Genomic DNA, 57,671 nt, shown 5'->3' on the forward strand with positions numbered 1-57,671 from the left:
AATGAAACAACTTAGGTTGCTATACCTGCAACAAGCAGTCGCTACTAAGCAAAGCTTGCTATACCTGGGCCGGAGTCCGCTGTATACCTCACACTGGCGGGACGCGAGCGAGGGCATAAGTATGAGCATTAAAGCAAAGTACGCTATACCTGGGCCAGAGGCCCCACCATAGTAGACACGAGCGTGGACGCTCGCGCCATAGACCAACCGTAGCTATACCCGCTATAGCAGCGTTCTCACATGCCATACACCTTTACGGATTCGCCTCAAACGACTGCATCCAGGGGATCAAATCAACGAGCATCGGGATAAGACTACTGCCGTGATTACCATTTTGAATTGGTATAAGCTCCAGGTTCGGGGCGCCAGCAGACTTCATGCGCTCGTACGTTTGCTGAGAATTAGCATAAGGCACGATCACATCGGCAGTGCCATGGTACAGGCGCGTCGGACTTTGCGGCACCCAGCTGTTAAAGCTATTATCCTGCAAAGCCTTTTTGAGCGCCTGCTCCCCATCGCCACGGAGGCCTTCCAGAAAAGTGACTGAAAACAACTTCTCTGTCTGGGTGGTCAACTGTTTGTTGATGGCGCTGCCACTGTGCTGTCCGTTGAAAAGCGTAGCCAGTCGGGTGGCGTATGGTTCCTGATAAAAATCACTGAGCGGACGGTTCCACTCGTAGGTTTTGTTATAGCTCATCAGCACGTAAGCCAGGTAAGCCGGATAGGTATAAGGCTTGCCCGCCACCACATCGGCCAGCATCCCGGTCAGGTCGTAGCCACCGGCTCCAGCACCAGAGGCGGTAATTTTCAGGCCATGCTGCGGATTGGTTTCAATCTCCTTTTGCGCAGCCAGTGTTACGTAGCCACCTTCCGAGTAGCCCGCCAGAAACAGCTGCCCGTTGTCGGCTATACCCTCCTGTGCGTACAGCGACTTGGCGGCCTTGATCATATCGACCACGGCTATACCGGACGATTGCTGGTGATAGTAAGGGTGCAGAAGCTGTCTGGAGGCTCCGAAACCCAGGTAGTCAGGTATAAGCGTGATATACCCACCGGAGGCGAATACCTCAAAGCCCGTCAGACCGCCGCTCATGGCAGATGGCGCTTCATCGTGCCGGAAGATGGTTCCGTGCTGCACGCTCAGCACCGGGGCCGGCATGCTCAGGTTCATCGGCAGGGCTACCAGGCCGGACGCCTCGGTTTCACGTCCCTGGAAAGTGGTGCGGTAATGCACTTTGTAAATCGCCACATCGTACCTGATCTGGCTCTGGAAGCTACCGGCATAAGCGCCGGCCAGCTGCCTGAGCGTAGCTGCCGGAAGGGTGACCACCTTCTCAGATGATATAAGCAGCTCGCGCTCGGCCACGTCTTCCGGTATAGCCGCATCGCTTTTGCTGCAGGAACTGAGCGGTAAGGCGGCAACTACCAATAGGGCGACAATGGCCAGGGTGCTGATCCAGTGCCTCAGCATATATTTCAGGTTCGTCATGTGCTTTGGGAAAGACTTTTACTTTACAATAATCAACCCACGCTGTCTATAGTTCCCGGTTGTCAAACCAAGGTATAGCAAAGTTTCATGCGAGGACTAAGCGAACAAAATGTGTCATTTGAGGCAAGGCAAACTGAAGAGCCGAGATGTAAAGCCAGGGAAGATTACGGAGGGCCTGATCGGTCTGAACAGTTTATCTTTTAGCTTTGCACTGCGTAAATACAGACTAAACAATAGAGCTATGGCAAAGAAATCATTCGCTGAACTGATCAAAAGCCCGGGCATGCCGGTGCTCGTGGACTTTTACGCCGACTGGTGCGGCCCCTGCAAAACGATGAACCCTGTGGTGGAGCAGTTGGCCAAGGACTTCTCGGGCAAGCTGAAAGTCATCAAAATAAACGTGGACAAAAACCAGGCTGCTGCCCAGCAGTACCGCGTGCAGGGTGTCCCAACTTTCATGCTTTTTAAAAACGGACAGGTTGTCTGGAAGCAAGCCGGTGCCGTGCCGGGTCATCAGCTTAGCCAGATCATACAGCAGCACACCAGCTGATCGGGTATGGCATCGTGGCAGAAAAACGCAGAGACTTTCCAGAATAAAGGAGAGCCTTCGTTCTTTCCAGGTATAGCACAGGATACTTCATTTAAGTTTTTGAAAAAAAATTGAGCACGGAAGCAGCCTTTTGGCCATAAAATGCATCTATAGAGCAGACAACGTCACAGAAAGAAAAAAATGAAAAGTGCCATTGCTGTTTTCTTCGCTTCGCTTATCTCCGGCGCCCTCAGCTTCGCCGATTTCCGCCCTGCTGTTTCGGACCTGGTGCAAATACTCACCGGGGTGCATCTCTGCCAGGAAAACACACTGGAACCGCAGCAGGGAAAGGACTGCAGAGCCGACGAGAAGTCGGAAGAGCAGGGCCTATACCTGATTTCTGACATGAATAGCACGCAGGACTTGCGTTGCGATGAGGCAGCCTAAGATAAGAGATCCTTTTACATTCTTTAAGCGCCATTGGGCTTATGGCGTGGTTTTCCTGCGTTTTGCCATGGGCGTTTTCCTGATCTATGGCGTGCAGGACAATGTGTTTAGTTGGGAGCGGATGCTTGAGTTCCGGGATTTTCTGCAGGCCCATGGGGTGCCCTACCCGCTGTTGGCCGCCCACCTCTCCGTCTATACCCAATTTCTGATCGGCCTGATGCTCCTGCTGGGTTGGGGCGTCCGTATAGCGGGTCTGCTGCTCATCATCAATTTCACGGCCGCCATACTTATCGTGCACATCGGCCAGTCGTTTCCGCAATATTACCCGGCTGCTGAGCTTATTTTCGCAGGATTCTTTTACCTGTTCAACGGTGCCGGTCCCCTTTCCATCGATTCTTTGCTGGAGAAAAGACAAGTGCAAACCCAAAAGCAGCCCACGCCCGTTAACTAGTTTGTTAACTCAGGTCCGCATACATGAAATTAACCAAAACGATCCTGCTTCTGCTGCTCAGCCTGCATTTCGGCTGCTCTTCCGTTGCCACACAGTCGAGTTCAGAACCTCGCTATACCGTCTCAATCGACCTCACGCAAGTCAAAGGGGACAAGGTGCCTGTCAGCCTGCGCCCACCGACTATTAAGCAGGGCGAGGCCATTTACAACATGCCCAAGATCGTACCCGGCACTTACTCGGTTTCTGACTTCGGTAAGTTTGTGTCGGAGTTTCAGGCGCTGGACAAGCAGGGCAAACCTTTGCCGGTCGAGCGCATCGACACCAACCGCTGGCGCATCTCGGAGGCCCAGAACCTGGATAAAATTACGTATTGGGTGGACGACACTTTCGATGCAGCCCGACGGCAGGACGTGGTGTTCGAGCCAGGCGGGACTAACATCGAAGAAGGCCAGAATTTTCTGCTCAACCCGTTCGGTTTCGTGGGTTATTTCGATGGACTCAAGCAGGTGCCTTACGAGCTAACCGTTACCAAACCGGCGGGATTCTACGGCTCCACGGCGTTGCAGGCAACTTCCAGCACCGCCACTGCCGACACCTATAACGTGCCCAATTACGTGGAGCTGGCTGACTCGCCGCTGATGTACAATAAACCTGACACGACCGTGCTCAATCTGGGCGAAACCGAAGTGTTAGTATCGGTTTACTCCCCTACCGGCCGTGTCACCTCCAAGCCTATTGCAGATAACATCCGCGACATACTCGAAGCCCAGCGCAGCTACCTCGGTGGCACCCTGCCAGTCGACAAGTATGCGTTCCTGATCTACGTGCCGCAGCGACCGGGCAAGTCAGGCTCTTATGGGGCGCTCGAACATTCCAATTCGTCGGTTTACTATCTGCCTGAAATGCCCGAAGAGCGTTTCAACAGCACCATGCGCGACGTAGCTGCCCACGAGTTCTTTCATATTGTAACGCCGCTTTCCATCCAGTCTGAAGAGATCCACGATTTTGATTTCATCAACCCGCGCATGTCGAAGCACCTGTGGCTGTATGAGGGCGTGACGGAATATTTTGCCTCGCACGTGCAGGTATATGAAAACCTGATCTCGGTGGACGAGTTCATGCTGAAGATCCGGGAGTATATTTTCAGCTCCATGGCCTTTAACGACACGCTGCCTTTCACGGAGATGAGCGCCAAGGTGCTGGACGAGCATGAAAATCAGTATGGCAACGTGTACCAGAAGGGCGCCCTGATCGGGATGGCGCTAGACATACAGCTGCGCGACCTGTTAGATGGCAAATACGGACTGGTGAACCTGATGCAGGACCTGGCCAAAACCTACGGCAAAGGCAAACCCTTCAAAGACGACGAGCTCTTCGATAAAATAGCCGAGCTCACCTACCCTGAGATCCGGACCTTTTTTGCCCGCTACGTGGAAGGCGGGGAGCGACTGCCTCTGACCGAATTGTTCGAAAAAGTCGGTGTGAAGTATAAGCCGGTGGCCATGCAGCTGGTGAACTCCTACGGGGGCTTTGTACCGGGCTACGACCGCGAAGCTGATAAGATTACGGTGGCCGAAGCCGACGACATGGACGAATTCGGTCGGCAGATGGGCTTTAAGGAAGGCGACCAATTGCTGGCCTTCAATGGCAAGGAAGTCACCCCCATGAACGTTCGTGACATCATAGGCGAAGAGCTGCAACAGGCCAAGCCGGGCAGCAAAATAGAGATCACCGTAGGCCGCAAAGACGCCAAAGGCGTTGTAAAACCCAAAAAACTCACGGGCAAGGTAACTGCCGTGAAGCGGGAGGTGCTGCACCTGCTCGAGCCGGTGGAGGCGCCGACGGAACGGCAGCTTCGCCTGCGTGCGGCCTGGCTGAACGAAACCCTGCCTTAATCACAATACCTCAACGGAACATTTTAGCTACCCTGCTGTTTCATTAAAGCAAAATCGCCTTAAATGATCTGATAATGATCGTTTTACCGGGGCAGATCAGGTAATTTGTGTACCTTTGTACCTGATTTTCAAAGCCTCCTGTTTTAAATTTAGTTTAGATGCGCTTACCAGCTTTTGCTGTATACCTCCTTTTCTGCCTACTCAGTCTCGTTGCCACCGATGTGTTTGCTCAGAGCACCTATACCATCAGTGGTTATGTGCGGGGCACCGGCAACGAAGACGCGCTGATCGGGGCTACTGTATCAGTTCCGGAGTTACGCATAGGCGCTGCCACGGATGCCCGCGGTTTCTATACCTTGCAGCTGCCGGAGGGCAACCATACCTTGCAAGCCACTTACATCGGCTACGAACTGATCTCCCGCACCATCGAGGTCACTGACCGGAACCTGACCATCAATTTTGCCTTGCTGCCTGCCAACAGCCAGTTGCGCGAAGTCGTGATCGAGGCCAACTCCCTGCAGCAGAAACTCACTGCCAGCCAGATGAGTGTCGAGACGCTGACCACGCGGGAGGCCAAACTGCTGCCGTCCCTTTTCGGGGAGGTCGACCTGATCAAGACGTTGCAACTCAAGCCCGGGGTACAATCCGGTGGCGAAGGCGCATCGGGCCTGTACGTGCGCGGCGGCGGCCCGGACCAGAACCTGGTGCTGCTGGATGATGCCGTGGTCTACAACGCCTCTCACCTGTTCGGTTTCTTTTCGGTGTTCAATCCGGATGCTGTGGAAAGTGTGGACCTGTACAAAGGAGGCTTTCCAGCACAATTCGGCGGCAGGCTCTCTTCTGTATTGGATGTGAAGATGCGCGAGGGTAACCAGGAGCGCATCGGCGTCACCGGCGGCCTTGGCCTGATTGCCTCACGCCTGACCGTGGACGGGCCTATTGTGAAGGACAAGTCCTCGTTCATCCTCTCCGGCCGTCGCACGTATGTCGATGTGTTCACACGCCAGATCAACCGCCTCCAGGAGGGCAAAAAAGACTTCAATCCTATACCTGATTACTACTTCTACGACCTCAACGGCAAGGCAAATTATAAGCTGGGCGAGAAAGACGAGCTGTTTGTGAGCGGCTATTACGGGCGCGACTTCTTCGGCTTTAACGATGCTGATTTTGAGTTTGGCTTCGACTGGGGCAACAAGGTGGGTGCCCTGCGCTGGCAGCACAAGTTCAACCCACGCTTTCAGGTAAACACCACGCTTTCGGGCAGCAGCTACCAGTACAATGTCAGCAACAAGATCGACGTGTTCAGCTTCAACCTGACCTCCGACATCCGCGACGTGGCCCTCAAAACGGACTTCAGCCTGATCCTGGACAAAGGCCATACCTTGCAGTTCGGCGCCATGGCCACCCGGCACGCCTTCACCATCGGCCGCCTCAACTTCGACTCTGACGACGACCGGCAGAGTTTCAGTGCAGGCAACGATTACGAGGCCACGGAAGCGGCGGCATACCTTGCAGACGACTTTCAGGTAAACAGCCAACTCTCGCTCAACTACGGCCTGCGGCTATCGGCTTTCAACAGCGGCGGCAAAACCTACAGCGCACTCGAGCCACGGGCCTCGGCCAGGTATAGCCTGAGCGAGCGAACCTCCCTGAAGGCCAGCTATGCCAGCATGATGCAGTACATTCACCTGGTGGCCAACTCCGGCGCCTCGCTGCCAACCGATATCTGGTACCCCTCCAACGACTACGTGAAGCCGCAGCGCTCGCAGCAGGTGGCCGCAGGTATAAGTCACCTCTTCGGTGAGGGCCGCTACATGGTCACGAACGAACTGTACTACAAGTGGATGCACCGCCAGATCGACTTCCGCGACGGGGCCAACCTGTTTGTGAATGACAAACTGGAAGAGGAGTTTCTGTTTGGCAAAGGCGAAAGCTACGGCAATGAGGTATACCTCGAAAAGATAAAGGGACGCACTACGGGCTGGGTGGGCTATACCTTGTCATGGAGCTACCGTCAGTTTGATGGTATCAATGAGGGCCGCCGCTTCCCGACCCGCTACGACCGTCGTCACGATGTAAGTGTGGTGGTGCTGCACGAATTGAGCAAGCGCATCCACCTGACCGGCGCTTTTGTGTACGGTACCGGCAACGCGTATTCGCTGCCCGTGGCCCGCTTCGCTTTTCAGGATGTGCAGGGCAAGAACGCCACCGTGGTGCCTGTCTACAGCGACCGCAATAGTTTCCGGCTGGCCGCCTTTCACCGGCTGGACCTGGGGCTGGTGCTCAAACTCAAGCCGAAGCGCGGCGAGGCTGACCTGACTTTCAGTGCCTATAATGCCTATAACCGCCGCAATCCCTACTTTGTATATTTTGAACAGGTGAAAGACGAGGAAGACAACGAAACACTCGGCTTCCGGGCCAAGCAAGTGTCGCTCTTCCCGGTTATACCTGCTGTTACTTATAATTTCAAGTTCTGATGCAAACCAGACCTACAATCTATACCTTACTGTTGCCCCTGCTTTTGCTGCTGGCCTCCTGCGACCTGGAGCAGGAAGTGGAAGTGAAACTGCCAGCCCATGAATCGCAACTGGTAGTGGAGTGTTATCTGGAGCCTGGCAAACCGCTGCGGGCCGTGGTGCTGGAGAGCGTGAGCTACTTCAACGACCCGGAACTGCCGCTTGTACCCGATGCGGAGGTTTTTATCACACACCGGGGCCGGAAGATCAAACTGCCTTTCAGTCCTGTTCAGAACAAGCAAACCGGCAAGTACTACACCCACCGCATAAGCGAAAAGCTGGACATGCAGCCCGGCGAGGTAGTGACGCTGGAGGTAAAAGACGGTAAAGGGCGCCACGTGACAGGTACTACCACCATCATGGGCCAGGTACCGATTGAGGCAGTGGAGTGGAAGTTCAATGAAAAAGACAAAGCCTATCTGCTCACCTCCTACCAGGACGATCCGGATGCCGAGAACTTCTACCGCTACATGGTGCACCGCGACAGCCTCTCCAATTCCTCCCAGCGCGACTTCATTTCCAGCGACCGGCTTACCAATGGGCAGCGCGTATCCTACGGCTCGGGCTACGACTACGAAGAGGGTGACACCCTGGTGGTTTCGCTGTACCACATCGAGCAGCAGTACTACGACTTCTTGGGCTCCGTTTCGGATGCGCGCAATGCCAACGGCAACCCCTTTGCGCAGCCTTCGCGCATTGTGTCTTCAGTGAAAGGCGGTATCGGCATCTTCACCAACCTCTCCTACAACCGCAAGACGGTGGTGATCAAAAAGTAGCGCAGAAACTGTATCAGTCGTCTGATAGCAAGCAGGGGGCAGCCGATTTGGCTGCCCCCTGCTGTTTCTTCTCGTACCTTGGCACTATTGCCTACAAAATTACTGCTGACGCACCAGTTCCTTGATCAGCATGGTCATACGCGGTTCAGCTATAGCGGCGGCATCCAGGATGTCGGCCAGGTTCACCTTCTTGATACGGTCGGGCGTGCCCATATCCGTGATCACCGAAATGCCGAAAATCTTCATGCCCATGTGGCGGGCAGCGATGGCTTCCGGCACAGTCGACATACCCACGGCATCGGCCCCAATGCGGGCAATGTAGGTATACTCTGCTAACGTTTCCAGCATGGGGCCAGGTACGCTGGCATACACACCCTCTTGTAGCGTAAAGCCGGCATCCTCGGCGATGACCATGGCCTGGCGCACCATCTTCTCGTCGTATACTTCGCTCATATCCGGGAAGCGCGGCCCCAGTTCATCCAGGTTCGGGCCAATCAGCGGGTTGGACGGCTGCAGGTTGATATGGTCGGTGATCACCATCAGGTCAGACGTGTTGAAAGCAGGATTGAGGCCGCCGCTTGCGTTCGAAATGAAAAGTTTGTTTACTCCCAACAGTTTCATAACACGCACCGGGTGCACCACCTGGTGCATGGTATAGCCTTCGTAGTAGTGGAAGCGGCCCTGCATCACGATCACACGGCGCCCGGCCAGCGTACCAAAAGCCAGACGACCAGTATGGCTCTCCACTGTCGAAACCGGAAAATGCGGAATATCGGCGTAATCGAGGCTGTGTTCTATTTCAATTTCTTTGATCAAAGCGCCCAGGCCCGTGCCCAGTATAATTCCGAACTCCGGTTGAAAATTGCCTGTTTGGTTCTGTATAAAAGAAGCGGACTCTCGTAATTGCTGCATCATATCGTTCATCGTTTTATATGCTGTTTTGGTACGCGAAATAGCTCATTTATTTTGAGAGAATAAATGATTTAAATCATGTGGTGGTTGGAAAGCTTTTCTACTGCTTTGGTTGTGGGAGGTTGTTTGAGTTAATTGGATTAAGAGTTATTCGCTTTTGGTTCAGTGCACGGTGTCCTCTCCTTGCCACAAGAGAGACCTTTCTGTAGCTGATGATTGTCAAGTATAGTTTTGTGTTTTTTGCAGTATACCTATACACGATTAAAACACCCCTGCCCCTCTTCTTTGTTGAGGACCCCTCCCCCAGAGGGGAATCACCTCCCCTAACCCCTCCTAAAAACAGGAGGGGGACTTTCTGCTGCTACCAATTCACAGGTATAGGCACTGTAGCTTCAGCAGTTTCTGTGCAGTACCGGGTCCAACCACCCCTGCCCCTCCTTGTCCAAGGAGGGGAGTCTGTAACTGCTACTTTACAGGTATAAGCGCTGTAGTTTCAGTTACGCTCACAAACACACTGGCAGGTATAGCAAGGCTAACTTGCACGCCTACTACGAAGCGAACCACCTTGCCAAGTGCACTTTTCGACGCTCCACTGTTTGAGCGTTCAGCGAGTTTGGAGCGTCTTGATTTTTTTGCTTACTGGGGGTAGGGGCCCTCTTTCTTTTCATCAAGGAAAAAATTAAGGCCCGCCCGGCCAGGGCAAGCTACAACGCAACGCAGCCCGTTATACCTGCAACTGCAGTTGCTACAAAGCAATGCAAGCTATACCTATACCTGGGCCAGAGACCCCTCCATAACAGTCCCGAGCGAGGAGGCTCGCGCCATAAAGTAAACCTCCCCCGCTATACCTGCAAGTTGCAAAAAAGGAACGGACCAGAAATAAAAAGCCCACTGATTTGCACCAGCAGGCTTTTAGATATTAAATCAGCAGAAGGCTATACCTGCCTATAATCTTTATTGAATGATCAATTCATACGGCATACGGGTCTGGATACCCTGCATGTTCTCTACTTTCTTGTACATGTTGTATACAGGGTATAGCTGACCTAGCTCGGCCTTCACAGCACGCTCTTTTACCTGAGAGCCAGCCTCACCCAGCATCTCCTCGAAGAAATTCTTGCGACGTGGCAGCTCTTTGATGCGGTAGTCATCTTCTATACCTACGCGGGCGGCGGCAATCTCAATGGCTTTTTCCAGGCCACCGTGTACGTCTACCAGGTTGCGCTCCTTGGCTTCTATACCTGACCACACACGGCCCGAAGCGAATTTCTTCAGTTCGTCCTGCGACATGCCACGGCCATCTGCGGCTTTCTGCGTGAACACTTCGTAGATCTTGTTGATCTCGCGCTGTACGATCTCTTTCTCGAACGGCGTCATGGCGCGGGTAACAGTTGGCAGATCAGAGTGGTTGCCGGTGCTTACGCGGTCCACAGTGATGCCCAGCTTGTTTTTGAAGAAACCTTCGAAGTTCGGAACAATGCCAAACACACCGATACTGCCCGTAATGGTGTTCGGGTGCGCCACGATCGTATCGCAGCCCATGGCCATGTAGTAACCGCCAGAGGCAGCCACGTCAGACATGGAGGCGATGACAGGTTTCACCTTGCGGGTCTCCTGGATTTCGCGCCACATCACGTCAGACGCCAGCGCGCTGCCGCCCGGTGAGTTGATTCTCAGCACCACAGCCTTCACGTTCTTGTCCATACGGGCATTACGAATCGCCTCTGCATAGCGCGTGCTGCCGATCTGGTCGTCATCGCCCTCGCCGTCCACAATGTCGCCTTCAGCGTAAATCACCGCAATACGGTTTTTAGCCGAGCCGCTCTTCTCAGCGTCCTTTACTTTTTTATACTTGGCAAGGCTCACCAGTTGCAGTTTCTTGTCTTTCTCTACACCCAGTTGCTCTTTCATGTAATCGATGGCTTCGTCGTAGTAGCCGATGTCGGTAGCCAGGCCATGCGTTTTGGCGTCTGCCGCTTCACGCACCAGCACCTCATCCGATACTTTTTTCAGCTCTTCGTAGGTCTTGCCACGCGCCTCTGCGATTTTGCGCAACTGGTAGTCGTTGATTGAGTTCAGGAATGAGGTCATCTGCTCGCGGTTGGCTTCGCTCATCTTGTCGAGGAAGAATGGCTCTACTGCACTCTTAAAATCGCCTACTTTAAAGATTTCAGGCTTTATGTCGAGTTTTTCGAGGGTGCCTTTGAAGAAGAACACTTCGGAGCTGATGCCGTTAAACTCCAGCGTGCCCAGCGGGTTCAAGTAAATCTTATCAGCCACAGAAGACAAGTAGTAAGCTTTCTCGTTGGTCATATCGCCGTACGACACAATGAATTTGCCAGACTCCTTGAAGTCGATCAGCTCATCGCGGATCTCTTCGAGTTTGCCCATACCGGCGTCCACGAAGCGCATGTTCAGGAAGATGCCTTTTACATTGTCGTCAGTTTTGGCACGGCGAATGGAGGCTTTGATTTGATCGAGTCCATCGCCGCTACTCATCGAGAAGAAGCCAAAGGAGAGGTCACCGAATGGGTTCTCCTGCTCACGCTCCACAATGGCTTTGTCCAGTTTAAGCTCCAGGACAGAGTTTTCGGCTACCGTGATATCGCCTTTGGAGGCTGATGCCGCAATGACGCCGACCATGATCAGGAGGCCCAGAAAGAAAAATATGAACAGGCCAAGAATAGTCGCCAGTACATATCGGAGGAAATTCAACATAGGTTCTAATTAGGGTTATGGTTCTGTTTTAAAGGTATCAGGAAATACTGGTCCTTGCATACAATAAACAAAAATAGCGCTTAAAGTTCAATACCAAGCCCCATTAAACGGTATACTCGACCAATCGGGACTTTTCATAGACTAATTGAATTGCTGGTTGTTAATTGTTAAGTGGTTGGAAGGTTAAATTGTTGATGGTTGAATTGTTGGGTGCACGATTAACCCACCCCCACCCCTCCGAGGAGGGGATTTCAGTGCACGATTCGGACAGGTCGTAGCCTGTCGCTATTAAAGCGGCTATATCGAATGCTAGTATCTTCTTAAAGGCTCTTCGGGACATCCATGTCCCGAAGCTTCCTGTTGGGGATGTCCACATCCCCGTGCGTGGATCTGCAGGTATACGGGGATTAGGAAATCCCCTGACGTTTGCTTTCGGATTGATAAATCCGAAAGAGCCTTTGAGCTCGTCTGCAGGTATACGGGGGACATGGATGTCCCCGGCAGAAATTCTTCCGGACACAGATGTCCGAAAGAGCCGGCGATATGCCACTGTACGCGGACGACGTTACAGTGCAACGCCGCTACATTCCCAAACTCTAATACCGATATTTCTTCCCCCACTGGGCCTGCAGTTGCTTGAGCAGGTCGCGTTCGCGGGCGTTGTTGCCGGGCTGGTAGAGGGCCGTGTTGGTGAGCTCCTGCGGCATGAACTCCTGCGCTACGAAATTGCCTTCGTAGTCGTGGGCATACTTGTAGTTGTTTCCGTAGCCAATCTCTTTCATCAGTTTGGTCGGGGCGTTACGGATGTGCAGCGGCACGGGCAGGTTGCCGGTTTGCTGCACCAGTTGCCGTGCCTGTTTGATGGCTTTGTAGGAGGCGTTGCTCTTTGGTGAAGTAGCCAGGTATACCGTGCATTGTGAGAGAATAATTTCCGCTTCCGGATAGCCGATCATCTGCACCGCCTGAAAACAGTTGGTGGCCATAAGCAAGGCGTTCGAATTAGCCAGACCGATGTCCTCAGAAGAGGCGATGAGCAAACGACGGGCAATGAACTTCGGATCTTCGCCGCCCTCTATCATGCGTGCCAGCCAGTAGACGGCCGCGTTCGGGTCGGAGCCCCGGATGGACTTGATGAAAGCCGACACCAGGTCGTAGTGCATCTCCCCGGACTTATCGTACATCACGATGTTCTGCTGGGCCACCTGTTTCACCAGTTCGTTAGTTACCACGACTTCTTCGGCCTTTATACCTTCGGCCACGATCTCGAGCAGGTTCAGCAGCTTGCGCGCATCACCTCCCGAAATGGTCAGCAGCGCCTCGTATTCTTCGATGCGTACCTTGCGGTGGCGCATCCACTCGTCCTGCTCCAGCGCCTTGTCTACCAGCTCAATAAGTTCGTCTTTGGTCAAGTGCTTGAGAATGTATACCTGGCAGCGGGAGAGCAAGGCCGAGATCACTTCAAAAGAGGGGTTCTCTGTCGTAGCGCCAACCAAAGTGACTGTACCTTTCTCCACAGCGCCCAGCAAAGCATCCTGCTGCGATTTGTTGAAGCGGTGAATCTCGTCGATGAACAGCACCGTGCCCTGTCGTTTTTTGGCCTGCTCAATCACTTCGCGGATGTCCTTCACGCCGGCGTTAATGGCACTCAGCGCCACGAAAGGCACCTTCATTTGGTTGGCGATGATGTTGGCCAGGGTGGTTTTGCCCACGCCCGGAGGCCCCCACAAGATCATGCTCGGAATCACGCCGCCCTCGATGTAGCGACGCAAAATACCGGTAGGCCCTACCAGGTGCTTTTGTCCGTAATACTGGTCCAGGTTGTGCGGCCGCATGCGCTCGGCCAAAGGTACGTTCGGGTGGTTCATCTGCTCTTTTTCTCTCTTCGGAATTCAGTCTAAACAAAGTTACGAATTTGGGGGCAAAGCCGAAGGACTGAATTAGCTTATCCCCTACTTCTTCGTCTCTTCCTCTTTTTCTCCTTCATGCGGTGGCTCTATCTCGTTTTCCCTCTCCAGTTTCTGGCGAATGGCTTTCGTGTTCCAGCGCAGCACCGGCACTTCCATGGGGCTGCGGGTAGGACGCTCGTCGCCAAACAGCACGCCCCACTGCTTAAACTGGTCTGTTCTATCAAACACCACCTTCAGCACCGCAATAATGGGGAGCGAGAGGAACATGCCTGCTATACCTGCAATTTCGCCGCCTACCACCACGCCCACAATGGTGGCAAGGGCATTGATCTTGACTTTGGACCCCACGATGCGTGGCATCAGGATGTTGTTATCCAGGAACTGCACACCGGCAATGGTGCCCAATACCACAAAGATAGGCCATATTTCGGCTGACGAGGCCAGTGTGAGCAGCACCCCGATGATGTTGCCCAACAGCGCCCCCACATAAGGTATAAGATTAAGAAAGGCGAAAATAATCCCGATGAGCAGCGCATGCTTAATGCCGATGATCATCAGCAGGCCGCCGAGCAGCACGGTCATGTAGGTTACCTGTATGAGCAGGCCGAAGAGGTAGCTTTTGATGATCACCTGCATCTCGCGTAGTATCTCCTCTACTTTCTCGTGGTTATCGCGGGGGAACCACAGGAACACGAAGCGCAGCAAAAGGTTGCGGTAAAAGAGCAGCAGGAAAATGTAGATGGGCAACAGCCCTAGGAAGATCAGCGTGCCCGTCACGCCCCCGGCTACCCCGCCCAGCAGGGTACCGGCGTAGTTCAGCAGGTTGTTGCTCTGCTCCTTGACGAAATTGATCTGCTCCTGCGACGAAAAGGGCGTATGGCTTCCAACCCAGACGCTCAGCGCGTTCAGGTGGTTCATCACGTTTTTCTGGATGGTCGGAAAATCACGTATGAGCACGCTGATCTGGGACGAGAAAAACCAGACGATCCCGCCCAGCACCACGATCATTGCCAACAGGCTCAGGCCAATGGCTACCGCCTCCGGCATTTTCCTGTTCCTGAAAAAACGGTATACCGGCAACAGCATGATGCTGATAAAGAACGCCATGAGCAGCGGCGCCAGCAGTCCTTTTCCCAATACTATAATCCAGCCCAGAAAAAACAGTCCTGTTATTTCGATGGCCCTTCTCACCGTGAGAGGTATTTGATTCATGCTTCGTGTTGCTTGAGCGTGGGGGTTTTAATTGCCTCCTTATACGGCACAAACCGAATAAGCACGTAATTTTGTGGCATGAATAAACAGGTACAGGTGCACGCTTCGCTTTTTCTGGTGGCACTGATCTATGGTAGCAATTACAGCATCGCCAAAGAGGTGATGCCCGAGTACGTGGGCCCTTTCGGATTGATCCTGATCCGGGTGGTGTCGGCGGCGCTTTTCTTCGGCATATTTGCAAGATTGGTGGTGAAAGAGAAGATCGTGGGACGTGCCGACAATATCCGGGTGATCCTCTGCGGCGTGACCGGAGTGGCCATCAACCAGCTGTGCTTCTTTGCCGGCCTGAACCTGACTGCTCCGATCAACGCGGCGCTCCTGATGGTGATTGTGCCGGTGGTGGTGCTGGTCTTCTCGGCCCTGCTGCTGCGCGAGCGCATCGGAAAGCGGAAGGTGTCAGGTATAGCCATGGCCTGCGCGGGTGCCTTTCTGCTGATCTATACCTCGCAGGGAGAACAAGCTACCGGTAACGTGTGGGGAGACCTCCTCATCATCCTGAATGCCACATCGTTTGGCCTATACCTGGTGCTGGTAAAGCCACTCATGCAGAAGTACAAGGCCATCACCATTGTGAGCCGCATCTTCACGGTAGGCGCCGTGCTGGTGATTCCGTTCGGCTGGCAACAGCTCATGGCACCCGATTACAGCGCGTTTCCGATGTCGATCTGGCTGGCTATTCTATTCATGGTCTTTGCTGTCACCATCATTGCCTACCTGCTCAACACCTGGGCGCTGCGCTACGCCAACCCCTCGCTGGTAGGCGCCTACATTTACCTGCAGCCGGTAATGGCTATCCTGATCGCGATTGGGGTAGGCAAAGACGTGTTCACGGTGCAAAAAGCTGTCTATGCGCTTCTGATCTTTGCGGGGGTATACCTGGTAAGCCGAACGAAGCAAAACGTCATTAAAGAAGCAGCCTAAGGCATGTAGCTTTCTTCGGGCAGCTCGGTAGTGCTCTTCGAGACTGGTACGCGCTGCAGCAAGGTATACTGAAAGTCCACGGAATCGCTTCGAACAGGCCTGGCGTGCATCACCGCAATGCTGTCGCCTTCGTGCAGGGCATAGTAAAAGTTGCCTTGCCCGGCCCACCAGCCACCGCAGGCCGAGAGCGCCTGGCGCGGCACCCCGAAGGAAGTGAACATCTGAGGCGCGATGACAGAGCAGGTATACACCGTGTCGATCACGTACTGCATCTCCATCTGACTCAGGTATACCACGGCCAGCGGATTGTCCTCATCGGCATTCTGGATTTCCTCGCATTGCAGGTCGGCTTTCACCCAGGTGCTTACATCTGAGCTTACTTCTTCCTGCTCAAGCCGCTCATACTGTACTTCCTCTTTCTGGCTGCAGGCCACGAGCGTGCATAGGTATAGGACAAGAAAGAGGCGGAGCTTCATGCGGTGCAGTTTTGTGGATTCAAAGGTATAAAGAGAATCGATTCAGCGCATCAGGCAATGTCTCTTTTCATGATCACCATGCCACGGTATATTTCCTTCATCTGCTCAAAATCGAGCTCGTCGGTTCCCCAGCGCACAAAGCCGTTCTGCTCATAAAAGTCCACGGAGCGGCTGCTGTCCATGGCTTTGAGCCAGACCAGGCGCTTGCCGCTTTCCAGGGCGTACTGCACCGTAAAATCCACAGCCCACTTACCGATACCCATACCTGAGGCGCGGTCGACCAGGTATAGCCGCTCCAGTTCGAGGCACTCGGCGTCGGTATAGCCCTCCAAGGCCTTGTCTTTGTTGAACTTCATAAAGCCCACCGGTTCGTCCTGGTACTGAATCATGAAATAAGCAGCATTCGGATTAGCCAGGTCATTGCGCAGCGCCTCCTCCGAGAAGCACCGGTTCAGATACCAGGCACCGCCGTCGTGCCAGAGGTAGGTATAATGGTCGTTGTAAGCCTCTATGGCGATGTCCCGCAGGTCGGGCAGGTCTGAAAGCAGGCAGGGTGATATGGCAATGTCGGTCATGGAGTGTCTGTAATAGAAATTGCGTAAGCTAATATACTACGGTGCGGTTGTTTTTTTGCTGCCTGTAGGCTTAAATTTCTATCTCCGCCCGATAATTGTTTCACGCTACCTCCCAGAGCTGGCCTGCACTTCAGATTCAAATTGCACTATTTCGAAAGGCATCGAAAACAACACATTCCCTCAATCCGTATAACAGTCACTTGAAAATCAATGAACTATGAAAAATATAAGAATATTAACCTTTGCATTAATGTCAGCATTTCTACTAGGTGGTTGTGCTGGCTCAGACAATTGGAGCAGTAAAAAGAAAGGCGCCGTAATAGGCGGCGCGGCAGGCGCTGCGACAGGTGCCGCCGTGGGCGGTACCTCGGGCGCGGTGATTGGCGGCGCGGCCGGTGCAGTCGGTGGTGGCGCCATCGGACGCAAGAAAGACAAGAAAAAGCGGGAACGCCAGCGGGAGCGGGAAAATAACCAGCAGCCGCAAGACGAGCGATAGGTATAGCCTATCGTTGAGAACAAAAACAGGCCGTCGGGAAACCGGTGGCCTGTTTTGTTTGCGTAAAGTCAGGTTCGTTGCGAGACACTTGTGGAAGTTGCGCACACCGTGAGTTCCTGTGCTACCTTCTCCCCCGCTTGCCTTTCCCTCCCCTGCCTGTGCGCTTGTCGTTCTTAGAACCAGCGGCGGCCTCCATAAAATCCTGCGCGGTGAGCGGAAAAGGATGCTGGTCTACCACAGGGATGGCTTTGCCGGTCAGGTTTTGGATGGCGATGAGCAAGGGCGTTTCGCTGGCGCCACAGAAGGTGATGGCCACACCGGCCGCCCCTGCCCTGCCCGTGCGGCCGATGCGGTGCACATAGGTTTCCGGCTCAAAGGGCAACTCGTAGTTGATCACGTGCGAGAGTTCCTCTACATCAATTCCCCGGGCGGCTACATCAGTCGCGACGAGCACATGTGTTTCACTGTTTTTAAAGCTTTCCAGCACCCGCTCCCGGTCGCGCTGGGCACGGTCGGCATGGATGGCTTCGGCGGCTATACCTGCGGTGCTGAGTTCTTTGGCCAGCTTGTCGGCCCCCTCTTTGGTGCGCATAAACACCAGCGTACGGTCTATACCTGCGTGCTGCAACAGATGCAGCAGCAAAGGTGTTTTGTTCGCTTTCTTCACATAATACAGCTCTTGCCGGATGGTGACTGCCGACGATGAAACGGGTGAAACTTCCACAGTTGCAGGTTCGGTCAATATCTTCTTGGCCAGCTTGCTTACCTCAGGGGCCATGGTGGCCGAAAAGAACAGGGTCTGCCGCTTTTCAGGTATAGCCTGCAGCACCCGCCGGATATCCTGCAGGAAGCCCATATCCAACATGCGGTCGGCCTCGTCGAGCACCAGCAGCTGCACATACTGCAAATCCACAAAGCCCTGGTCGAGCAGGTCGAGCAGACGGCCGGGGGTGGCTACCAGAATGTCTATACCCGCCTGCAGGGCTTCAGTTTGCACTTTGTAGGGCACGCCCCCATATACCACCAGGTGCTTCAGGCCGGTATACCTGCCGTAGGCTGCAAAGCTATCGCTTACCTGGCTGGCCAACTCGCGGGTGGGCGTGAGCACAAGTGCCCGGATTGTCCGTGGTTCAGGTATAGCCTGCCCCTGCAGCAGTTGGAGAACAGGTATAGCGAAGGCGGCCGTTTTGCCCGTACCCGTCTGGGCCGTCGCCAGCAAATCGCGCCCTTGCAGCACTTCAGGTATGGCCTGCAACTGGATGGGTGTGGGCTGGGTATAGCCCGCCTCTTCCAGCGCCTGCAGGATGGGTGAAATCAGGGATAGGTCTTTGAAGGTCATAACGGCAGCGGTTTGTTGACAAAAGGTTCTTGACAAAAGACGGTTGGACAAAAGACAAAGGACTTTCGTCAATTTTCATTTTGGAGAGATTCTATTTCATAAGAAGCGATAAGCTAATTCCCTTTATCTCCTTGACTAACTCCGACTCAAGAAGATCTTTCAAACTATCTAAAGCCAACCCCGAAATTTCTCTTCTGCAAAGGTAGACCGAACGAGCACAGGCCGCTATACCTGAGCCAAACAAAAAACGGCGGAAATCCCTTTCCGCCGTTCTTGATTCGCTGTATTCAGAAAGTCTTTTGTCCTTTGTCAAAAAGTCAAAAGGTCTTTTGCCAAATGCGCTACGCCATTACCTCGTTCAGGTTCGGCAGGCGCAGTCGCCCGAATCGGTGCAGGGTGTTCAGATGCGAGTACACGGCCTGCATGAAGGTTTTGCTCTCGATGTAGGTGAGGTTAAACTCAGCCGCGGTTTGTTTTACGATTTCCGCGATGGCCGGGTAGTGCACGTGGCTGATGCGGGGGAACAAATGGTGCTCGATCTGGAAGTTCAGTCCGCCAACATACCACGACAGCCACTTGCTCTTGCGCGCAAAATTGGCGGTCGTGCTCAACTGGTGGATGGCCCAGTCATTCTCGATCACGCCACTCTCACTTGGCAGCGGATGGCTGGTACCCTCCACCGTGTGCGCCAGCTGAAACACCGTCGACAGGATAATGCCCGCCACAAAGTGCATCAGCACAAAACCAACCAGCACTTCCCAGAAAGGTATACCGAAAATCAGTGTAGGGGCTACCAGAATAGAGAAGAAGTACAGCACTTTAAAGGCGACGATCTTCAGAAAGGCCACTGTGTTTTCTGATTTGGAGTTGGCGTTTACGCCGCTCTTGATGTACTTGAAGAACTGCACAAAATCTTTCAGAATGACCCAGTACAAGGTGAGCAGCCCGTAGAAAAACAGAGCGTACGCCCACTGCAGCTTATGATAGAAACGCACATCAGTATGTGGGGAAAAACGCAGGCCCACCATGTCGTCGATGTCCTCGTCCATGTCCACTACGTTGGTGTAGGTATGGTGCAGGATGTTGTGCTGCAGTTTCCAGTTAAAGGCGGAGGCCCCCAGCAGGTTCACCGAGTGCGCCATCAGGTAGTTCACCGTCTTGTTTTTGGAGAAGGCGCCGTGGTTGGCGTCGTGCATCACGCTCATGGCCACGCCGGCTACGCCCAGGCCCATCACAAACCACAGCAGCAGGCTGATGCCTATACCTGGTGTGAAGGCAAGCAGGGCCGCAAACGGCACCACGTACATCAGCAAGAGCACTATGCTCTTTACCAGCAGGTTGGCACTGCCGGATTTGGGCAGGTTGTTTTCAGAAAAATAGGCGTCCACACGTTTGCGGAGCGTCGGGAAAAACAGACTTTTTTCTTTGTTAACGAATTTTACTTTGCCTTTAAGCTTCATTTAATCTACTTGATATTCTTATTCAAAACTCACCCGAGGGAGGTATATCCTACGAATCAGTTGGTTATGTGTTTGTCTTTGCCACTCCAAACTGTGTTTCCCTGCTGTATGCAGGTGCTGACCAGAATGAATTCAGCCGATCAGATACGCAAAGGAGGCTACAAATATAGCGTGGAAATGCGGGAGTATAAGCAGGTGCGGGTAATTTGATTTTGTTAGCCGATGGCCTCGTTCAAGCCCGGTAGCCTGCCAAAGCGATGCAGCGTGGCGATATGGGAGCGTACGGCCTGCCCAAAGGTCTCATTCTCGAGATAGGGAACGCCAAATTCTTCGGCCGTATCTTTCACTATACCTGCGATGGCCGGGTAATGCACATGGCATACACGCGGAAAAAGGTGATGCTCCACCTGGAAGTTCAATCCGCCCACGTACCACGACAGGATCTTGTTATGACGCGAAAAGTTAACGGTCGTGTTCATCTGGTGTATCGCCCAGTCATTCTCAATCACCCCGGTCTCGTCTGGCCTCGGGTGCGTGGTTCCCTCCACAGTGTGCGCCAACTGGAACACAACCGTCAGGATAATGCCGGCCACAAAATGCATCAGCAAAAAGCCCAGCAACACCTGCAGAAAAGGAATTCCGAAGAAAAGGGTCGGCACCCCAAACATCACAAAGAAGTACAGCGCTTTCATGGCAACCAGTTTCATGAACCAGTTCCTGTTCTCGGCTGCCGTGTTGTTGTTCACGCCGTTCTTTTTGAAAAGCGCATACTGCACAAAGTCCTTGGCCACCACCCAGTAGAGGGTCAGCAAGCCATAGAAAACGAAGGCGTACACCCACTGCAGCTTGTGGAAGAACTTTACTTTGCTGTGGGGGTTAAAACGCAGCACCAGCCGGTCTTGAATATCCTCGTCCATGTCCACCACGTTGGTGTAGGTATGGTGCAGGATGTTGTGCTGCAGTTTCCAGTTAAAGGCGGAGCCGCCCACTAAATTCAGGGTATGGCCCATCAGGTCGTTGACACGCTTGCTGTTGGAGAAGGCGCCGTGGTTAGCGTCGTGCATCACGCTCATCCCTATACCTGCCACACCCAAACCCATCACGAACCACAGCAGCAGGCTAACGCCCAAACCGGGTGTAAAAACAAGCAGGGCCACAAAAGGCAGGAGGTAGGTGAGCAACAGCACCACGCTCTTGACAATCATGGCGTTGTTGGCAGTTTTGGGGATATTGTTCTCGGCGAAATAAGCGTCTACACGCTTCCGGAGTGTCGGAAAGAACAGGCTTCTGTCTTTGTTGACAAACTTGACTTTGCTTTGCAGCTTCATAGTTTTTAGGATGTTGTGTGAAAAATCAGAACTCACACATAGGGGCAAAAAGGCACAGAGAGTGAACTGAGGGTGTACTAAGTTTCAATATGTAAAAGCGAATTCGGCTTAATTAAGTTCAGCGCTATTGCACCACCCCAAGACTCTTTTGCTGCTTGCTTCAGCGTTCAATTCCTTGTTAAAAGCGATACGACAGGTATTTACACACCTGACAATGTTTGCAATATAGTCAAAATCACATAAATATAAGCTTCGGAACTTCAAATATAAAGCCAAAAAAAGCCAATGGCCAGGCCAGTAAATACATAAAAAAAGCCTGACCAGATGTACTCCGGCCAGGCTTTTTAAAGCTATACCTGAAAAATTACAGGTGAATTACTTCGTCGTAAGCGGCTGCGGCAGCCTCCATGATGGCTTCGCTCATGGTTGGGTGCGGGTGTACCGACTTGATGATTTCGTGACCAGTGGTTTCCAGTTTGCGGGCAACTACTACCTCAGCGATCATCTCCGTTACGTTGGCACCGATCATGTGCGCACCCAGGAACTCGCCGTATTTGGCGTCGAAGATCACTTTCACGAATCCGTCCTTCGCGCCGGCGGCGCTTGCCTTGCCGGAAGCCGAGAACGGGAACTTGCCAATTTTGATGTCAAGGCCCTGCTCACGCGCAGCCTTCTCCGTCAGACCCACCGAAGCGATCTCTGGAGAGCAGTACGTACAGCCCGGGATGTTGCCATAATTCAATGGCTCCGGATCGTGACCTGTGATGGCCTCCACGCAGATGATGCCCTCGGCAGATGCTACGTGCGCCAATGCCGGGCCTGGCACGATATCGCCGATGGCATAGATGCCGTCCACGTTGGTCTTGTAGTACTCGTCCACGATCACGCGGCCTTTGTCTACCTTAATGCCCAGTTCCTCAATACCGATGTTCTCAAGGTTGGTCTGTATACCTACCGCCGAAAGCACCACTTCCGCCTCCAGCGTCTCTTCGCCTTTGGCCGTTTTCACTTTCACTTTGCAAAGGTCACCGCTGGTGTCCACAGACTCCACAGAAGCATCGGTCATGATGTTGATGCCCGACTTGCGGAATGACTTGGACAGTTGACGCGATACCTCTTCGTCCTCTACCGGCACGATGTTCGGCAGGTACTCCACGATGGTCACTTTCGTGCCCATGGCATTATAGAAGTAAGCGAACTCCACGCCAATGGCGCCCGAACCCACTACGACCATGCTCTCCGGCATTTTGTCAAGCGCCATGGCTTGACGGTAGCCGATGATCTTCTTGCCGTCGATGGGCAGGTTAGGCAGCTCGCGTGAGCGGGCGCCTGTTGCCAGGATAATGTGGTCCGCCTCTACGGTGTCTTTTTTGCCTTCGGCGTTGGTTACCTCGATCTTGCCTTTAGCTACCACTTTACCGGTGCCCATGATGGCGTCGATCTTGTTTTTGCGGAACAGGAACTGGATGCCCTTGCTCATGCCGTCAGCCACACCGCGGCTACGCTTGATTACCGCGTTGAAGTCTACAGAGGCCTCCCCGATCGTAATGCCGTAGTCGGCCGCATGGTTGATGTATTCGAAAACGTTTGCGCTCTTAAGCAATGCTTTGGTCGGGATACAGCCCCAGTTCAAACAGATGCCGCCCAGCGACTCACGCTCGATCACACCTACTTTTAAACCCAGCTGCGACGCGCGGATGGCCGCTACATAACCGCCCGGGCCGCTACCCAGCACTACCAAATCGTATTTTGATGCCATAGTTTCTCTTTTTTAAATGCTGAGCAAAATTAAACGATAATCCCAACATCACAAAACCAGTTCTGCAACAGTGTTATCTGAGTTAAACATAGCACTATAAAAAGGCAGCACGCGGGCATTACCAAGAATTGCTACAAAAAATTGCATCGCTGTTCGGTATTGCACTGAACTGTTGTATTTTGCGCACCATAACATGAGGTAACCCCTACTGCATGAAAACAATTTTACTTCTGATCATACCTGTACTTCTAGCGCTACCGGCTTTTTCACAGAAGGCCGCAACGCAGCCTGCCCCGAAGAAGACGGCGCTGCAGCATTTCAATGCTGGCAACCAGAAATTTAAGTCTGGCAAGTACTCCGAGGCCATCAAAGAATACAGCGAGGTGCTGAAGCAGGAACCCGAGCACATCGTCACTATGACAAACCGCGGCATCGCCCGCGACCGCATATTGGACTACCGCGGCGCCATTGCTGACTTTGACAAAGCCCTGGCGCTTGATCCGAAACACGTAGAAGCCTGGGTAAGTCGTGGCCTCTCCAAGTATAACCTGCAGGACTACAAGGGTGCGCTCATCGATTTCAACACGGCCGTTTCGATCGATCAGCTACAGGCCCGCACCTACAACAACCGCGGCCTGGTGCGTTTCGCCCTGAAAGACTACCGCAGCGCCATCATCGACTACGGCCGCGCCATCACCCTGCAACCCAACTATGCCGAAGCCTATTACAACCGCGGAGCGCCCCGCTATACCAGCGGCGACGTGAGCGGTGCCTGCGAAGACTGGATCAAAGCGAACAAGCTTGGCGTGAAAGAAGCGGAGCAATACCTGAAGCAGTTTTGCGGACAGAATTCTACTGCTACTAATTCGGCGAAGTAAAAAGAGCTTTGTTCGCACTACGTAGGCGCGAGTGTCATCACTTGTGACGGCTATCGTGGGGCCTCTGGCCTAGTGGCAGGTATAACTACCTATACCGATAACTTTACCTATACCTGGCGTAGCTGCTGCTTCTCTATACTCTAAGCTAATTTATTTCATAGCTTCGCCTGTGCGGCGGGCACTCACTTTTTTCCTTGATGAAAAAAGTAAGCAAAAAAATCAAGACTCCCCAAACTCGCTGAACGCTCGAACAGTGGGTAGTCATTTTGTGCACCTGGCTGAAGTGATCTGTTTCATTGCCAGCGGGGCAAGATAGCCTTGCTATACCTGCCAGTGGTCTGTGGTCTGTGGTCTGTGATCGCAACTACAGCGCTTATACCTGTAAAGTAGTAGTGGCAGAAACTCCCCTCCTTGGATAAGGAGGGGTTAGGGGTGGTTGGACCCGGTACAGCGAAAGAACTACCGAAACCATAGTGCTATACCTGAAAACCGACAATAGCAGAAAGTCCCCCTTCGAAGGGGGCAGGGGGATGACAATCGTGCACAAGAATCCTGTTAATCCCTTAATCCTGAAAATCCTGATTCAGACAAGCTATTCCTGCAGACCTCGCGGTGTGCGCAGCTCCCGCGAGTGTCTAAACCAAAGGCCGCGGCTATGCCTTTTCAGCCGCTGTCGATCTGTTAGACGCTCGCAGGTCCGGAAGTCGAAGATCCCGAATCCTTTCGGGGACACTGCGAGGTTAGGCACCACCACTGGCTATCTAAGCTCACTCTCCTGTTTTGGGGTAAGGCTCTCAAAAAAAGGAGTGCAGAGGGATTACAGAAACAAAAAAGGGGCGCTGCGCAGCGCCCCTTTTTTGTTTCACTTAAAATAAACGTTATACCTCTTCTTCATTAAAACTCTTCTGTTGCTCCGTGGCCAGCAACTCCTGCTGCACACCTTTGGGCTCAATCGCCATTAGTTTGCCCTCCAGTTCAGACTTCAACTCTTCGAAAGCTTCTCTATACTTCTTTTCGATCGGGTGGGCAGACGGCAATTTCACTTTCAGAGCGTCAACCTGCTTGCCGTTTTTCCAGAAGCGGTAACACAGGTGCGGGCCAGTCGCCAGGCCGGTGCTGCCTACGTAGCCGATGGTCTGGCCCTGGCTTACGCGGGAGCCTCGTCTGATGCCTTTGGCAAATTTGGACATGTGCAGGTACTGGGTGGTATAGGTCTTGTTGTGCTTGATCTTCACATAATAGCCGTTGCCTTTGGTATAGGAGGCTTCCAGCACTACCCCATCGCCTACCGTGCGGATCGGCGTGCCACGCGGAGCGGCGAAGTCGGTGCCCAGGTGTGGCTTGTAGCGCTTCTGCACCGGATGGAAACGGTTCATGGTATAGCGGGAACTGATGCGGCTGTACTCCAGCGGCTCTCTCAAAAAAGCTTTCTTCAGGCTCTTGCCGTCCTGGTCGTAGTAGCCGGCTTTCTGGCCTTCCTGGCCAAACGCGATAGCATAGAGCGGTTTGCCTTCGTGCTCAAAGTAAGCGGCCTTGATCTTCCCGAAACCGATCACATTGCCGTTCACCTGCCTTTCGTCATAGATCAGTTTAAAATGGTCGCCGGGCTGCAGACGGCTCAGGTTGAGGCGCCAGGCGTAGATGTCGGCAAAGTGGTTGACCAGTTGCGGCGAGCCCCCGGCAGCCAGAATGGACTCAAATAAGGAACTCTCAATAAAACCGGCGATGGCACGCTCCACTACTTCTACCTCACGTTTTTCCAGGCGTATGTCCAGTTCCCCGTTCAGGTCATAGATCACATACTCCACTTCGTTTGGTTCATAGATGAAATAGCGGGCCGTCTGGGCGGAGTCCTGGGCGTGCAGGATGATATAGTTGCGTTTGGCGTTGATGCGGCGTACGTCGAAAATCTTTTTGGACTTGCGGGCCAGTTGGTCGATGGTGACCGGCGAGATGTTGAAGCTGGCCAGAATCTGCGAGAGGTTCTCACCTCTTTCCACGGTGCCTTCTACAATTTCGAGTGTGTCGGTGGGAATGCCGAAGATGATCGGGGCTGGTTTTTTGACCACAACCGCTGGTTCAGGCTCCGGCTCAGGTGCTTTTTTATTTTCTGAGAAATGGAATTTTTCGAAGCTGATTGTTTGCGCTGCCGTGATAAACACGAACATCGACACCGCGATCAGGATGGCTAGTCCGACACTACGTTTGAACATTACAAGGTACCTTTGGTTGGAAGAATGGCACGAAAATATGGTTTAACCGATAGAAATAAAAATATTCAAGAACACAATATTCAGATTATAAATATGTTGCAGCCTATATTCAGAATCAAACTATAGCATCAAAGCGACTTAACACGCATTACCACGATTGCACATTTGCCCGTTCAACTCATCTTAACCGACTAAAAATCAGAAAATTGTAGCCATCTAAAACTGGAGAATGCGGCGGCCCTTCTGAATAAAAAAATCTTTTATAACTTTGACCCTTATGAAAGCACTAGAAGGAAAAGTAGCCCTCGTAACCGGGGCATCAAAAGGTATAGGTCGCGCCATAGCCGAGAAGCTGGTAGAGATGGGCGCCCAGGTAGCATTCACCTACCTCTCAAGCGTTGAAAAAGGCCAGGCCCTGGAACAGGAACTGACTGCTAACGGCGGCAAAGCCAAGGGTTTCCGCTCCGACGCCTCTGACATGGCGCAGGCTGAGAAGCTGATCGAGGATGTGGTAGCCGAATTTGGCAAGATCGACATCCTGGTGAACAACGCCGGCATCACGCGCGATGGTCTTCTGATGCGCATGACCGAAGAGCAGTGGGATGCGGTGATCAATACCAACCTGAAATCTGTGTTTGCTTTAACGAAAGGTGCCACCAAGCACATGATGCGCGCCAAGAGCGGTTCCATCATCAACATCACCTCGGTAGTAGGTATAAAAGGCAACGCCGGCCAGGCCAACTACTCGGCTTCCAAGGCAGGTATCATCGGCTTCACGAAGTCTGTAGCGCTGGAGTTGGGCTCACGCAACATCCGCTGCAACGCAGTGGCCCCGGGCTTCATCGAAACCGAAATGACAGGCGAGCTCGATCAGAAAGTGGTAGACGAGTGGCGCAAGGCTATACCTTTAAAACGCGGTGGCACGCCGGAGGATGTGGCCAACGCCGTGGCCTTCCTGGCTTCCGACCAGTCGTCTTACATCTCCGGCCAGGTGCTGCAGGTAGACGGCGGCATGCTGACCTAAGTTTAAGAGTTGAGGGGTTTAAGAGTTTGTGAGTTAAGAATTCACTTCCCTCGGACTTTCAATGTATAATATCAGACCAATGCTAAAGCGTTTACGTTAGTAGCATTGGTCTTTTTCTTTTATCTTTAATCCTGAGATTATTTGATTCTTTAGAAGAAGAACTTCTTAAACTCCCAAACTCTTTAACTCTTAAACTTCTTTGGATTCCTTCCGCCTCATAACGACTTATTCGCCCTGGCTGATCCTGGCCTGTCTGGCTGTTGGGGCGCTCTACGCCTGGCTGCTGTATAGCAAGCGTACGCCCTGGTCTGCAGGTATAAACTATACCCTGGCGGCAGTGCGCTTTGTGGTGGTGAGTTTTGTGTGTTTCCTGCTGCTCGGTCCGATGGTGCGCTATGTCACCAACAGCACGCAGTCGCCTACCATTGTGTTTGCAGTAGACAATTCGCAGTCCGTGGCGCTGTTTTCAGACTCGGTGCAGCTCCGTCAGGCGCAGCAGGGACTGCAGGAATTGCGCAACAAATTGAAGGCGCAAGGTATACAGACAGAAGTACGCGTATTGAGCGAAGCAGAAGCACCGCAGGACTTGAGTGATTTGCAATATGAGGCCGAGACGACCAATCTGAGCGAGTTGCTCCACAAGGTGCAGCTTGATTTTGAGCAGCAAAACCTAGCTGGTGTCGTCCTGCTTTCGGATGGCATCGTGAACCAGGGCACCTCCCCCACTTACGCTAATTTTAACTACACCATATACCCCATTGCCGTGGGCGACACCGTGCCGAAGAAGGACATCGTGATGGCTTCGCTGCGCTACAACAAGGTAAACTACAGTGGTAACCGTTTCCCACTGGAGGCCGAGATACAGCAGCAGGGCTTCGATGGCACGTCCGTTACGGTGCAGCTGAAAGAGAACAAGAAGGTGATCGAGCGCAAAACCGTTGCCCTCAAAGCCGGACAGCCGCTGCAGCATGTGCCTTTTCAGGTGATGGCCAGCGGCCTGGGCAAGCGTCACTACGAGGTGGAAGTGCTGCCAGAGCAGGGCGAGTTTACGGATCTCAACAACTCCCGGAGTGCGTACATCGATGTGGTGAAAGGCAAGATAAAAGTACTCGTCGCTGCCGCGTCTCCCCATCCCGATATCAAGGCGCTGCGTGCCGCCATTGAGTCGAACGAGAACTATGAAACTGAGCTGTTTATACCTGGGCTGACCACGCTCAAGCAGCAGGACTACGATGTGGCCGTGCTCCACCAGCTGCCGGGCCGTACAGCCGGTGGTGAGGCGGCGCTCAATCTCGTGCGCCAGAAGAATTTGCCTGCCCTGTACATTATCGGGCCGCAGAGCGACATCGGTAATTTCAACCGCCTCAACGTGGGCATCCGCATCAACACACCGGGGCAGTCCGATGAAGTGACCAGCGTGTTCAACCCCAATTTCAGCACATTTAAGGTAGCCGAGGAAGCCACCGAGCGTCTGCAGCAGTATCCGCCAGCCACGGTGCCTTACGGCGACTACCAACTCACACCCAACACCGAAACGGTGCTGTACCAGCAAGTGGGGCGCGTGCGCACTACCAAGCCACTGCTCACCGTGCAGACCGTGGGCGACAAACGCAACGCGGCGCTACTGGCTTCCGGCACCTGGCAATGGCGACTGACTGAGACGGCTACCCACGAGAACGCCGCCGTGTACGACAAGCTGATCACCAACCTGGTGCAACTGCTCACAGCGCCCCGCAACAAAAAGCGCCTGAACGTATACCCGCAACTGAACGAATACAGCAGCTCCGACGAAATCCGGTTTGCAGCGGAAGCCTACAACGAAGCCCTGGAGCCAATTTACGGACAGAACATCACCCTCAAAATACGGGACACGGAAGGAGCCGAAAAGTCTTTTGAGTTCGCCAACGGCGAGAATCAGTCGGGCGTGAACATCGGCACCCTGCCGGGCGGTCGCTATACCTACACGGCCTCGGCCCGCATCAACGGCTCGCTGCAGCAGGACAAAGGCGAGTTTGTGGTAGAAGAGCGGCAACTGGAAGCCTTGCATGCGGTGGCCGATCACAACCTGCTGTACCAACTCGGTGCCAATACCGGCTCGAAGCTTTATTATCCCGCCCAGCTGCAGCAGCTGGAGCAGGACATCCTAAAAGCCGAGCACAAGGATTTGATCTACAGTTCTGAGTCGCTCAACGACCTGGTGGACCTGAAGTGGCTGTTCTTTGTGATCCTGGCGCTGGTATACGGCGAGTGGTTTGTGCGGAAGTACAATGGAAGTTACTAGACCTGCGCTCAATTATAAGGAAATGACGTTTTGCAATCTTGAAGCGCCACTGCCATGCAAATTCTCCTTTCGCTAGTGATTTTACTGGTGCCAAAGGCAGTTGCCGCCGGTGCGGGCTTGCAGTTCGTACCTACATTTCGTAAAGATTAAAATGCTCTTGGGGCTGGGACCGTGCTGCCGACTACTGTTTAAATTGTTTGAACCGACCTTGCATCAATTCAGATTTTCAATCCTTAATTTGAAATTAAAAGACTATGAAAAGCCCCACTGCACCACAACCTGTCGTCCTGGAAACAGACCGCTTATACCTGAGCGAGTATACGCCTGAGATAAGCAATCACCTTTTCACCGCGTGCAGCGACGAGGAAATAAAGGCTTTCCTGGGGCTGAAAACGGAGGATGAACTGGCAGAGGAGAAAGATAAGTTCAGCAAGGGCCTCACCACTTACTTCCACTCTTTCAAAAACTTCAGGATACTGGAGAAAGCCACTGGCACCATGATGGGCCGTTGCGGTTTCCATACCTGGGTGGTGAGTCACCGCCGGGCGGAGGTGGGCTATACCTTGCTAGAGGACAGCTACAAGCAAAAGGGCTACATGAAAGAGGCATTGGGCCCCGTGCTGGCGTATGGCTTCGAGGAAATGGGCCTGCGCCGCATCGAAGCGCTGGCCGCCGACTACAACACGCCCTCCATCAAACTGCTGAAGCACTACGGCATGCAACTCGAAGGCGTGATCCGGGAGCATTACGTGGTGGAAGGCGTCAACGAAGATTCCGTGCTTTACTCCATCATCCGCCCCGAATACGACAAGCTTAAAGAATCATGGAAGCTGCAGTTCCGGATTCATCAGCCTGAGCAGGTATAGCTTGTTATTGTTGATTGCTGATTGTCTGAACCTTCATATAGCCTCCCTACCCCCACGGATTGGCAGGATTCTCAATATAGATGATTGATTGTTGACAAAATCAATCCTAATTCAGATTAATGTTGACGGTGCACCATTAGATAGCATCAACTTCACTATAAGTCAAAATTCTAGAACTCCTCAACTCTTAAACTCTTAAACTTGAAATACCTTATCCTCAACAAGCCTTACGAAGTGCTCACCCAGTTTACAGACGAGGCAGGCCGGGCGACATTAAAGGATTTTGTGCCTGTGCCCAACATTTACCCGGTCGGTCGCCTGGACTATGACAGCGAGGGCTTGGTATTGCTGACAGACGACAAAGCCCTGCAGCACCGCCTCTCCGACCCGAAGTTTAAGATCGAGAAAACCTATTGGGTGCAGGTGGATGGTATACCTACTGAAGCAGCACTGGAGGAACTGCGCCGCGGCGTCGTGATCAAGGATGTAAAAACCGCTCCCGCCAAAGCCAGCCTGCTCGAAGAGGCCCCGCAGGTATGGGAGCGATCCAAACCGATCCGCTTCCGGAAAGACATTCCGACCAGCTGGGTAGAGATCAAAATTTCGCAGGGCATGAACCGGCAGGTGCGCCGCATGACGGCCGCTGTGGGCTTCCCGACCCTGCGCCTCATCCGGCCCGCTATTGGCCCGCTGAGTCTGGGCGAGCTGCAACCCGGCGAGTACCGCGAACTGACAGCCGAAGAAGTGGATAAATTGAAAACCCTAACCGCTGGCAGCAGTTTCGGAACTGGCAGCAGACCAAAGAGACCAGGCAGCGCCCCCAAAAGTACCGGCGGCCGTCATTACGACAGCCGCAACAACTCTAGCAGGAAGAAAAGATTTTAGAAAGATTATTTTCAACACCTTACAACCCTTTCCATCGTTTCGGGGTCCTGTACTTAAGGGGCTTGTAACTGTAAATTACAAAGGCCGCTCGTTTGATTTCACATCTAGAAACAGCTCTCATGAGAAAAGGACCTCTACCCGTTTTACAGCAGGCCATCGCCCTGTTGCTTTTCCTGCCGGCCCTGCTGCTAAGCTCCTGCTCCGACGAATGTGAATCGACCACCACCTATACCGTGTTTGAACCGGTGTACATGCTGCGGGCAGAACTGCAGCAGGCGGTGAAGGTAGCGCCTGCACAAACCCTCAAAGAGCCAGGTAAGATCTACTCAAAGGGTCACTACCTCTTCATCAACGAAATAGATAAAGGGGTTCACATCGTCGACAATTCTAATCCCAGAGCGCCGCGTTTCCTGAGCTTTATCTCTATCCCAGGCAATCTGGACATGGCAGTGAAGGGCAATATTCTGTACGCCGACAATTACATCGACCTGGTGGCCTTCGACATCAGCAATCCGCTGGATGTTAAGCTGGTCAGCCGGGTTGAGAATGTCTTCCCAACTTATTTCGGCATGCTCGTGAACGACACGGCTTCGGTATTTATTTCTGAGTTCGTAGAGACGCAGCTAACACATCCGGCCGGTACCGACTGCAACAGCGCTGGCCTGGGCTGGCGCAATGGCTGGATGACGTTAGACGGACGTTCCTTCGCTTCGGCCTCCGTGGTGCAGCCCAGCAATTCGGCTGGCAAAGGCGGCTCCATGGCGAGGTTCACGATCGCCGGTGATCACTTGTACACGGTCAGCAACTCAGACCTGCAGGTGCTCGATATCAGCAGCACGGCTAATCCGAAAAAGGGTGAGAAAATCAGGCTGGGCTGGGGCATCGAAACCATCTTCCCTTACAAGGACAAGTTGTTCATCGGCTCCACCACAGGTATGCACATCTACGACAACAGCAACCCGACCCAGCCGGTACACTTGTCTACCTACGCCCACGTCAACAGCTGCGACCCGGTGGTGGTGGAGGGCGACCTGGCCTGGGTGACGCTCCGCTCGGGTAATGCCTGCGCCGGTTTCACCAACCAGCTCGAAGTAATCAATATCAGCAACCCACGCAGTCCACAGCTTATCAAGACCTACCCCATGCAAAATCCGCACGGTCTGGGTATAGATCGCTCGACACTCTTCCTGTGTGAAGGCAAGTACGGCCTCAAGATTTTTGATGCGAAAGACCACCTGAAAGTGAGCGACAACCTTATCTCCCATTTCAAGGAGCATGATGCGTTTGATATCATTCCGCTGGGTAGCAACCTGCTGCTGATAGGCCAGGACGGCCTCTACCAGTACGACTACAGCAACCTGAAAGACATAAAACTGCTCAGCAAGCTGCCTGTATCACGCTAATCTCCCTATCGCCACCCCATGAAATTGCTATACCTGCTCACGCTGTTTCTTTTAACTTCCGGACTAACGATGGCGCAGTCCGAGGAGCCGCCTGTAAAACGCTACCTGGGCACTGTCGAGCTCGGCTACCTGTATGGCAACAACAAACAGGGTGATATAGACAATTTTGTAGCTGCGCCTTCTGTAAAGATCTTCAATGGCTTCCGCCTGCACAGACTGCTGGCCATCGGTGCCACGACTGGATTTGATTTTTATAACAATCTGCTGATCACCCCTTTTGCTCTGGGTATCCGTGGGGAGGTTTTCAACACACGTATCAGCCCGATCTACAGCGTCGATGCAGGGTATGGCTCCGCTTTCCTGAGCCACGAATCTGACAATGAAAAGAAGAAGGGTGGTTGGATGTTCAATCCGGCACTGGGCTTCCGGGTCAGGAGCGGCAACAGCACCGCCTATACCTTTGCGGCCGGCTACAAAACCCAAAAGGCAGAAACCGTCTACACCTGGGGGAGCAACATGACCGATCAAAAAATCAACTTCAAGCGCGTGTCGGTGCAGCTGGGCTTTATGTTTTAGCCTGCGCCCCTACTATATGCTTCACAATCTTCACGGCGTGCTCACGGGAGTTTTCAATAAACCACACATGCGTTTCCATACCGCCGCACACCACGCCGGCCAGGTATAGCCCGGGCAGGTTGGTCTCCATGGTTTCGGGGTTGTGGAAAGGGTGCCGGTACACGTCATCCGATAGCTTCACACCGACTTTCTTGAGGAAGGCGAAGTTGGGCTGGTAGCCGGTCATGGCCATCACGTAATCATTAGCAAGCGTTATTTTTCCCTCCGGCGTCTGGATATCCACTTCGTTTTCCCGCACTTCGGTAAGGCGGGAGTTAAAATAGGCCTTGATGCAGCCTTCGGCAATGCGGTTTTCCAGGTCAGGTTTGGTCCAGTACTTGATGCGGCCCAGCTCGCCGTCGCGCACCACCATCGTCACCTCAGCGCCTTTGCGCCAGGTCTCCAGTGCCACGTCCGCCGAAGAGTTGTTGGCCCCGATGACCACCACCTTCTGCTTGTAGTAGAAATGCGGGTCGTAGTAATAATGCCGTACCTTTTCAAGCTCCTCGCCCGGTATGCCGAGCCTGTTCGGGATGTCGTAGAAACCGGTCGCGATGATCACGTGCTTTGCCCTGTAACTGGCCTTGTTGGTGTGGATCAGGTATAGCTCTCCCTCCGGCACAAGCGCTGTCACTTCCTCAAACAGTTTGATGTTCAGGGCACCTACATCGGCTACCCGGCGGTAGTACTCCAGCGCCTCGTTGCGGTTGGGCTTGGCGTGAATAGAGGGAAACGGATAGCCTCCAATCTCCAGTCTGTCGGATGTGGAGAAAAAGGTCATGTGGAGGGGATAGTTGAAAAGCGAATTCACCAGCGTGCCTTTCTCCACGATCAGGTAGGTCAAGCCGGCTTTTTTAGCCTCCAGTCCGCAGGCGAGCCCGATGGGGCCACCGCCTACTATGAGTATGTCGAAAGTGTTATTCAATGTAAAGTGACTGGTTGTGATGAAAACAACTACTGTATGCAGAAGTTTATGAAAGTGTAGTACGTAAGATAAACGAATTCACTCACCCGCTTTCCCCATTGCATAGGCAATGCCACCCCAGATGTGCTGCAGAAACGCTGGTTCGCTGTAACTTTCTACGGTGTGGCCAAGACCGGTATAAAAAGCCCTGCCGCCATCGTAGGCTTGAAACCAGGCAATCGGGTGGTGCTCTCCATTCTTGCCACCTTCATAAGCTGACTCGTCCAGTCTGGCCAATACCTGCACATCCGGGTTCAGGCTTTTAAAGTTATACCATTCATCGGTGCGCTCCCACCTGGCTGGCAGTCCTTTCGTTGCGGGATGGTCTTTGTCAACCACAGTAACTACTGCCTGCTGCACTTTAGGGTGGCTCTCGAATTGAGCACCGACCAGCTTGGTGTACCAGGGCCAGTCGTATTCTGTGTCTGAGGCGGAATGTATACCTGCAAAGCCACCGCCTTTGCGAATATAATTTTCGAAAGCTGTTTGCTGCTCGGCGTTCAGTACATCCAGGGTAGTGTTCAGAAAGACAACGGCCTGGTATTGCTGTAGGGAGTCCGCCACAAAATACGCTGCATTTTCAGTTGTATCGACTTTCACCTGATGCTCACGCCCCAACTTTAGGATTGCCGCCTTGCCAGCAGGTATAGAGGCATGTCGGAATCCTGCTGTTTTGGAAAAGACGAGGATGCGTGAGGTCTCTGCTTCAGGGTCTGAAACCAAAGAGCTATCTGCCTGTTCGCAGGCTTGAAAACTGACGGCCACCAGCAGCAAGAGCAGGTATAAGCGTATGTTGACTTTCATATGAAATCCATTTTTTGGTTCACCCTTTTCAGGTATAGCCTTGGCAAAAAAAGCTCGATCAAGTTGAGAAATTATCATGACACTCCTACTCCGCCTCAACTCAGCGATAGCATGCATTAGTTGGTCCGGATAGAGGAATACGCAGGATTCAATATAACAAATACTTTACAGCTATTCGAGTTCTTCCAAAATCCGGTACAATTCCTTAGCTTTAGAAACTCAAACAATCTACTCTAAACTATACCTACATCTACACAATGCAAAAGCGTATACTTTCTGTCGCGCTGCTGGTAGCCCTGAGCGGGGGCGCTGTGCAGGCTCAGAAGAAAGCACCCAAGCAGCCGGCCTACACACCCGCCAAAGAAAGGCTGCAGGCGTTCGAGAAGCGTCAGCAACTCGATCAGAATTCCCTTGTCCGTAACGTAGCCTTCCGCAATGTGGGTCCTACCGTGCAAAGCGGACGCATCACCGATTTGGATGTGAACCCGAAAGACCCCACTAATTTTTACGCAGCCTATGCCTCGGGCGGTCTTTGGAGAACTAATAATAATGGCATTTCCTTTGAGCCGATCTTCGACAACGAAGCGGTGATGACCATCGGTGACATTGCCGTGGATTGGAATAACAACCAAACCATCTGGATCGGAACCGGCGAGAGCAACTCCAGCCGCTCTTCCTACTCCGGCGTGGGCGTGTACAAAAGCACCGACGGGGGCAAAACCTGGCAGCACATGGGCCTCGACGATACGCACCACATTGGTCGCATCGTGCTACACCCGACCGACCCGAACACGGTTTGGGTAGCGGCCGTAGGGCACCTGTACTCACCAAACAAAGACCGCGGCATCTACAAAACCACGGACGGCGGCAAGACCTGGAAGAAGACACTCTATATCGACGATAACACAGGCGCTATTGACTTGGTGATTGACCCGAAGAACCCGAACAACGTGTACGCAGCCATGTGGCACCGCGAGCGCCGCGCCTGGGATTTCGTGGAGGGCGGCAAAACATCCGGTATCCATAAGTCAACGGACGGCGGTAACACCTGGACGCGTGTGACGACCGAAGGCAGCGGCTTCCCGACTTCTGATGGCGTAGGCCGCATTGGTCTGGACATCCATCCGGGCAACCCGAACATCATCTATGCTTTCCTGGACAACCAGGAGCTACGCCAGGTGGAGAAAAAGGAGCCGAAAGCGGGTGAACTGCAGAAAGAGCAGTTCAAAGGTATGACGACGGAAGCCTTCCTGGCGCTCAATGACAAGGACCTGAACAGCTTCCTCGACAACAACCGATTTCCGTCCAGGTATACCGCCAAAACGGTGAAGGCAGATGTGAAGAGCGGCAAGATCAAACCTGCTGCTTTGGCAGAGTATCTCGTGGACCCGCTGGCCGTGACGACAGAGGCCTCTGTGAAGGGCGCTGAGCTATACCGCTCTGATGACGCTGGCAAGACCTGGAAGAAAACGCACGAAAAGCCGATCGACGATATGTACTCGAGCTATGGCTACTACTTCGGTGTGGTGCGTGTGGCGCCCTACAATCCGGATAAGGTATACCTGCTGGGTGTGCCCCTCCTGACCTCAGATGACGGTGGCAAGACGTTCCGCAACATCGAGGGCGACAACGTGCACTCCGACCACCAGGCCCTGTGGGTGAGCCCTGACAAGCCCGGCTATGTGATCAACGGCAACGACGGTGGCCTGAACATCACCTACGATGACGGCAAGACCTGGGCGATTGCCAATACGCCTTCGGTAGGTCAGTTCTACGCCGTGGCTGTGGACATGGAGAAACCTTACAACATCTATGGCGGTCTGCAGGACAACGGCACCTGGTACGGACCGAGCAACTACCAGTTCAGTTCCGCCTGGACACAGAACGGCCGTTACCCGTACCAGCGCCTGGGCGGTGGCGACGGCATGATGGTGCAGGTGGACTTCCGTGACAACAACACCGTATACCTGGGCTCGCAGTACGGCAACTACGCCCGCGTGGACAAGCGCACCGGCCAGCGTGTATCCGTGAAGCCGACGCACGAACTGGGCGAAACACCGCTCCGCTTCAACTGGGAGAGCCCGATCCATTTGAGCCGCCACAACCAGGATATCCTGTACTTCGGCTCCAACAAATTCCACCGCTCCATGAAAAAGGGCGAGGAGATGCAAACGCTCTCGGGCGACCTGACCAACGGCGGTCTGAAAGGCGACGTGGGTTTCGGCACCCTGACCAGCATCGACGAGTCTCCACTGAAGTTCGGCCTACTCTATACCGGCTCTGATGACGGGGCGGTTCATGTGTCCAAAGACGGTGGGTATAACTGGGAGAACATCTCGAAAAAACTGCCGCAGCACATGTGGGTATCCACGATCGTGGCATCGAACCACAGCGAAAACCGGGTGTATGCTTCGCTCAACGGTTACCGTTGGGATGATTTCACGCCATACCTGTACGTGTCGGAAGACAACGGCAGGAAGTGGGAGCGCCTGGGCACCAACCTGCCAGCTGAGGCTATCAACGTGATCAAAGAAGATCCGAAAAATGCGAACCTGCTTTACGTAGGCACTGACCATGGCCTCTACATTTCGCTTGACCGCGGCAAAACGTTTATGCAGATGCGTAATGGTATGCCGGCTGTGTCGGTGCACGACGTGGTGGTACATCCGCGCGACAACGACTTGATCGTGGGTACGCACGGCCGCTCCATCTACATTGCCAATGTGGAGCACCTGCAGCAGCTCACGCCAGAGATTCAGAACCAGAAACTGCACCTGTTCGCTTTCCAGCCGACCAACTACAACCCGCGTTGGGGACAGTCGTGGGGTGCCTGGGGTGAGCCGGCGGAGTCTTCACTGGAAATTCCTTACTACACAGCGCAGGCAGGCACAGCCATTATCCGCATTAAGACTGATAAAGGGCAGCTCCTGAAAGAACTGAAAGACGAGCACGAGCGTGGTCTGAACTACGTGGGTTACAACTTCTCGGTAGATGAAGCCAACGCGAAAGCCTATGAAACGGCTATGAACGGCAGTAAGAAGGACGGCGAGGAAACGGTAAAAGTAGAAGCTGCTAACAACAAAGTAATTTACCTGCAGCCAGGCAAGTATACCGTGGAAGTAGAAACAGCCGATGGTGGCAAGGCTACTTCTGAGTTTACTTTGAAAGCTCCTGAGAGAAGAAGCAGAAGCTAATTCTGGCTTAAGCCATACCTGAAACAAGAAAGGCGGCCCCAGTGGGGCTGCCTTTCTTGTTTTATACCTGTAACTCTAAAGGCAAATTTTTGATCGCCAATTATTCTGGCACATATATTGTTATAAAAATTTATAGAATATTTTGCATATTAGATACGGGCTTTGTTACAGTCTTTTTATCTCTAACGCTTACCTAAAAATTCAAGCTAATGAAAATCAAACTTCTACTCTTCTCACTTCTGTTCGCCTTCTCCCTCTCCGCAATGGCACAGGACAAGTGGACACCTAAGGTTGGCTATGGCATCGTGTATGCCGGAAACGGCGACATTCCCGGTCACTGGTTCATGGGTGGCATGCAAACACATATCTCAAAACGTTCGGGTTTCGAGATATTGGCAACCGGCACTTACATTGAGCAAACGAGACCTTGGGGATCAGGATACGAGACCTTTCAAAAGTCAAATGGTGTAGCGGTTGAAGGAGTCTATAACCTGTTCGTCAACGCAGGTCCTGTCCAGCTTTACCCTGCTGTAGGCCCGGTGATCAGGTATGCCAGCGAACGGGAATTACATGGACTTTCCATTCAGTACAATGGGCAGGGCGGCATCACGGACTTCCACCCTGACATGCGCTCCAGAAATGGTTTGCAGGCAGGCTATGTCTTGGCCCTCAATCTGGATGTGAAGGTAAAACAACACCTCACCTTCGGACTCAGGGGCTCTGTTCAAAGTTTCCATACTGGGCAGCGGCTGGCGGCTGTGGGCCTGACCTTGAAGAATGCCAGATGGTAACTTCAATTCAACACCTCTTTAGATAGATGCCCGCACCGACAGCACAACGTTTCTGCCCGCCGCCGCTATACCTGACGAGTAAGGCCGGTAACGCTGATCGGTGATGTTCTCTATACCTGCGATCAGCGACAGGTGTCGGGTCAGTTGATACAGCGCCTTCAGGTTGAGTGTGGCCCAGGCCGGACTGTAAGGGTTCCCGTTTCCGTCAGTGGCATACAGGTACGCTTTGTCCTGCTCTTCCGGTGTCAGCTGGCTATACCGGATCGCTCCGTTGAACACAGTATAGAGGTCTGCTTTCAGGCGATGGCGGGAGTAGGTCAATCGTACGGTTCCGAAAGTTGGGGCAGCATGTCGCAAAGGTGCCTCCGTGCCATTGTCCAGTTCCTCACGGCCACGTTGCACATTATACCTGGCAGCAAGGCCAAAACCAGCTGGGAGCTTCAGTTCTACACCTGCCTGCACGCCCCACACCCTGGCAAAGGCGGCGTTCTGAATTGCCTGTACCTGACTGCGTTCCCCCTCATACTCGATGCTGCTGTTGCCGTTCAGGGTATAGTCCCGCCGCACCAGCGCATCCTGCAGGTAGGTATAAAAAGCGGTCGCGTCCAGCTTCAGCAACTCCCCGAATGTTTTAGCCGCTCCCAGGTCGGCATTGTAAGCATACTCCGGCTTCAGATCCGGATTAGGCACGACCACCAGCCCCGGTGCCGAGTCGAATATCTTGCCGATGTCATCCACGTTCGGTGAGCGGAAACCGGTAGACAAATTGCTGCTCAGTTGCCAGGAAAGCGAAGGGCTGTACACCAATCCGGCACTACCCGTCACGGCCCCTGTGTTGATACCGGCGGAGGTAAAAGGAAGATCATAGAAACTGTTGTCGAAGTTCGCATTCAGCAGAATGTGGTTATACCTGGCTCCTGTCAGCACCGTGAGTTTCTCGCCCGCTTTAAAGCGGTAGGTCAGGAAGGCGGCATGCGAACTCCAGTCAGCAACGTCCGGGTAACGGGAAGGTCCAGGTGCGATAGCCCCGGTATTTACGTTATAGTCGGTACCGGTGGAGTGCACTTTGTTAATGACCGTTTCCAGTCCATAGAACAGGTGGTGCCGCGCCCCGAGCGCTTTCTCAAAGTCCAGGTTGGCGGAGTAGGCGTTTACTTTTTCGTAGCGGTTATACCTTGTCGCTTTGGCCAGGTCCCGGTTGTGTCGACTCTCCTCAAAGAGCTGATGCGCTAGTCCGATGCTGAGCTGATCGTAAATTTTATTGTTTGCCCGATGTGTCGCCTGCAGGTGCTGCATAGCCCATACCTGCGGACCGTAATACCACTCCGCCGATCGGAGCGTTCCGTTTCGGTAAAGGGTGAGCCGGTCGTAGCGGGGCACGTTGGAGGTGGCAGAGTAATGGAAACCGTACTGAAGTTCCCAGTTGTCGCTGGGCCTATACCTGATCTTCTGCATCAGGTTCAGCTGGTCGTAACCGGTATCTACCTGACGCTCCGGATCGGTGTTTGTGATCACCTCGTCATGCCCGTTTTGGGTGCGCACATACTCCCTCCGCAGGTAGTCATCCAGCCCGTTTGAGCCCATGCGGAGGTCGCCGTAATCGCTGTAAGTGGCACTGGTCAGGACGGCCCACTTTTTCAGGCCGTAGCGCAGATCCAGGTGGCCCGTCTTCTCGTTGTTAGCCGACGACCACCTAACGGCAGCATTTCCTTTAACTAACGGCGTAGCGCCTGTTGCAAACCTGGGAGACAAGGTATAGAAGTTCATCACGCCCCCTATGGCATCGCTGCCGTACATGACGGAGCCCGGACCGAACAGCACTTCAGTTCTTTCCGTGGCAAAGGGGTCGAGTGAGATGACATTCTGCAGGTTGCCGCTCCGGAAGATGGCCGTGTTCATGCGCACGCCGTCCACCGCGATCAGCACCCGGTTGGTGGCAAAACCCCGGATCATGGGACTGCCGCCGCCGCCCTGGCTTTTCTGGATATATACCTCCCCCGTCTGCCCCAGCATATCGGCGGCTGTCTGTGGTTGCTGCAGCAGCACGTCTTTTGGCCGTATGGTACTCACGCGCTGTGGCACTTCTTTGGCATCCTGCTGCCAGCGGGTGGCCGAAACAACCACGGTGGCCAGGGCAATTTTGTTTTCGCGCAGGTATAGCTGAAAGCCCTGACGCTGGAGTTGCGCATACGACAATACTTGCTGCTCATAACCCACCAGGCGAACCGCCAAGCTGTCCAGCCCTTTAAACGAGGTGACATCCGCCTGACCTTTGCTGTCCGTCAAGCTTGTTTGTGTTGATTGTATACCTGAGACCTGCACCATCTCCAGCGGCTGCTGGGTCACCTGGTCCTTCACGGTCAGAACCTGTGCGAACGTGGAAGAACTGAACAGGCACAACCATCCCATCACATGCAGGAGATTCTTCATGCTGCTTACTCGCTTTTGATCTTTCTGATCTGTCTGGGATAGAACCACAGGAAGAACCCCGTCACTGAGAGGATCAGAAGCCCAAGGCCCAGCACGTTCATGGAGATCAGTTTGAAAAGATCGCTGATGATGGAGCCGTCGTGTATTTTCTCGATCCAGTCAGAATGCCGGCGGGCAACGGAAAGGACTTTGCCCGTGCTCGCATCCAGCTGCACCTCCCAACTGCCTTCTTTGAAAATGGTCTTGACGATGCCTTTGTCCAGGCGGGCTTCAATGCGGTCGATGGGGTTGTTGTTGATAGCCTGCGCAGAGTCCAGCCCCGCAAGAGATCGTGCTGACAACTCCGCCAGCGGCAGCCACTGTTGCAGGTCGGTGCTGGCTCCTTTTTGCGTGGGTGGCTGGAGCAAATCCACATCCTTCTTCCAACCCAGCAATATACCTGTCACACTGCTGATCAGGATAAACACGCCCATAAAAAGCCCCAGGTAGCGGTGGTAGGTCCGAAAGTTTCGCAGCCGGTCGGCGAGCGTTCTTACTTTCTGTTTCACAAGGGTGGCAGTACTGGTACTCACGTAATTAGGTTGGGATAGGTATGAAAGCCCAATATCCAACAATTGCGGCAGATAAACAATGTGGCGACACCAGTCTTTAAAATTTGCGTACTAATTGCAACCATTCTCCGTTTTATGGGCTCCTAAGGTTGATTAACCAATAAAATTATGATTAAACTGTTCTATCCACTCCTGGCTTTGGCGCTCCTGACCGAGTGTCAGCCAGAAGAAGTACACGAAGTCGCCTCCTCCAGGCAAGAATCCTCCAGGCAAGAAGAAGGAGACCTGAAATTTGGCCAGGAGGCGCTCCTGCAGCAGTATGGGCAAGTTACGATGTATGGGGAGGGGGTGCCCCGCCGCCTGATCGTTGCCCTGAAAAATATCCAGGATTCCCGGTGCCCGACCGATGTTGACTGTGTGACGGCGGGCAACGCCACCGTTGCGCTGCGGGCCTCCAACAGCCAGGGTGCAAACGAAAACATCACGCTTTGCATCGGCGATTGCGGAACCGATGGCACAAGAGAAACCCATACCCTGGCGGCAGAGGTCGGCGGTGTCAACTATAACTTCACACTGAAAAACGTGAAGCCATACCCAGGCCAGGCGCACGAAGGCGAAGTACAAAAAGCGGCTTTGGTAGTGGAGAAGAAATAGGCCTATACCTATTCTATACCTGTGGCATCCGTAAAATGCTGCCAAGGCTGAACACGTAAAATTATTCTAACAAGAAAGCCCTGCCATTGCTGGCAGGGCTTTCCGTTTTAGCAGGTATAGCTTACCTTATAAAGACCCCGTTGCCGGGGCAGCTTCTGCTTTCTTCACGGAGATAGCGTCCACGCCTTTCTCCTTCACCAGTTTGTTCAGGGCCGGCACATCCTGCGTCTGCACTTGCTTAAAGAGATTCAACTGCTCGTCGATCTGGGCGGTGATTTCCTGCTTGAAGGCATAGGCCTGATCGGTTGGACGGAAGTCGCCGGTGCTCACCTGCCCCACCAGGTTTGCCAGCTTGTTGTTGAGGCGGATCGGGAAGTTGAGCGGGTCCTGGCCACTGCGGTTCTTCGTCTGGTACAGGGCCTCCTCAATGGCGGTGATCTTCTTGTCGATAGCCGTGGCAGACTCCACCACGTCTTTGTAGTTTTCCTGTCCTTTCAGGTTGCCTTTGAGCGTGTTCAGTTGGGCCCGCATGGTGCGGATGTCCTTGATCGCATCGTGCGTTTCGGTCAGCTTGTCGCGCACCTCCGTGAGGAAGGTGAACTGAGCTGCCCGGTCCTCTGGCGTGGCTTTGGTGCGCGGGTCCGGCAGGATGGTGAAGTCCGTTTCCTGGCTTTCTTTGTTCACTGTCAGCTTCGCCTTGTAGTTTCCAGGTATAGCTTTCGGCCCCTGCAGACCACCACCCCACAGGATGATGCCGTCAAACTTACTCGCCTCCGGGTAACGCATGTCCCACACAAAGCGGTTCATACCTTCCTTCACTTCCAGCTTGTCCTTCTTCTCTTTGGCGCTGCTCACATAGCTGCGAATCAGTTTTCCGTCCTGGTCCAGGATTTCCAGCTGCACCACGGTCGCTGAATCCGGTTTCTGTGGCAGGTAGTAGTGTACCATCACACCGCCCGGATGGTTCTCGCCGGCCGTCTTGGACAGGCCACGGTTGCCACCGTCCATTTTGTAGCTGTCCAGCGGCTTGTAGAGGTGGAACTTGCTCTTGGCTATACCTTCGTTCAGCTGGTGCAGCGGCGTCAGGTCGTCGATGATCCAGAAGCTGCGGCCCTGGGTGGCGGCGATCAGGTTATCATTCTTGATGGTGAGGTCCGTGATCGGCACAATCGGTAGGTTCAGCTGGAACGACTGCCAGCTTTGTCCGTCGTTGAACGACACGTACATACCGTATTCTGTACCAGCGTAGAGCAGACCATCGCGTTTCGGATCGGCGCGCACCACACGGGTGAAGTGGTAACCAGGTATACCGCTAGTGATCTTCGTCCAGGTCTTGCCGTAGTCGGTCGTCTTGTACAGGTAAGGACTGAAGTCGCCGGACTTGTACATCGTGGCAGCCACGTAAGCGGCTCCTTTCCGGGTCGGGTGCGCCTCGATGCTGTTGATCTGGATCCACTCCGGCATGCCCTTCGGCTGTACCTTCGCCCAGTTCTTGCCATTGTCACGTGTCACGTGGAGCAGGCCGTCGTCCGATCCGGTCCAGATCACGCCCGGCTCCACCGGCGATTCGTTGATGGCGAAGATGGTGCCGTAGTACTCCACGCTGGTATTGTCCTTGGTGATTGGTCCGCCTGATGGCCCCAGTTTCGTCGAGTCGTTACGAGTCAGGTCCGGGCTGATGGTCTCCCAGGATTGCCCCTCGTTGTAGGTCACGTGCACGTGGTTGGACGTGGTGTAAAGTTTTTTCGGGTCGTTGGGCGAGAACATGATCGGGAAGTTCCACTGGAAGCGGTACTTCATCCCTTCGGCGCCGTGGCCCATAGGGTTGTCCGGCCATACGTTGATCACCCGCTCCTGCCCGTTGCTGTGGTCCACGCGAGACAAGAAGCCGCCGTAGTTGCCGCCATACACAATTTCGGGATTCTCCGGGTTCACGGCCAAGTGCGCACTCTCTGAACCGGCTGTTTCCTCCCAGTCATTCTCGGTGATGCTATACCCAGTGGAGCGGTGGCTGATGCGCACGGTCGAGTTGTCCTGCTGCGCGCCGTAAATGCGGTATGGGAAATGGTTATCGGTCACCACGCGGTAGAACTGACCGGTGGGCTGGTTGTTCATGGTGCTCCAGTTCATGCCGCCATCGGAGGTTACCTGCGCACCGCCGTCATCGGCGATCACCATGCGCGAAGGGTTCTCGGGGGCGATCCACAGGTCATGGTGGTCGCTGTGCCCGGCGTAGGCTGAGCTAAACGTTTTGCCGCCGTCCTTGCTGCGGTGGTAGGCCACGTTCAGTACGTATACTACGTCTTCATCTTTCGGATCGGCATACACGCGGGTATAGTACCAGGCCCGCTGGCGCAGGTTACGATCATCATTCACTTTACGCCAGGTCAGGCCGCTGTCGTCAGAGCGGAACAGGCCGCCTTCATCGGCTTCCACCATCGCAAACACCCGGTTGGAGTTCACCGGCGACACCGTTACGCCGATAATACCGAGCGTACCTTTCGGCAGGCCTTCGTTCTTCGAGATGTCTTTCCAGGTTTCCCCGCCGTCGGTGCTTTTCCAGATGCCGGAGCCGGGTCCGCCGGAAGAAAGGCTGTACGGATTGCGGCGCACGTTCCAGGTGGTGGCGTACAGGTGGCGCGGGTTGTTCGGGTCGAGGATCAGGTCCACGGCGCCGGCATCTTTGTTGGCGAACAAGGTCTTCTTCCAGGTCTTGCCGCCGTCCGTGCTCTTGAACACACCGCGCTCTTCATGCGACTTGTAGAGGTCACCCATCACAGCCACATACACGATGTCCGGGTTCTGCGGATGAATGCGGATACGGCCGATGTGCTTGGAATCTTTCAGCCCAATGTGTTCCCAGGTTTTGCCGGCATCCACTGAACGCCACATACCATGGCCAGACGATACGTTGCCGCGCACCGTCTTCTCCCCTTCTCCTACATAGATCACATTCGGATCGGCCTCACTCACAGCCACTGCCCCGATAGAGCCACCGAAGAAGCCATCCGAGATGTTTTCCCAGGTAGCGCCGCCGTCTGTGGTGCGCCAGACGCCGCCACCCACGGAGCCCATGTAATATAGGTTTGGTTTGCCGGGCACGCCCGTCACGGTAGCCGAACGTCCGCCCCTGAAAGGGCCAATGGAACGCCAGGTCATACCGTTGTAGAGTTTGGCATCGAAGGGGGAGGCTGTTTCTTTCTGCTTGCTGCTGCGTGGCTTTTGTTTCTGCGCCACTGCTTCTGGCGCAGACAATGTCAGAGCCAGAAGCAGACAAGCCGTGGTGCCTGTTCTTAGAAAGGTGCTTATCATGTAAAGGTGAGCGAAAAGATGATAGATCAGTTTGTTTGAACTTCTGATTTATAAAAGTTTAGCTAAAAAAGCAAACAGTCTTAACGCTGCAATACCTGCTAACACAAAAGGTCGCCAATGCCTTCTGGTTTCTCATACACTTGTTCCGAGGCGATCAAAAGTAGATGATGGCTCGATTTCAGAACCAATCGTACAGCAACGCAGTACCAATACTTCAGTAATTATGTCGCAACCGTGCAGGGCGCTTTTCGCCAGGTAAGACAAACAAGGTTTAGCTTGCCACCATCTGTGACAGAATGACAGGCAAAACAGGTATAAAATGCCTTGGCACATACCTTGATAGATTGCTACCAACAGTAAAAAAGAAATTGTATTTGAATCATTATAAAACTATAGAATGGGAAAGATAATTGGTATTGACTTAGGTACAACCAACTCCTGCGTTGCCGTAATGGAAGGCAACGAGCCAGTGGTTATACCCAACAGCGAAGGCCGCAGAACTACTCCGTCTATTGTCGCGTTTCTGGACGGCGGCAAAGGCGAGCGTAAGGTGGGTGACCCTGCCAAACGTCAGGCAATCACAAACCCGCAAAACACAATCGCTTCGATCAAGCGCTTCATGGGCCACAGCTACAACGAGGTGAGCGAAGAGGCCAAGCAGGTGTCTTACAAAGTGGTGCAGGGCGGTAACAACACCGTGCGTGTAGAGATCGGCGACCGCCAGTACACACCACAGGAGATCTCGGCGATGGTGCTTCAGAAAATGAAGGCTACGGCCGAAGATTACCTGGGCACTACAGTAACAGAAGCCGTTATTACTGTACCGGCTTACTTCAACGACGCACAGCGTCAGGCTACCAAAGAAGCCGGCCAGATCGCAGGTCTTGAAGTGAAGCGTATCATCAACGAGCCGACGGCAGCAGCGCTTGCCTACGGTTTGGACAAGAAACACAAAGACCAGAAGATCGCAGTATTCGACCTTGGTGGCGGTACTTTCGATATCTCTATTCTGGAGCTGGGTGATGGCGTGTTTGAAGTACTCTCTACCAACGGTGACACACACCTGGGTGGTGACGACTTCGACCAGAAGATCATCAACTGGCTGGCTGACGAGTTCAAGAACGATGAAGGCGTGGACCTGCGTAAAGACCCTATGGCCCTGCAGCGTTTGAAGGAAGCCGCTGAGAAAGCGAAAATTGAGCTTTCTTCCTCCACTGAGACAGAGATCAACCTGCCTTATATTATGCCTGTAGACGGCGTGCCGAAACACCTGGTGCGCAAACTGACGCGCGCTAAGTTCGAGCAGCTGACAGATGACCTGATCCGTCGCTCTATGGAGCCATGCAAGAAGGCGCTTCAGGATGCCGGTCTGTCCACTTCTGACATCGACGAGGTGATACTGGTAGGTGGTTCTACCCGTACTCCTAAAGTGCAGGAGGAAGTAGAGAAGTTCTTCGGCAAGAAGCCTTCTAAAGGTGTGAACCCGGATGAAGTAGTGGCCATCGGTGCTGCGATTCAGGGTGGTGTACTGACAGGTGAAGTAAAAGACGTGCTTCTGCTGGACGTAACCCCGCTTTCACTGGGTATCGAAACCATGGGTGGTGTAATGACCAAACTGATCGAGTCGAACACGACTATACCTACGAAGAAGTCTGAGACTTTCTCCACTGCTTCGGATAACCAGCCATCGGTTGAGATCCACGTACTGCAGGGTGAGCGCCCAATGGCGAAAGACAACCGTACGATCGGTCGTTTCCACCTGGACGGCATTCCACCAGCACCACGCGGTGTTCCGCAGATCGAGGTTATCTTCGACATCGACGCCAACGGTATCCTGCACGTAACAGCAAAAGATAAAGCCACCGGCAAAGAGCAGAAGATCCGCATTGAGGCTTCTTCTGGTCTGAGCGAGCAGGAGATCGAGAAAATGCGCCAGGAAGCCGAGGCTAACGCCGAAGCTGACAAGAAGGCGAAGGAAGAGATTGAGAAGCTGAACGCAGCTGACTCGATGATCTTCCAGACCGAGAAGCAGCTGAAGGAGTACGGCGAGAAACTGTCTGAAGGCAACAAGTCTAACATCGAAACTGCGCTGGGCGAGCTCAGAACAGCACACGGTGCCAAAGACATCGCAGGCATAGACCGCGCCATCGAAAACCTGAACAACGCCTGGCAGGCAGCCTCACAGGAGATGTATGCTGCCGGTGGTGGGCAGGAAGGTGCTGCAGCCGGTAACGGCCAGCAGGCTGGCGGTCCGCAGGGCGCTACCTCTGACGATGGCGGCGTAACCGACGTAGACTATGAAGAAGTAGACGGCAAGAAGTAAGCATTAACTCAAATTATACACAGAATCCCCTGTTGGGCCTCCCGACAGGGGATTCTTTTTTATACCTGTCTGTGGAGTAGCAAACTAACCTGCGCTTCCTTATAAAATTTCAGTGGGTGGAATTCCAAAAATATTTATTTATCCCTATATTTCATGAACATTCTACAAACCATGAAAACAATCCACCTCACCATCTTGGCCCTGCTAGTAGCTAGCAGCGCCTTTGCCCAACTCCAATCAGGTAACAGGTTCGCCGGTATACAGGTAGGTGCGGGCTTTTCCAAACCCGACGAGTTCAGTAAGGTCACCTCATTTGAGGCAGCTTCTTCCGCGGGCTACTTTATCCAAGACAAACTGGTAGTTGGCCTCAGTTATGGCTATCAATATGCTGCAAACCGTCAGGAAAGGTGCTCAGCACCGGGCAGTTCGAGTATGTTTTATCATTACGAGAGCAAAACCGTAGCCCACTCTTATAACATAGGCCCTATGGTCCGTTACTATGTTAGCCTGGGCAGTAAGTTTGCCCTGTTTGCAGAGGGCACTGCTGGCTTTGCCCTGATCAGCAAAAGGGCGGAGCAGAATTCGATAGGCACCGGGCAGTTCGGTGACCCCACGGGTGGCTCACAAACCTCTTCAACGTCACGCTCAAAGGGACTCTCGCTATACGGCACCTTGTCTCCCGGACTCGTCTTTTTCCCGAGCGACAGACTGGGCATAGAACTAAAGGCTAACCTCCTGAACTACCAATCTGGTTTTGACCGGGGAAGTGACACAGAGGCTAAGCTGAGTGCAAGCAGGATGAAACTTGGTATAGGGTTTTACTTTTGATTATGATGACTCTATATATTTTATAAAACTTATTCAGAACACCTGTATATAGTTGTTAATATCTATATTTACTTAAACCGATCATTCAAATTAAGCTGATGAAACAACTCTACCTGACCCTTATTACTTGTTTATTCATTTCGCAGGCCTTCGCCCAATCAGATTTTCGCCCGGGTTACATTGTCCAGAATGGCGACACTGCCAGCGGCTTGGTCGACTACCGCGGTGCGCAACGCAACACGCACCAGATCTCCTTTAAAAGCAACAATGATGCTAAACAGCAGGACTTCACACCGACTCAACTACAGGGCTATGGTTTCCGGCAAGAGCAGAAGTACTATGAATCTAAACTGGTGCCGGCTTTTGATACCCTGAACACAGAGCAAACACTTTTTGCACAGCTGCTGGTTAAAGGCAAAGCTAACCTGTACCTCTTGCGTGACCAAATGCAGAAAGACCGCTTCTACATCTCCAAAGACGCAGAGCCGCTCAAGGAACTACGAGTGGAGGATTTTAAACAAAAGAATATGCAGGAAGGACGCAAACTAGGCCATACCAACCTCATGCGCCGTGAGCTTTATAAACCGCTTCTGATGCAAACTTTCCTGGACTGCAATTCTATTACCGAAGCTGATGTAGACAAGGTAGTTTTGGGCCTTACCTCGCTGTCGGGTATCGTGAAGAAATACAATGAATGTGTTGGCCAGGAGGAGTACAGCAAAGTACCCAAGAAAGTACGTGTTGCACTGGGACCCATTGCAGGCATAAGCAGTTCGACGCTTGCTTATAAGATAGAAAATTCGGATCAGAATTTCGACAACACATCGGTTAAGCCTGTGTTTGGCGCCTCTTTTAACTTTTCGGTGCCTACCATCAGCGAGAAGCTGTCGTTACAGGTAGAAGTGCTGTATGCTCCTAATTATTTTGAAGCGAGCTTACAAGATGATCCGATGGTGCCGGGTGTCTCCACCAGTGAAGTCTGGCTTGAAGTAAAACATGTGAAAATCCCTGTTCTGGCCCGCTATACCTACCCTAAAGGGGTGATCAGACCGTACATCAACATCGGCCCGGTCATTAACCTGGTGGCATCGCAGGAAAATGAGATGACTACCACATCTACCTTTGGCAGTTCAACGCGCACAACTACAAAACCTTTCCTGGAAGATGATGGTTTTCTGACGCTTTCCGGCGGCGTGGCAGCCGGTTTAGGTATCTCTTACCCGGTTTTCGACAAACCGCTTAGCCTGGAAGCACGCTACGAAATCAACGATGGCGTGTCACGCTATACAAGTCATTCTACGAGCATCAAGAGCATGTCTCTGGTACTGTCATACAAACTATAGTTCTGGCTGAAGATCCCTACCGCATAGTTGCTTAGGTATAGCAGCGGATAAAGAGGACTGCAGTGTTTATACTGCGGTCCTCTTTGTTATCGGGAGAGGCCATGCGTTAGGCATACGCAGATCACCGGGACGCAGCTCCACAGGGTGCATCATTTGTTCTTCAGGCTGATTTCAGTCTTCTCTATCCCCTCAGGTGCACCGCTATCTGTATTGGCTTCTATTTTTAGCAGTCCCTCATTTTTCCAGGCATAAACTCTATATTTGTTTATCTATATTCAACGCGAACTATCTTTAAAACAGCTTAATGAAACAGTTTTACCTGATCTCCCTTCTCACATTCTTAGTTGTTGCGCCCACTTTCGCTCAAAAAGATTTCCGGGCAGGCTACATTGTCCGAAACTCCGATACACTGCAGGGCTATGTGGACTATCGGGGAGCGGTCCGCAATTCCAAAACTACTACTTTCAAGGCTAACCTGAGCGCTCCGGAGCAAGCCTACTCTCCTGACCAATTGGCTGGTTATGGCTTTGTTAAAGAAAACAAGGTATACGAGGCGCAGACTATACCTGGCGATGGGGAGCAGCCGGTGCAGCGTTTATTTCTGCAGGTGCTGACAAAAGGCAGAGCCTCTCTTTACACCTATCGGGATGATTTGGACCTGGACCACTTTTACCTGTCAAAAGACGGAGGTGACCTGGTAGAACTCAAAGAGAATGTCTATAACAAGAAAGACCCTAAGACCGGCAAAACCTTCCGGATGGTGGATAAGCTATACCTTGGTGTGATGGGGTCAGCCTTTGCCGACTGCCCCACTATGTCAGAAGAGCGGTTTAGAAACATAACATTCCGACATAGCGGCCTGACCAAAATAGTCAATGACTACAATGAATGCATGGACAGCAACCAGTATGTGCAGCCATCCCGCAAAACGAAAGTAAAACCGTATCCTGTGCTCTTTTTCTCAAAGCCCGCGCTGCAAATGACAGGAGAGCACCCTTATTCAAAAGCTTCGTTCCATAACACCGGCCTGGGTTTGGGAGGCGGAGTAGCCCTGGAAGTTGCCAATCCTGCCATCAGCGAAAAGCTAACCCTGATACTGGAGTTGCTCTACACCCCTTATCACTTCGAGGGTGTAATCAAAGATGTGAATAACTCAGGCAGAACCACGCAACACGACATCCTCCTCGATCTGCACTACCTGAAGGTGCCTGCGCAACTGCGCTATACCTTTCCCAAAGGCAAGCTCAGACCCTTTGCCAGTGCCGGGATTTCTTATTCTTATGCGATCAGCACAAACAGAGTAGAAACCAAAAACAGCACCTTTCATAACACCAGCTATACCGAAGTGTCAGAAGCCATGCCAGGCAGCATTTTTAAGCAGTACATGTTTGGCGCGCAGGCAGGTATAGGTGTGCTATACCCCATGCAAAACAGGGCACTGCTCATCGAGACAAGGTATGAGACGACAGAAGGTATATCCAACATCCGAAGCCTTGCCAGCAGTGTTAAAGGATTCAGCATCATGGCAGGGTATAGGTTTTAGTACTTACAGAAAGGACCACAGTACTTATACTGCGGTCCTTTCTGTAATTAAGATAGGCTATACTTTAATCCAGATCACGGTCACCGCGCCGTAGCTCCTCTACCGAGCGCATCACCTTGTCTTTCAGACCAACCTTGTACTTCTCCAGCTTATCCGCCACGGCGGCGTTGGAGGTGCCAATGATCTGAGCGGCGAGTATACCTGCGTTCAGGGCACCGTCTAAAGCAACAGTAGCCACCGGCACGCCACCCGGCATCTGCAGGATCGACAGTACGGAGTCCCAGCCATCAATGGAGTTGCTCGACTTAACTGGCACGCCGATTACCGGAAGTGTCGTGATCGAGGCCACCATGCCGGGTAGGTGGGCTGCGCCACCGGCTCCGGCGATGATCACCTTCAAGCCTTTTTTTCGGGCCTGCTCGGCATACTCAATCATGCGGTGTGGGGTGCGGTGGGCCGACACGATCGTAATTTCAAAAGGCACGCCCAGGTTTTCCAGGATCTCAGCCGCCGCTTCCATCACTTTCATGTCAGACTGGCTGCCCATGATAATGCCTACCAGTGGCTGCGTAGTTGTAGTTTCGTTAGCCATATTATGCGATTACTTTGATTACGTTTTTAACAGATTCTGCCCGCTGCTGCGCCTCTGCCAGATCAGTGCCCAGCACGGTGATGTGGCCCATCTTGCGGGCGGCGCGGGTATATTTCTTGCCATACAGGTGAATGTAGACGCCCGGCACGGCCAGGGCCTCCTGCAGCCCTTCGTATTTCGCCTCGCCATCGTAACCAGGCTCCCCCAACAGGTTGAGCATCACAGCGGCGCTCTGAATGTCGGTGCTGCCCAACGGCAGGTTGAGGATGGCGCGCAGGTGCTGCTCGTACTGGGAGGTATAGTTGGCCTTGATCGTATGGTGCCCGCTGTTGTGCGGGCGCGGCGCTACCTCGTTCACCAGTATCTGCCCGTCCATGGTCAGGAACATCTCCACGGCCAGTATACCCACCATATCAAACGACTCGATCACGCGGGTGGCGATCTCGATGGCCAGGCGCTGCAGTTTGTAGGGCACGTTGGCGGGGGCAAAAAGGGAGTCCACGAGGTTGTGCTCCGGATGAAAGCTCAGTTCCACCACCGGGAAGGCCGTTACCTGTCCGCTGGCGTTGCGGGCCACGATCACAGAGATCTCCTTTTCAAAATCCACCAGCTTTTCCAGCACTGACGGCTCGGCAAAGCCCTTGCCCAGATCGGCCTCACTCTGCAGTCTTGTTACACCACGGCCATCGTAGCCTTCGCGGCGCAGTTTCTGAAAAGCAGGAAGAAAATCGGTGTTGGCTTGCAACTCACCAGCGTCTTTCAGGATTCTGAAATCGGCGGTAGGTATAGCGTGTTGCTTATAAAATTCCTTTTGAAGTCCTTTGTCCTGGATGGTGCGTACCGTTTTGGAATCCGGGTATACCTTCACGCCTTCCTGCTCCAGTCTCTCCAGCGCATCGGCGTTTACGTGCTCGATCTCGATGGTGAGGATGTCGCAGTTCTTGCCAAACTCGTACACCGTGTCGAAGTCGCGGAAGCTGCCCACGAAGAACTCGTGGCACACGTCTTTACAAGGTGCGTTTTCGTCCGGATCGAGCACCAGGGTATAGATATTAAAATCGAGCCCGGCTTGAATCAGCATGCGGCCCAGTTGTCCGCCGCCCAGTATCCCGAGCTTTACCTCTCCTTTCATAGTATCGTTGCTTAGGGTGTTTTCTACCCAAAATTAAGGATAATGTTTTAATCGGCCTGTCTTCCGGCGCATTTCTATACCTGCTGTTCACACTTCTTTGTTTTTATATTGATTAAAAACTATATTGTTGGTTATACGTTTATCGCACCTATGGAAATTATCCTTGCCACACTTTCTGCCCTCTTCTCCGTCGTAAACCCCTTTGGAGCCATGCCGGTGTTCCTGACGCTTACCCAAAACGACAGTCCTGCCCATCGTAACCAACAGGCGCTCAAGGCCTGCCTCTACATGGTCGGTATACTGGCCGTCTTCTTCCTGGCCGGGCAGTACGTGCTCAACTTCTTCGGCATCCGCATCCACGACCTGCGCATTGCAGGCGGGCTGATGATCATGAAAGCAGGATTTGACCTGCTAACCCCGGGTGGCAGCAATAAAAAAGTGTCGCCGGATGTGGTGGAAGAAGCGCAGCACAAGGAGGATATTTCCTTTACCCCGCTGGCCATGCCGATGCTTTCCGGTCCGGGTGCCATTGCCGTGAGTATTGGTCTGTTTACCACCTCCCTCTCCTACTTCGACATGGTGCTGATCCTGATCGGCATCATTTTGCTGGCCGCGATCAGCTATGTAATCCTCCGCTTTTCGACACAGCTGACCCGCTTCATGGGCAAGGCAGGTCTGTCGGCGCTCTCCCGTATCATGGGCTTTATCGTGCTTTCCATCGGCGTGAATTTCATCGTGTCAGCTATCTACGCGTTGTTTTTGTCATGATCACGTCCTCTTAACAATCATACAACACGGCGGTAACGCAGACGTAATTTCACCGCCATAGCTTTGCATCAGAAAACAACCTGACCAAGCTATGGAAATGATGCTGGCCACTTTTTCGGCCCTTTTTAGTGTGGTGAACCCCTTTGGGGCGATGCCTGTTTTTTTGACGCTCACCCAGGACGATACCCCCTCGAATCGCAACCAGCAGGCGCTTCGGGCTTGTATTTACATGGCGCTTATTCTGGCCGTCTTCTTCCTGGCCGGGCAGTACGTGCTCAACTTCTTCGGCATCCGGTTGCACGACATCCGCATTGCGGGCGGGCTGATGATCATGAAGGCGGGCTTCGAGCTGCTTTCCAGCAAGGCACACCGGGGCAAAAAGGTGTCGAAGGGCGTGATGAAAGAAAGTATGCAGAAAGAAGACATTTCCTTCGCGCCGCTGGCTATGCCCATGCTTTCCGGTCCGGGCGCTATTGCCGTGAGCATTAGTTTATACTCTGATGCGCTACAGTTTACGGATCTGGGCCTGGTGGTAACTGCCATTGTTGCGCTGGCTTTGGTTGCCTACCTTATCCTTATCTTCTCGCACCAGTTGCTGCAGTTCATGGGCAAAGCCGGTTTATCAGCACTCTCCCGCATCATGGGTTTCATCGTACTGTCGATTGGCGTCAATTTTATTGTGACAGGTATACAGGAGCTATTTTTCGTCTGAATTAAGCTTTTCAGTCTTGGAAAAAGATGAATAGGACTGAATCACCTCCATAATGGACAAACTGAACGATTATCCTGCCCCTCCCGAATCAAGTCGGGGATCTTTGACTTCAAAGGGGGACTTTATTGAAGCTGTCACACAGCAGGTATAGCATTGTCACTTCAGCATTCTGTGCACGATCCAACACACCCCTGTCCCTTTCAAGAGGGGATTTTCTACTACAGCCACTTCACAGGTATAGGCCTCGTAGTTACAGCAGCTTCATTGCAGTACCGGGTCCAACCACCCCTGCTCCTCCTTGTCAAAGGAGGGGAGTCCGTAACTGCCAATCTAAAGGTATAAGCGTTGTAGTTAATTACCCCATCCCAGCCTTCCCCTTTTATCGAGGGCCCCTACCCCCAGAACAGGGGAAGGAGCGGTGCATGATTGACATCCCCCTGCCCCCTTCAAAGGGGGACTTCAGTCTTTGCCAGTGTCACGTATAAGCTTCGTTGTTTCTGTTATGGCCACTGGCACACATCGAAAGAGTAACTTGCACCTAAGCTACAATGTAGACAACTGTGCCAGGTGCACAAAATGACAATACACTGTTCGAGCAGTCAGCGAGTTTGTATTGTCTTGATTTTTTTGCCTACTTTTTTCATCAAGGAAAAAAGTAGGGCCCGCCCGGCCAGGGCAAGCTACAAAGCAATACTAGCTGCTATACCTGCAATAACAGTTGCTACAAAGCAGCTATACCTGGGCCAGAGACCCCACCTTATTAGTCACGAGCAAGCATACTCACACCATCACCGCTATACCTGCAAACCCCGCTGGACAGGCGAAAATAAAACCTAACATTCCTCCCCAACTAAGAGTACAACTTTTAACCATGCGCTATACCCCTTGTCCTTTTGATGATAACAATCATCTTCCGACAGTCGGTATTTTTAACGTATCTTTGTGCCATGCAACTGAAGAATGACCTGCTTATAAGAGCCGCCAAAGGAGAGACTGTAGAACGTACTCCGGTGTGGCTGATGCGCCAGGCCGGCCGCATCTTACCTGAATACAGAGCTGTACGCGAAAGCCTGAGCGGATTCAAGGAACTGGTGGAAACACCGGATCTGGCCGCTGAAGTGACCATCCAGCCGGTGGATATCCTGGACGTGGACGCTGCCATCATTTTCTCTGACATCCTGGTGGTGCCTGAGGCAATGGGCTGTACCTATGAAATGGTGGAGAAGCGCGGTCCTTGGTTCCCGAAAACCATCCGCACCGAAGCCGACCTGGCCCGTTTACGCGTAGCCGACCCGCACGAGCACCTGGGCTATGTGCTGGAAGCCATCAAAGTGACCAAAAGAGCCCTGAACGGACGCGTGCCGCTTATCGGTTTTGCCGGCGCGCCCTGGACGATCCTGGCGTACATGGTGGAAGGAAGCGGCTCCAAGACATTCTCGCACGCACGCGGTTTGCTCTACACCAATCCGAAACTGGCGCACCAGATGCTGCGCATGATCACCGATACCACCATTGCCTACCTCAAAGCGCAGGTAGAGGCGGGTGCCAACCTGATTCAGGTATTCGACTCATGGGCAGGAATTCTCACACCAGCACACTACCGGGAATTTTCATTGCCTTACATCAGCGAGATTTGCAATGCCATCAACGATGTGCCTGTAACCGTTTTTGCAAAAGGCGCTTTCTTTGCAATGGAAGATTTCAGCAAACTCAACTGCGAAACCATCGGCCTCGACTGGAACATGGATATCAAGACATCCAGAGCCCAGCTTGGTCCGAACAAGACGCTGCAAGGCAACATGGACCCTTGCCTGCTTTATAGTTCTTTCGAGACTATCCAGCACGAAACCATCAAAATGCTGAAGGAATTTGGACCACAGCGCCACATCGCCAACCTCGGCCACGGCGTATACCCTGACACCGACCCGGAGAAAGTGAAATGCTTCATTCAGACGGTGAAAGAGTTTGGCAGCGTCATAAAGAATTAGAAGGTCCAGAAAAAGCCGTGATCAGAGCCATCCTTCTAACCATATCCTTACTTAGCTCCATCACCGCTCTTGCGCAAAAAGACTCCACCATGTCGGCAAATCCCGAAGTTCACTTTGACGGGTTTGCCGACATTTTTTATGCCTATGATTTCAACAAGCCTACGGCAAGCTACCGGCAACCTTTCCTTTACAACCACAACCGACATAATGAATTTAACCTGAACCTGGGGTTGCTCAGGGCTAGCGTGGAGCACGGCAGGTATAGAGGGGCATTGGCGCTACAGGCAGGGACGTATGCCTCCGACAATTAT

45 protein-coding genes (1 of these 45 cut by a window edge) are annotated in these 57,671 nt (G+C 53.0%); 26 read left to right on the top strand and 19 right to left on the bottom strand.

Going from position 1 to position 57,671, the window contains the following annotated elements; all coding sequences use genetic code 11:
- Positions 1 to 253: 253 nt before the first annotated feature.
- Positions 254 to 1,489, bottom strand: coding sequence for a lipase family protein (locus IEV97_RS13405; protein ID WP_188501999.1), 1,236 nt, complete (start codon positions 1,487 to 1,489; stop codon positions 254 to 256).
- 241 nt (positions 1,490 to 1,730) lie between these two features.
- Between IEV97_RS13405 and trxA the strand changes: the two genes are divergently transcribed.
- From trxA to IEV97_RS13435, 6 genes are all read left to right on the top strand, one after another.
- Positions 1,731 to 2,039, top strand: a complete 309-nt coding sequence (trxA, locus tag IEV97_RS13410) for a thioredoxin (RefSeq protein ID WP_188502000.1) — start codon at positions 1,731 to 1,733, stop codon at positions 2,037 to 2,039.
- Positions 2,040 to 2,219: 180 nt separating this feature from the next.
- Positions 2,220 to 2,465 carry a hypothetical protein gene (locus IEV97_RS13415; protein ID WP_188502001.1) on the top strand — a complete coding sequence of 82 codons (246 nt, stop codon included), beginning with the start codon at positions 2,220 to 2,222 and terminating at the stop codon, positions 2,463 to 2,465.
- Positions 2,452 to 2,916, top strand: coding sequence for a DoxX family protein (locus tag IEV97_RS13420; protein WP_188502002.1), 465 nt, complete (start codon positions 2,452 to 2,454; stop codon positions 2,914 to 2,916). The genes IEV97_RS13415 and IEV97_RS13420 overlap by 14 nt, the downstream gene beginning before the upstream one ends.
- Before the next feature lie 23 nt (positions 2,917 to 2,939).
- Positions 2,940 to 4,811 carry a M61 family metallopeptidase gene (locus IEV97_RS13425; RefSeq protein ID WP_188502003.1) on the top strand — a complete coding sequence of 624 codons (1,872 nt, stop codon included), beginning with the start codon at positions 2,940 to 2,942 and terminating at the stop codon, positions 4,809 to 4,811.
- Positions 4,812 to 4,969: 158 nt separating this feature from the next.
- The gene (locus IEV97_RS13430; protein WP_229733937.1) at positions 4,970 to 7,288 is read left to right on the top strand and encodes a TonB-dependent receptor; all 2,319 of its coding nucleotides are present in this window, start codon (positions 4,970 to 4,972) and stop codon (positions 7,286 to 7,288) included.
- The gene (locus tag IEV97_RS13435; protein WP_188502004.1) at positions 7,288 to 8,103 is read left to right on the top strand and encodes a DUF4249 domain-containing protein; all 816 of its coding nucleotides are present in this window, start codon (positions 7,288 to 7,290) and stop codon (positions 8,101 to 8,103) included. The genes IEV97_RS13430 and IEV97_RS13435 overlap by 1 nt, the downstream gene beginning before the upstream one ends.
- A 99-nt stretch (positions 8,104 to 8,202) precedes the next feature.
- Here IEV97_RS13435 and IEV97_RS13440 read toward each other — a convergent pair whose 3' ends face one another.
- The 4 genes from IEV97_RS13440 to IEV97_RS13455 all read right to left on the bottom strand — a co-directional run bounded on the left by IEV97_RS13440 (position 8,203) and on the right by IEV97_RS13455 (position 14,852).
- The gene (locus tag IEV97_RS13440; RefSeq protein WP_188502005.1) at positions 8,203 to 9,018 is read right to left on the bottom strand and encodes a purine-nucleoside phosphorylase; all 816 of its coding nucleotides are present in this window, start codon (positions 9,016 to 9,018) and stop codon (positions 8,203 to 8,205) included.
- 951 nt (positions 9,019 to 9,969) lie between these two features.
- A complete protein-coding gene (sppA, locus tag IEV97_RS13445) occupies positions 9,970 to 11,733 on the bottom strand; it encodes a signal peptide peptidase SppA (protein WP_188502006.1) in 1,764 nt (587 codons plus the stop codon).
- Between the two features lie 596 nt (positions 11,734 to 12,329).
- Entirely contained in the window at positions 12,330 to 13,598 is a 1,269-nt protein-coding gene (locus IEV97_RS13450) for a replication-associated recombination protein A (protein ID WP_188502007.1), read from the bottom strand.
- 84 nt (positions 13,599 to 13,682) lie between these two features.
- Positions 13,683 to 14,852 carry an AI-2E family transporter gene (locus IEV97_RS13455; RefSeq protein WP_188502008.1) on the bottom strand — a complete coding sequence of 390 codons (1,170 nt, stop codon included), beginning with the start codon at positions 14,850 to 14,852 and terminating at the stop codon, positions 13,683 to 13,685.
- Between the two features lie 78 nt (positions 14,853 to 14,930).
- Between IEV97_RS13455 and IEV97_RS13460 the strand changes: the two genes are divergently transcribed.
- The gene (locus IEV97_RS13460; protein ID WP_188502009.1) at positions 14,931 to 15,833 is read left to right on the top strand and encodes a DMT family transporter; all 903 of its coding nucleotides are present in this window, start codon (positions 14,931 to 14,933) and stop codon (positions 15,831 to 15,833) included.
- Here IEV97_RS13460 and IEV97_RS13465 read toward each other — a convergent pair.
- Together IEV97_RS13465 and IEV97_RS13470 are read right to left on the bottom strand one after the other, a co-directional pair.
- On the bottom strand, positions 15,830 to 16,309 hold the full coding sequence (locus IEV97_RS13465) for a hypothetical protein (protein ID WP_188502010.1): 480 nt from the start codon (positions 16,307 to 16,309) through the stop codon (positions 15,830 to 15,832). The genes IEV97_RS13460 and IEV97_RS13465 overlap by 4 nt on opposite strands.
- Before the next feature lie 50 nt (positions 16,310 to 16,359).
- A complete protein-coding gene (locus IEV97_RS13470; protein ID WP_188502011.1) occupies positions 16,360 to 16,884 on the bottom strand; it encodes a GNAT family N-acetyltransferase in 525 nt (174 codons plus the stop codon).
- 217 nt (positions 16,885 to 17,101) lie between these two features.
- Between IEV97_RS13470 and IEV97_RS13475 the strand changes: the two genes are divergently transcribed.
- On the top strand, positions 17,102 to 17,380 hold the full coding sequence (locus tag IEV97_RS13475) for a YMGG-like glycine zipper-containing protein (protein ID WP_188502012.1): 279 nt from the start codon (positions 17,102 to 17,104) through the stop codon (positions 17,378 to 17,380).
- A 121-nt stretch (positions 17,381 to 17,501) separates the two neighbouring features.
- Here the strand turns inward: IEV97_RS13475 and IEV97_RS13480 are convergent, their stop codons facing one another.
- From IEV97_RS13480 to lpdA, 4 genes are all read right to left on the bottom strand, one after another.
- Positions 17,502 to 18,719 carry a DEAD/DEAH box helicase gene (locus tag IEV97_RS13480; RefSeq protein ID WP_188502013.1) on the bottom strand — a complete coding sequence of 406 codons (1,218 nt, stop codon included), beginning with the start codon at positions 18,717 to 18,719 and terminating at the stop codon, positions 17,502 to 17,504.
- Positions 18,720 to 19,060: 341 nt separating this feature from the next.
- Positions 19,061 to 20,179 carry a fatty acid desaturase family protein gene (locus IEV97_RS13485; RefSeq protein ID WP_188502014.1) on the bottom strand — a complete coding sequence of 373 codons (1,119 nt, stop codon included), beginning with the start codon at positions 20,177 to 20,179 and terminating at the stop codon, positions 19,061 to 19,063.
- A gap of 215 nt (positions 20,180 to 20,394) precedes the next feature.
- A complete protein-coding gene (locus IEV97_RS13490; RefSeq protein WP_188502015.1) occupies positions 20,395 to 21,507 on the bottom strand; it encodes a fatty acid desaturase family protein in 1,113 nt (370 codons plus the stop codon).
- Between the two features lie 364 nt (positions 21,508 to 21,871).
- A complete protein-coding gene (gene lpdA, locus IEV97_RS13495; protein ID WP_188502016.1) occupies positions 21,872 to 23,266 on the bottom strand; it encodes a dihydrolipoyl dehydrogenase in 1,395 nt (464 codons plus the stop codon).
- A gap of 212 nt (positions 23,267 to 23,478) precedes the next feature.
- Between lpdA and IEV97_RS13500 the strand changes: the two genes are divergently transcribed.
- Positions 23,479 to 24,144 (top strand): tetratricopeptide repeat protein, encoded by a 666-nt coding sequence (locus tag IEV97_RS13500; RefSeq protein WP_188502017.1) that lies wholly within the window; start codon positions 23,479 to 23,481, stop codon positions 24,142 to 24,144.
- Positions 24,145 to 25,022: 878 nt separating this feature from the next.
- Here IEV97_RS13500 and IEV97_RS13505 read toward each other — a convergent pair.
- Entirely contained in the window at positions 25,023 to 26,357 is a 1,335-nt protein-coding gene (locus tag IEV97_RS13505; protein ID WP_188502018.1) for a M23 family metallopeptidase, read from the bottom strand.
- Between the two features lie 277 nt (positions 26,358 to 26,634).
- Here IEV97_RS13505 and fabG point away from each other — a divergent pair, with 277 nt between their 5' ends.
- From fabG to IEV97_RS13535, 6 genes are all read left to right on the top strand, one after another.
- On the top strand, positions 26,635 to 27,381 hold the full coding sequence (gene fabG / locus IEV97_RS13510) for a 3-oxoacyl-[acyl-carrier-protein] reductase (protein ID WP_188502019.1): 747 nt from the start codon (positions 26,635 to 26,637) through the stop codon (positions 27,379 to 27,381).
- 199 nt (positions 27,382 to 27,580) lie between these two features.
- Entirely contained in the window at positions 27,581 to 29,662 is a 2,082-nt protein-coding gene (locus tag IEV97_RS13515; protein WP_188502020.1) for a vWA domain-containing protein, read from the top strand.
- Between the two features lie 254 nt (positions 29,663 to 29,916).
- A complete protein-coding gene (locus IEV97_RS13520; protein ID WP_188502021.1) occupies positions 29,917 to 30,528 on the top strand; it encodes a GNAT family N-acetyltransferase in 612 nt (203 codons plus the stop codon).
- 201 nt (positions 30,529 to 30,729) lie between these two features.
- On the top strand, positions 30,730 to 31,413 hold the full coding sequence (locus IEV97_RS13525; RefSeq protein WP_188502022.1) for a pseudouridine synthase: 684 nt from the start codon (positions 30,730 to 30,732) through the stop codon (positions 31,411 to 31,413).
- Positions 31,414 to 31,532: 119 nt separating this feature from the next.
- Complete coding sequence (locus tag IEV97_RS13530; protein WP_229733939.1) at positions 31,533 to 32,816, top strand: LVIVD repeat-containing protein; 1,284 nt, start codon at positions 31,533 to 31,535, stop codon at positions 32,814 to 32,816.
- Between the two features lie 18 nt (positions 32,817 to 32,834).
- Positions 32,835 to 33,392, top strand: coding sequence for a hypothetical protein (locus IEV97_RS13535; protein WP_188502023.1), 558 nt, complete (start codon positions 32,835 to 32,837; stop codon positions 33,390 to 33,392).
- On the opposite strand, the gene IEV97_RS13540 is transcribed toward IEV97_RS13535, so the two are convergent.
- Positions 33,382 to 34,356 (bottom strand): YpdA family putative bacillithiol disulfide reductase, encoded by a 975-nt coding sequence (locus IEV97_RS13540; protein WP_188502024.1) that lies wholly within the window; start codon positions 34,354 to 34,356, stop codon positions 33,382 to 33,384. The two genes, IEV97_RS13535 and IEV97_RS13540, sit on opposite strands and share 11 nt — an antisense overlap.
- Before the next feature lie 78 nt (positions 34,357 to 34,434).
- Positions 34,435 to 35,199 carry a ThuA domain-containing protein gene (locus tag IEV97_RS13545; protein WP_188502025.1) on the bottom strand — a complete coding sequence of 255 codons (765 nt, stop codon included), beginning with the start codon at positions 35,197 to 35,199 and terminating at the stop codon, positions 34,435 to 34,437.
- Positions 35,200 to 35,456: 257 nt separating this feature from the next.
- On the opposite strand from IEV97_RS13545, the gene IEV97_RS13550 reads away from it, so the two are divergent.
- Together IEV97_RS13550 and IEV97_RS13555 are read left to right on the top strand one after the other, a co-directional pair.
- Positions 35,457 to 38,393, top strand: coding sequence for a VPS10 domain-containing protein (locus IEV97_RS13550; protein WP_188502026.1), 2,937 nt, complete (start codon positions 35,457 to 35,459; stop codon positions 38,391 to 38,393).
- 209 nt (positions 38,394 to 38,602) lie between these two features.
- Positions 38,603 to 39,184 (top strand): hypothetical protein, encoded by a 582-nt coding sequence (locus IEV97_RS13555; RefSeq protein WP_229733940.1) that lies wholly within the window; start codon positions 38,603 to 38,605, stop codon positions 39,182 to 39,184.
- An 18-nt stretch (positions 39,185 to 39,202) separates the two neighbouring features.
- Here the strand turns inward: IEV97_RS13555 and IEV97_RS13560 are convergent, their stop codons facing one another.
- Together IEV97_RS13560 and IEV97_RS13565 are read right to left on the bottom strand one after the other, a co-directional pair.
- Entirely contained in the window at positions 39,203 to 41,614 is a 2,412-nt protein-coding gene (locus IEV97_RS13560; RefSeq protein ID WP_188502027.1) for a TonB-dependent receptor plug domain-containing protein, read from the bottom strand.
- A 5-nt stretch (positions 41,615 to 41,619) separates the two neighbouring features.
- Entirely contained in the window at positions 41,620 to 42,162 is a 543-nt protein-coding gene (locus tag IEV97_RS13565; protein ID WP_229733941.1) for a PepSY domain-containing protein, read from the bottom strand.
- Between the two features lie 171 nt (positions 42,163 to 42,333).
- Here IEV97_RS13565 and IEV97_RS13570 point away from each other — a divergent pair, with 171 nt between their 5' ends.
- On the top strand, positions 42,334 to 42,819 hold the full coding sequence (locus tag IEV97_RS13570; RefSeq protein ID WP_188502029.1) for a hypothetical protein: 486 nt from the start codon (positions 42,334 to 42,336) through the stop codon (positions 42,817 to 42,819).
- 126 nt (positions 42,820 to 42,945) lie between these two features.
- Here the strand turns inward: IEV97_RS13570 and IEV97_RS13575 are convergent, their stop codons facing one another.
- On the bottom strand, positions 42,946 to 46,131 hold the full coding sequence (locus IEV97_RS13575; protein WP_188502030.1) for a WD40/YVTN/BNR-like repeat-containing protein: 3,186 nt from the start codon (positions 46,129 to 46,131) through the stop codon (positions 42,946 to 42,948).
- Positions 46,132 to 46,528: 397 nt separating this feature from the next.
- On the opposite strand from IEV97_RS13575, the gene dnaK reads away from it, so the two are divergent.
- From dnaK to IEV97_RS13595, 4 genes are all read left to right on the top strand, one after another.
- A complete protein-coding gene (gene dnaK, locus IEV97_RS13580) occupies positions 46,529 to 48,454 on the top strand; it encodes a molecular chaperone DnaK (protein WP_188502031.1) in 1,926 nt (641 codons plus the stop codon).
- Between the two features lie 171 nt (positions 48,455 to 48,625).
- On the top strand, positions 48,626 to 49,282 hold the full coding sequence (locus IEV97_RS13585; RefSeq protein WP_188502032.1) for an outer membrane beta-barrel protein: 657 nt from the start codon (positions 48,626 to 48,628) through the stop codon (positions 49,280 to 49,282).
- Positions 49,283 to 49,380: 98 nt separating this feature from the next.
- Positions 49,381 to 50,625 carry a porin family protein gene (locus tag IEV97_RS13590; protein WP_188502033.1) on the top strand — a complete coding sequence of 415 codons (1,245 nt, stop codon included), beginning with the start codon at positions 49,381 to 49,383 and terminating at the stop codon, positions 50,623 to 50,625.
- Positions 50,626 to 50,929: 304 nt separating this feature from the next.
- Entirely contained in the window at positions 50,930 to 52,168 is a 1,239-nt protein-coding gene (locus IEV97_RS13595) for an outer membrane beta-barrel protein (protein ID WP_188502034.1), read from the top strand.
- A gap of 64 nt (positions 52,169 to 52,232) precedes the next feature.
- On the opposite strand, the gene purE is transcribed toward IEV97_RS13595, so the two are convergent.
- Together purE and IEV97_RS13605 are read right to left on the bottom strand one after the other, a co-directional pair.
- Entirely contained in the window at positions 52,233 to 52,760 is a 528-nt protein-coding gene (gene purE, locus IEV97_RS13600; protein ID WP_188502035.1) for a 5-(carboxyamino)imidazole ribonucleotide mutase, read from the bottom strand.
- Between the two features lies 1 nt (position 52,761).
- Positions 52,762 to 53,892 carry a 5-(carboxyamino)imidazole ribonucleotide synthase gene (locus IEV97_RS13605; RefSeq protein WP_188502036.1) on the bottom strand — a complete coding sequence of 377 codons (1,131 nt, stop codon included), beginning with the start codon at positions 53,890 to 53,892 and terminating at the stop codon, positions 52,762 to 52,764.
- Between the two features lie 150 nt (positions 53,893 to 54,042).
- Between IEV97_RS13605 and IEV97_RS13610 the strand changes: the two genes are divergently transcribed.
- From IEV97_RS13610 to IEV97_RS13625, 4 genes are all read left to right on the top strand, one after another.
- Entirely contained in the window at positions 54,043 to 54,660 is a 618-nt protein-coding gene (locus IEV97_RS13610; protein WP_188502037.1) for a MarC family NAAT transporter, read from the top strand.
- Positions 54,661 to 54,751: 91 nt separating this feature from the next.
- Positions 54,752 to 55,372, top strand: coding sequence for a MarC family NAAT transporter (locus IEV97_RS13615; protein WP_188502038.1), 621 nt, complete (start codon positions 54,752 to 54,754; stop codon positions 55,370 to 55,372).
- Between the two features lie 947 nt (positions 55,373 to 56,319).
- The gene (gene hemE / locus IEV97_RS13620; RefSeq protein WP_188502039.1) at positions 56,320 to 57,360 is read left to right on the top strand and encodes a uroporphyrinogen decarboxylase; all 1,041 of its coding nucleotides are present in this window, start codon (positions 56,320 to 56,322) and stop codon (positions 57,358 to 57,360) included.
- A 17-nt stretch (positions 57,361 to 57,377) separates the two neighbouring features.
- Positions 57,378 to 57,671, top strand: partial view of a porin gene (locus IEV97_RS13625; RefSeq protein WP_229733942.1) — the beginning only. The gene runs 801 nt beyond the window's last position; only the first 294 of its 1,095 coding nucleotides appear in the window; it begins with the start codon at positions 57,378 to 57,380; its stop codon lies beyond the right edge, outside the window.

The organism is Pontibacter amylolyticus, from assembly GCF_014638845.1.
In the GTDB taxonomy this organism is placed as follows: domain Bacteria; phylum Bacteroidota; class Bacteroidia; order Cytophagales; family Hymenobacteraceae; genus Pontibacter; species Pontibacter amylolyticus.

Excerpts from the sequence above, each read along its gene's own strand:
- IEV97_RS13405 (WP_188501999.1), bottom strand. The coding sequence starts at position 1,489 with ATGACGAACCTGAAATATATGCTGAGGCACTGGATCAGCACCCTGGCC.
- trxA (WP_188502000.1), top strand. The coding sequence starts at position 1,731 with ATGGCAAAGAAATCATTCGCTGAACTGATCAAAAGCCCGGGCATGCCG.
- IEV97_RS13415 (WP_188502001.1), top strand. The coding sequence starts at position 2,220 with ATGAAAAGTGCCATTGCTGTTTTCTTCGCTTCGCTTATCTCCGGCGCC.
- IEV97_RS13420 (WP_188502002.1), top strand. The coding sequence starts at position 2,452 with ATGAGGCAGCCTAAGATAAGAGATCCTTTTACATTCTTTAAGCGCCAT.
- IEV97_RS13425 (WP_188502003.1), top strand. The coding sequence starts at position 2,940 with ATGAAATTAACCAAAACGATCCTGCTTCTGCTGCTCAGCCTGCATTTC.
- IEV97_RS13430 (WP_229733937.1), top strand. The coding sequence starts at position 4,970 with ATGCGCTTACCAGCTTTTGCTGTATACCTCCTTTTCTGCCTACTCAGT.
- IEV97_RS13435 (WP_188502004.1), top strand. The coding sequence starts at position 7,288 with ATGCAAACCAGACCTACAATCTATACCTTACTGTTGCCCCTGCTTTTG.
- IEV97_RS13440 (WP_188502005.1), bottom strand. The coding sequence starts at position 9,018 with ATGATGCAGCAATTACGAGAGTCCGCTTCTTTTATACAGAACCAAACA.
- sppA (WP_188502006.1), bottom strand. The coding sequence starts at position 11,733 with ATGTTGAATTTCCTCCGATATGTACTGGCGACTATTCTTGGCCTGTTC.
- IEV97_RS13450 (WP_188502007.1), bottom strand. The coding sequence starts at position 13,598 with ATGAACCACCCGAACGTACCTTTGGCCGAGCGCATGCGGCCGCACAAC.
- IEV97_RS13455 (WP_188502008.1), bottom strand. The coding sequence starts at position 14,852 with ATGAATCAAATACCTCTCACGGTGAGAAGGGCCATCGAAATAACAGGA.
- IEV97_RS13460 (WP_188502009.1), top strand. The coding sequence starts at position 14,931 with ATGAATAAACAGGTACAGGTGCACGCTTCGCTTTTTCTGGTGGCACTG.
- IEV97_RS13465 (WP_188502010.1), bottom strand. The coding sequence starts at position 16,309 with ATGAAGCTCCGCCTCTTTCTTGTCCTATACCTATGCACGCTCGTGGCC.
- IEV97_RS13470 (WP_188502011.1), bottom strand. The coding sequence starts at position 16,884 with ATGACCGACATTGCCATATCACCCTGCCTGCTTTCAGACCTGCCCGAC.
- IEV97_RS13475 (WP_188502012.1), top strand. The coding sequence starts at position 17,102 with ATGAAAAATATAAGAATATTAACCTTTGCATTAATGTCAGCATTTCTA.
- IEV97_RS13480 (WP_188502013.1), bottom strand. The coding sequence starts at position 18,719 with ATGACCTTCAAAGACCTATCCCTGATTTCACCCATCCTGCAGGCGCTG.
- IEV97_RS13485 (WP_188502014.1), bottom strand. The coding sequence starts at position 20,179 with ATGAAGCTTAAAGGCAAAGTAAAATTCGTTAACAAAGAAAAAAGTCTG.
- IEV97_RS13490 (WP_188502015.1), bottom strand. The coding sequence starts at position 21,507 with ATGAAGCTGCAAAGCAAAGTCAAGTTTGTCAACAAAGACAGAAGCCTG.
- lpdA (WP_188502016.1), bottom strand. The coding sequence starts at position 23,266 with ATGGCATCAAAATACGATTTGGTAGTGCTGGGTAGCGGCCCGGGCGGT.
- IEV97_RS13500 (WP_188502017.1), top strand. The coding sequence starts at position 23,479 with ATGAAAACAATTTTACTTCTGATCATACCTGTACTTCTAGCGCTACCG.
- IEV97_RS13505 (WP_188502018.1), bottom strand. The coding sequence starts at position 26,357 with ATGTTCAAACGTAGTGTCGGACTAGCCATCCTGATCGCGGTGTCGATG.
- fabG (WP_188502019.1), top strand. The coding sequence starts at position 26,635 with ATGAAAGCACTAGAAGGAAAAGTAGCCCTCGTAACCGGGGCATCAAAA.
- IEV97_RS13520 (WP_188502021.1), top strand. The coding sequence starts at position 29,917 with ATGAAAAGCCCCACTGCACCACAACCTGTCGTCCTGGAAACAGACCGC.
- IEV97_RS13530 (WP_229733939.1), top strand. The coding sequence starts at position 31,533 with ATGAGAAAAGGACCTCTACCCGTTTTACAGCAGGCCATCGCCCTGTTG.
- IEV97_RS13535 (WP_188502023.1), top strand. The coding sequence starts at position 32,835 with ATGAAATTGCTATACCTGCTCACGCTGTTTCTTTTAACTTCCGGACTA.
- IEV97_RS13545 (WP_188502025.1), bottom strand. The coding sequence starts at position 35,199 with ATGAAAGTCAACATACGCTTATACCTGCTCTTGCTGCTGGTGGCCGTC.
- IEV97_RS13550 (WP_188502026.1), top strand. The coding sequence starts at position 35,457 with ATGCAAAAGCGTATACTTTCTGTCGCGCTGCTGGTAGCCCTGAGCGGG.
- IEV97_RS13555 (WP_229733940.1), top strand. The coding sequence starts at position 38,603 with ATGAAAATCAAACTTCTACTCTTCTCACTTCTGTTCGCCTTCTCCCTC.
- IEV97_RS13560 (WP_188502027.1), bottom strand. The coding sequence starts at position 41,614 with ATGAAGAATCTCCTGCATGTGATGGGATGGTTGTGCCTGTTCAGTTCT.
- IEV97_RS13570 (WP_188502029.1), top strand. The coding sequence starts at position 42,334 with ATGATTAAACTGTTCTATCCACTCCTGGCTTTGGCGCTCCTGACCGAG.
- IEV97_RS13575 (WP_188502030.1), bottom strand. The coding sequence starts at position 46,131 with ATGATAAGCACCTTTCTAAGAACAGGCACCACGGCTTGTCTGCTTCTG.
- dnaK (WP_188502031.1), top strand. The coding sequence starts at position 46,529 with ATGGGAAAGATAATTGGTATTGACTTAGGTACAACCAACTCCTGCGTT.
- IEV97_RS13585 (WP_188502032.1), top strand. The coding sequence starts at position 48,626 with ATGAAAACAATCCACCTCACCATCTTGGCCCTGCTAGTAGCTAGCAGC.
- IEV97_RS13590 (WP_188502033.1), top strand. The coding sequence starts at position 49,381 with ATGAAACAACTCTACCTGACCCTTATTACTTGTTTATTCATTTCGCAG.
- IEV97_RS13595 (WP_188502034.1), top strand. The coding sequence starts at position 50,930 with ATGAAACAGTTTTACCTGATCTCCCTTCTCACATTCTTAGTTGTTGCG.
- purE (WP_188502035.1), bottom strand. The coding sequence starts at position 52,760 with ATGGCTAACGAAACTACAACTACGCAGCCACTGGTAGGCATTATCATG.
- IEV97_RS13605 (WP_188502036.1), bottom strand. The coding sequence starts at position 53,892 with ATGAAAGGAGAGGTAAAGCTCGGGATACTGGGCGGCGGACAACTGGGC.
- IEV97_RS13610 (WP_188502037.1), top strand. The coding sequence starts at position 54,043 with ATGGAAATTATCCTTGCCACACTTTCTGCCCTCTTCTCCGTCGTAAAC.
- IEV97_RS13615 (WP_188502038.1), top strand. The coding sequence starts at position 54,752 with ATGGAAATGATGCTGGCCACTTTTTCGGCCCTTTTTAGTGTGGTGAAC.
- hemE (WP_188502039.1), top strand. The coding sequence starts at position 56,320 with ATGCAACTGAAGAATGACCTGCTTATAAGAGCCGCCAAAGGAGAGACT.